Source organism: Coleofasciculus sp. B1-GNL1-01 (assembly GCF_040220235.1).
GTDB lineage: Bacteria > Cyanobacteriota > Cyanobacteriia > Cyanobacteriales > Coleofasciculaceae > Coleofasciculus.
Genome location: NZ_JAVJTO010000019.1, coordinates 1 through 57,477, shown reverse-complemented (window position 1 = coordinate 57,477; position 57,477 = coordinate 1). Strand labels below are relative to the sequence as shown.

Here is a 57,477-nt window from a genome sequence, read left to right as displayed (position 1 = left end):
GGGTAGAAGTTCGGTCAGCAAATAAGTCTAATTGCTGTTCTTTAATCCGATTTTCCATTTCTCCTCTCGGACAATATTGTTTAGTATAAAGTTGAGAAGGCGTAATTTGAGAAGGAGGTAAAGATGTGACGACATGACGAAACTCTAACCCTTCACTCCCATAAACCACTTTTGTTACCACTCTTCTTTGACGACTCCATGACTTTTCAGTTTGATAGTAGATAGAGCGAAACCAAGTCACGTTGGGAACTAACTTTCTCACCTCTTCTAAGTCTTCATCCTTAGAGAAAAGACTATCCATCAATTTAGTGACTGGCAATAACTTCTCTTCGTATTCTTTTTTTGCTTTTTCAATAAGATTCGTTGCTCGTAACTTCAATTGGCTATTTGTTGCCATTGCTATCACATAATTTACCCCTTCTTTCTCTTCACAAAAATTCATAAGCTCTTCACGAGCATAAGCACTATCGCCTCGCACTATTATCTGCGTATTATGCCATTTTTCTCGAATTAAGCCAATGATTCTCTGCAATTCTTCTAATGCTCCTTCGGCTGGGTCTACATTAGAAGGACGTAATCTTGCCACTAATAAATGATGTCCACAGAAGATATATAAAGGTGCATAGCAAACTCCTTTATAATAAGTATTAAAAAATGCGCCTTCTTGATGTCCATGCACTTGGTCATCGGTGACATCCATGTCTAAAATGATTTGTTGAGGAGGGGTTTGATAAGACTCCAAAAAGATGTCTACGAAGGCTTTTTTAATCTCTTCCGGGTTAGCTTCAATACGATGATAGCGGGATTCTTGTTGCTGAAGGATTGTATCGGGGCAATATTCCAGCCGATTTAAGGTGCTTTTTCCGGCTAAAATTGCTGATAATGAGTCATCAAAATTGAGCTTTTCTAAGGCGATTGCTAAAGCAGGATCATAGCGTAGTTGGTCATGATCATTGACATCTTCGTATCCTAAAGCAATTCCATAAACTCTTTGAGCGAGTAATTGATGAACTGAATAATTTAGATAAGATAAATGCCGATGGTCTTGAAAGCATTCGGCAAATCTTGCTGTAATCCTTAATTTTTTATCTAACTCTGCTAACCAAACGATTACTGCATCTGAGGTGATTTGACCTCCGTTAAAGTTAGCAAGAAGTTCTTTCCCTTTCTTTTTCCCAAAGTTGAGTGAATGGTCATTCCTTTGAGATAAGTTAGCAATCATAAAGCAAAATATTTGACCTTTTCTATAACTAAATTATATCAGGTTTTATGGATTTTATTCTCAATTTAATTGTCAAAATTCTATTTGAGTCTATCAAGAAAAGTTAATTAGCTTAAACTTTACGCCAATTCAACTAAAACGGATTTAAATTGTGTATTCTCTGTTGCCTGTTTCCTGTTGCCTTTCAAGGTTTTAGGTGTCCCAATTTAAATGCCGAACAGCTTAATTCTTTTTACTAAAGCTATATTCCAAAAATATGAGCATCAATTTACTTTTTTTATTAGGTTGAGGAGCATGATTATTCAGAGGCTTGAAGGTGCAACACACTGTTGTGTGCGGTTGGGGGGAATAAATGGGCTTAAATCCTTGTCTGGCAAGGTTTTTGTAATTTGCGCTCGCGCTTCTTGTGAGAAATGCGGGGCTAGGACTAGCTACAATTGGTGTTTATTTACTCGGCATAATTTTCATTGTTTTATTTTTCTTGATCAAGCAGCACTGGATAGTAATTTATACTAAAAGTGTTAATTTAGTCTTGTTTTATAAGAAGCCGGAAAATGTTGAGCCGTTTAGAACTACAGTTTTGGCTGAACTCCGTTAAGTTGTGTTGTCAAGTAGGCATCGCCTATTCAAATGTATGTAAGTCAAATCACCCAAATCTTAAATCGGTAATGCCCACTAAAGCTGTTTAGTGGTGTTTTGCCGTAGATATCACTGATAATATAATTAATTCAGTTGGCTAACACAGCGATGGACACTCTAACCCTGAACGTACCCCCCACCGTCGGTTTAACCGACGAGCAATTTTATCAACTTTGTGTGGCAAATGAACAATGGCGCTTAGAACTTACCGCTAATGGAGAATTAATAATTATGCCCCCAATAGGTGGAGAAAGTGGCATTAGTAATGCAGGTTTGACGGCTAAAGTTTACAATTGGAACGAGCAAACCCGACTGGGAAAAGTGTTTGACTCTTCCACTGAGTTTCGATTACCCAATAATGCTAAACGTTGTCCCGATGTATCCTGGGTAATCCTGGAACGATGGGAAGCCTTATCACCTGAACAACGGCGACGTTTTCCGCCTTTATGTCCAGACTTTGTGATTGAACTTCGTTCTGAAAGCGATTCGCTCCAAGGTTTACGTGCCAAAATGTTAGAGTACCGGGAGAATGGTGCCCGCTTAGGTTGGCTGATTGATCCGCAAACGCCCCTAGTGGAAATTTATCGACCAGGCGTTGATGTCGAACAGATCAATTTTTCTGTTGATGCACCACCCCCACTTTCAGGGGAAGACGTGTTACCGGGATTTGTTCTCGATTTAACGGTTATACTGAATCCTTAAATTTCTGATTCAATCCACTTTATAGTGTTTATCGTTGTGTGAGCGCAAGCCTTGCGCCCCTACATCACTCTTTGTATGGGTTAACCCTACGCCTTTAGGAACCGTTATAGAAATCGACTTAAATCAAAATCGTCGTCAGGAACCACTTGTTTAAACCGTTGTGCATTCAAAACTAACAATAATCGCTCCGAATAATCCACCGCCCCCCGCAACTCGTCTCGTAATATCTGTAAGCCGCCATTAGCATACTCTTCAAAAATATGAATCCTTTCCTCCTCTGCTTTGGCATCAAAAGAGGAGAGAATTTTGGCATCTTTGGTTTCGACAAGCGCCAAAAGTTTAATTAGCGCATCATATCCCCGCGACACAAATATCTCTAACCCAATCGGTGCAGGTTCTTTCTTGGCAATTGTTCCCAGAGGCGATCGCTTCCTGCGCTTGACACCCAACGCCGCTGCAAATGCGATAACGTCAGCATACGTTTGAAAGGGTCCGGTTGTCTCGGCTGATGCGGTTAACGCTTTGACTAAATCGGCTTGATCCTTGGCAATTCGGATGCGATTGACGCCCATTCCCCTGATATCCTCCTATTTTCGTCATTCGTCATTCGTCATTCGTCATTTGTCATTTGTCATTCGTCATTTGTCATTTGTCATTTGTCATTTAGTCGGGGCGGGTTTTGCAGCCAAGCTAGGGATAACAATCAATATTAGTCCCTAAACCCGCCCCTACACACAGACGCTCCATGGCTCGTCTGGAACATGGCTCCCCCAGCTTCCCCAGCTTCCCCAGCTTCCCCAGCTCCCCCAGCTTCCCCACCCGACATCCTACCGAGTTTGCTGAATGTAGAGTAAAATACCCCGTGCGATCGCTTGGGCAATAAGGCTGCGAAATTCAGGTGTGGCAAGTCTTGGCGCATCTTCAGCCCCGGTGACAAACCCCACTTCCACTAACGCAGAAGGCATAGAGGTGCGTCGGATGACATAAAATCTACCTCGCTTCACGCCGCGATTCCGCATTCCGGTACTCTGTAAGAGACTGTTTTGAATCGCTTCAGCTAGCCCTCGCCCATTGGCATAGTAATAGGTTTCCACCCCATTCACATCGGGACGACTCAGGCTAATCGCATTGGCGTGGATACTGACAAATAGGTCAACATTAGTTTGTTCGGCGAGTTGAACTCGTCCTCTCAGGCTAATAAATCGATCATCCGATCGCGTCAATATCGTTTGTACACCCTGTTGTTCTAAAAGTTGTGCAACTTGGAGAGAAATGGGTAAAATTACGTTCTTCTCCTGCAAGCCACCAATCCCCACAGCGCCGGGATCTCTGCCCCCATGTCCCGGATCAAGCATCACCACAACGCGAGTATTGCGTACTCCAGGAAATACAGTCGGGGGTGGTGAACTCTCTGGCGGTAATCGTTCCGGTGGCGGTACGGGAAGCGTACCCGTTGGTGGTGAAACGACTCTCCTCTGTCGCAGGGATAGGGCTAACAATTGTTCGCTGGGTTGATTGAGTTCGCCAATCTGGGTATTTCGATCCGGTTGAACCACAATCACCACAGTACGCGAATCAGGCTGGCGTAGTCTCACCTGGGATAATGGACTATTGACGCCTAGCTGAGGTCCTTGGATTCGGTCAGCCAGTTGAGCATCTGGGATGGTAATTTGGAACTGGTTGGCGCTGGGATTCCAATTCCCACTCGCCCGAATCCGTTGATCTGCCCGAATTAATAATTGAGTACCATTTTGGGCAATTTGCACTGATTCAATCGTGGCGAGATTCGTAGCCGCCGTGGGTTCCCGATCGACTCGTCGCGGCGATAAGTCCTGAAGCTGCGACGCCGAAACTCCTCTGGGTAATAATACCAAACCGCCAACAGCACTATAATTCATCTGCCAGTCGGGACTCTCGCGATTCACGTTTAAGGTGATGCGAGTTGGGGATGAACCCGACTGTTGGGATAATTGAATTTGGCTAACCCCATAGCGATTCACTGATACTGTTTGATTTCGTAACGCTGGGGGTAGGGTAATCCCTTCTACATCAAACTCAATGGTTTCGCGATCGCGACTCCGTTCCACCTGAATCTCTTTAACTTCCCCCTCATTGGTGCGAATGAAAAACCCATCCCGCGTCACCTGAATCGGATCAAGTTGCACACTTGACTCGGTTCTGTCGGGAGAGGGTTCCGGTGGTGTGGGACGAGGTGTGGGTTGGGGGGGAGGAGTTGTCGGCGGTAGGGGACGAGGTGCGGGTGTGGTTATCCGCTGCGGTTCAGGAAGTTGTACAAACCACTGTCTCGGTGACGCCCCCCGAAACTGAATCTGTTGGGGATCTATGGTATAACCTGGTGCAATTTCTACCACAATCCGCGTCGTCTGGCGGTCAAACTGTCCCACCCGAATTTCCCGAATCCCTCCCCCTACAGGCTGGCTGACGCTGGGGCGTCCCAATGTCGTACCGGGTAAATCGATAACCAGGCGCAGGGGATTGGGAATCAGTTGGGCTGTGGGTTGAACGCTACCATCTGTGGTAAATTCCAGTTGATTTTGACTCGCATCAAATCGCCACAGCAAAAGCCTAGCCGCTTCTGCGGGTAATGAAACCAGAAACGTACTCCAGAAGCTAATAAGTAGCAGTAGCCACTGAATTTTCCTCATTCCCTTACCCTCACGATTAATCGTCTAACTGCCAATTGCTTGCTCAATGTCAGCCTGGTCTAGTTTACGTCCAATTAGCACTAACCGAGTTTGGCGAGATTCGCCGTTGTGCCACAGTCGATCATAGAATGAATCGAAGCGATTGCCGACTCCCTGTAAAACTAGACGCATGGGTTTATTGGGTACAGACACAAACCCTTTGATCCGGTAAATCTCCTGCTGTTGCACGAGTTGTTGCAGTTTGGCGATTAGGGTTTTGGGTTCAAAGGCTTGGTCAGAAATAAATTGGACGGAATTAATCTCGTCGTCATGGTCGTGGTCGTCCTCGGTATCATGATGACTGGGACGATTGTCTAAGTTATCCTCGACGGCGGCGTTGAACCCGAGTAAGAGTTCCGGCTGAATCTGTCCCTGATCACAAGGAATAACTTTAACTCCCGTGGGTAATTGATGCTGTAACCAGTCTTTGATCCTCCTCAGCGTCGCCTCATCGACTAAATCTACCTTGGTGAGTAAGACTAAATCCGCACAAGCCAATTGATCTTCAAAGAGTTCCTCAATTGGGGTTTCATGGTCTAAATTGGGGTCAGCTTGGCGTTGGGTTTCTAAGGCATTAATGTCACCGACTAAGGTTCCGGCGGCTAATGCTTGACAATCGACCACCGTGATTACTCCATCCACGGTAGCACCGTTGCGAATGGGAGTCCAACGGAAGGCTTGAACTAAGGGTTTGGGTAACGCTAATCCAGAGGTTTCAATTAGCATACAATCGATGCGATCGCGTCGTTGTAAGAGTTGCTGCATTGTCGGGTAGAATTCTTCCTGAACGGTGCAGCAAAGACAGCCATTGGTCAGTTCGACAATATTATCGTTAGGATTATCTTCCTCATCACAAATTTGGCAGGAACGCAATAACTCGCCATCAATACCCACTTCCCCAAACTCATTCACCAGAACGGCTATTTTACGTCCTTGGTTGTTTTGTAGTAAATGGCGCATTAATGTGGTTTTGCCAGAACCGAGAAAGCCGGTAATTACAGTTACGGGAATTTTATGCATGATTATTTGACCTCAGGATAAGGGTGGAATTCGTGCTAAGATGCCTTTTTTTAGGGGTTCAGGTCGTTTTGCCCAAGGCAATAAACCATCAGGTTGGCTATGGTACAAACTGGCACAGTCTAAGATAGCCGCTGCTGTTTTGGGTAATGTTTCTACATCTACGGGTAAATCCCCAAATAGATACGTGTGTTTACCCAAGGCGGCTAAGGAAACCGCACAAGGGCGACTACAAGCACTCATACATTCAATCGGTTGAAGTTTAAATTCATCCCGGAGTGACCAGTTTTGGTGGAGTTCCTGCAAGGGTTCTAGAAGTTTTTCTCCACCACTTTGACCAATGCGCTTGCCATCTTTCCAGGTACTGGCGCAGGTTGTACAAACAAATAAAGTGTGTTGATTCATTTTGATTCAGTCATATAGCGTTTTCATTTGGATCGTCAACATAGCAATGCTGTAAAAAGGCAATAGGCAATAGGCAATAGGGTAAAGAGTTTGTTTTAACAAAAAAAGGACATTTAGACAAACATGGCATTAGAGGTTGTCGTTAGGGTTGAGAGGGTTTATTCCAATCGCTTAACTGGTCTTCCAGTTGACGAATTGTTTTCGGAAACGGCATCGTCTTGGGTAAAGATAAACGTGACACTAATACCTGCCAAACCTCCCATAAAATGGGGACATCCAGGTGGAATTCGGCTAACCTATTGCTTTGGCTAAAAATATCTTGCGTTTCTCCTGACATAATCAGTTGTCCTTCATGTAAAATACACATCCAATCTGCCCATTGATAGGCAAAGTTTAGATCATGAGTAGCAATCACTAGAGTCGTTCCAGCGGCGTGAATCCGTTCTAACTCCTCCAGGAGATTGCCCGTTTGCACGCTATCTAAATAAGCTGTTGGCTCATCTAATAATAATAGTTCAGGATGCCGTGCCATTACCCCGGCTAGCGCAACTCGTCGTTTTTGTCCTAAACTGAGGTGATGTAAGGGGTTGTTGGCTAAGTCTTGTAAGCCAAATTCGGCTAAGGTTTGTTCAAGCCGCTGCTTGATTTCTGCCTGAGACAATTTTAGAGTATACAACCCATAAGCAATATCCTCAGCTACCGTTCCGGCGACTAATTGTTGTTCTGGGTCTTGAAACGCGAGTCCGATTTTTTGACGCCACTGATTCAGGGAATGGCGGTCATAGTTTAATCGTTTACCTGCCCAGTGGATTTGTCCCTGCTGGGGTTGAAAAAGTCCATCGGCTAAGAATAATAGAGTTGATTTACCCGACCCATTTTGACCCAGTAATGCGATTTTTTTAGTGACTGGAATGGATAAATTTAGTCCATTCAGCGCTGGTTTCTGTCCACCCGGATAGGTATAATAAACATCTTCAAATTCCAGTAACTTTTTGCTCATACATTTATCTTACATGATTTTAAAATGACCTATTCAGCCTTTAATCAGTAATGTCAACAATGGCGAAATCCTTGTCGTAGTGTGAGCATCTTGCTCACTATTAATACCCAATTGAAATGCATGACAGCTTATACAGGTGAATCAAGGGAATAGAGAACATGGAATAAACAACGAATGACAAATGACATAAGACATAAGACAAATGACAACTAACCAACTCAACTCCTAACAATCCCCCACAACCCAAAACGGCTTCCACTGCATAGCGTTTGGAGTAGCGATAGTGATGGAGTAAGCCAACCGGAAATTCCCCGGTAAAGCCTCGTGCTGCCAATCCCAAGGAAAATTGATGATAACGTTGTAATGTCCGCAAAAATAATTGTCCCACCAAGAGTCCTAAACTATGCATAGTTAAACGCCAATTGCGATAGCCATTTCGCGCCTGTTGTGCCAATTTTAACTCCTTTGCTGTTTTCAGCAAGATAAACACAAAGCGATACATTAATAGCAGAATATCTGTGAGGATAACTGGCACATTCAGCCGTCGCATCGTCTGTACAATTTCGATAAAAGGGACAGTACAAAGAATAAAAAACAGACAAGACACACAAGCCAGCGATCGCATGAACACAACGCCAGCTTGTTGACTACCGCTGCGACTGATATAGACATACCAGGAACCCAGATTCATCCCACCCCATTGATCGGTTTGGGCAACCTCGATTTGAGTCATGGGGGCGATATTCACGATTAAAGCGGGTAAACCCAAGAGTAAGAATAGAGATGCTAGGGCGATTAATCGCAAGTAAACTCGCCAGCGAATTCCGGCATAACCGACTGTCCATATTCCCATCCACAATATAATCAGAAATTGAGTCGGTGCATGGCTAAAAAGACTAATAAACAACACCACCAACGCGAAGCCCAATTTCTGGGCGGGGGGAAGATAACGCAGACGATTCCGGTACGCGATCGCATCAATTTCCAGAGTCATATTTATTTATTTACTCAGACTGTTAATCCCGTTCTGATCGCCCTTTGTATCGTCCAATAACAAAGCCGATAATTCCCGCACCAATTGCCCCCTGGGAAACAAATAACAGAGATTCCGTTTCACCACCCGGCGGTTCGATTAAGGGTTCAAACCAAGGTTCATAGTCAGGATTAACCTCGCCAATTACAGCTTCGGCTTCACCATCAGCACCGCCGAATTCTGAGTCCCGAACGATTAACAATGGCACAATGGCGAGAACGACAACTCCTAATACCAATACCCAATTATTCCACCCTGTTGTTTCCATTTTCACCGTTTAAGACCCTCCTTTAACTAAATTCAATACGGCTAATTCCTCGCGACTGTAGGACATTAGCCAGTTCCACACCAAAACGGTTAACAATCCTTCACTAATTGCCAAGGGAATTTGAGTCACCGCAAAAATCCCAGCAAACTTGAGAAATGAAGCCATAATTCCCCCAGTTGCAGCAGGAAAGGCTAGTGCTAACTGAACAGATGTAACCACATACGTCATCAAATTTGCCAAAGCAGCAGCGATAAAAATAGCGACTTTCTGCGCCCCACTGACTTGCATAATTAAACGATACGTGCTGTATGCGATAAATGGTCCGACAACTGCCATAGAAAACGCATTTGCCCCCAAGGTTGTTAAACCGCCATGTGCCAACAACAGGGCTTGAAACAGGAGAACTAAACTCCCCAATACACTCATCGTTAATGGACCAAACAATACTGAACCCAATCCCGTTCCTGTGGGATGGGAAGAACTTCCGGTTACCGACGGTATTTTTAAGGCGGATAAGACAAAAGCAAAGGCACCGGATAGCGCCAGCAGCACTTTCAATTCCGGGTTTTGCTGGGAGATTTGTGTAATTGAACGTAGTCCGAGAATAAAAAAGGGCAGAAAAACAACCCACCAAAAAATTGCCCAACCTGCGGGTAAGAAACCTTCCATGATATGCATGGCGAAGGCGGGTTGCGGGGCAAATACGATTAAGCCCCAACTTAACCCAGCGATTAAGACTAGATTGATTATCCGTTTTTTTCGCTTCATTGACAAAATTACCTCTATTCGTAGGGTGTGTTAGCGTAGCGTAACGCACCTCGGTATTTTTCGGAGAATTTGATTGCATTCCAGGTGAGAACACTGTGTATCAAACTGAGGGCAATTCCCCAAACAGCATTCTTGACAAAAATCCGCCCAAGTATACTGGCAGTTAAACCGTGTCCTCCCATTAATTGCGCTGTGAGTAAAATCGTTCCTTCAAACAGAACATATCCGGCGATTACCGCTGCACCAAACCAAAGCAAATGACCTGTAAAATTACGCTGGCTGAACTTGGGTTTAATGGTGGCGAGTAGGGTCACCACAAGAGTTCCTAAACCCATAACCAAACCCCAAGTAAAAGCTTCTAAAGTACGGGGATATTGGCGGATAGTAAAGCCATACAATTGATTAGCAAACCAGATAGTCATAGCAGCCATAACCGCCTGTTTGCGGTGCAGAGTTGTTCCCGTCACAGCAGCAAAACCAACCAAGGGAGAGTGAGGGTAAACCAGACTGCTAGCGCTAGCGATCGCGATGAGGGAAAATAGCCACAGGCGACTGTGGGCAATTGCTTGCCAAGCCTTTGACCACAGGTTTGATGGTGCTGGCGGTGCAGGTTTTGTCACGATTGGACTGTTATTCATAGTCCTGAGTAAATCAGTAGTTTGATTGCGTTGTCGTGGTTATCAATGATTAGGAATTCGTAACAAACAGCTAGAGGCTTGCCATGGGACGAACCTCTTACTTGACTCTTGTACTCACCTATGCATAGGTAAGGACAAGAGACTTTTGGTTAACGAATCATGCCGTTTTCGTTTAAACAAATTGAGGCATACCCATTAACCCGACTCTTGATCAGGCATCAGGGCGTTCTGTCGCGATCGCCTCACAGGTTTAAATTGTGACAATTTTGGACTATGCACCATCCGTACCTCGCAGATGAATGTTAACGTTTCTTCCACGTCGGCGGGCATTCTGACTCAGAAACCTGGGTAGGTTTCGTCACAGTTGCGGGACAGCGCCGGATTTACACCGAACTTTCCCCGTTACCTCTAATGGCTGCTCCCCATTAGAACCGACTAAGATTAATACTCTACCATGTTGGTTCGGCAAGGACTACCCTTTTTCGCTTTTCGCTCAGTGGCGTGATTTCCTCCTGACCACAAAACCTGTACCAAAAGGATAAGCTGGTTTTATAGGGATGATTCGCTCAATCTATAAAACTGGGGATGATCACCCGATGTCGTGGGATTTTCACAGGGGAGAACATGATTAAATCCTGGATGGTAATTGGGACTGTAACCTTACTAGTGGCGTTGGCTGGTAACTGGTTAACCTCCGATGATGTCCGATGGTTCAACCGCCTGCGCCGTCCCCGATGGTTGACATTTGAGGCGGCGATTCCTTTCATCTGGACAGTTATTTTTATTTGTGGAGGATGGTCAGCTTATGTGGTATGGGAAAGTAATCCTGGGAGTCCTCAAACCTGGCTGGTTTTGGGATTATATTTGCTGTTAGAAATAGTAACAATTGCCTATACGCCAGTCATGTGCCGATTTCGCAGTCTCAAGGTGGGTACGATGATTGGGGGGGCAGGGGCTATATTGAGTATTATTTTGGCACTTTTAGTTTATCCTATCTCAGTTTGGGCATTGGTTTTGCTATTACCTTATATTATTTGGAGTCCGATTGGAACCTACACGACTTGGGCGATGATTCGACTAAATCCGGAAGCAGAATAGGTATGGATTAAAGCAGGCGATTGCTCCCCAATTTGAGTGCCTTAGCCTAACCGATAACACATCAAAGCCGTTCACTAACATCCCGTGTAAACTGCTCATCAGCATACAAACGTGCCATTACAACTTTGTCAGCAGGAGATAGGTGAAGAAGCTGATGTTCCAGTTCCTGACGAGTCATTAGCGATCGCGCTATGGGGCATCGCGTCTGCACGGCTAGCCGTCTTGAGATTTTTTGCCTTGCTGATTGGAGTATCTTTATCAATTTAATTTACCCAAACTCATAGCCTTGATTCACCCAGTAATGCCAATCTGCGATCGCCTGTTGGGTTTCTGCATCTGCCTCTGGAGCCTCTAGCTGAATCAATGGCACTGCCAGCGTATCATCATCCCAGGCAATCTCCACAAACATTTCCTGTTCGCACTCCTCCTCTGGTGCCATCCCCACCACTTCTACGGTTGCCTTTTCTTTCACCGGGGAAATGCGTCGCTTACTGATGCAGACGGCTGTGAAGGGAAACTGCATTGTGTCCTGTAAATAGTAGTACCAGCCCATTGCCTGCTCTTCTGGTCCGTAAGCATCCACCACAATGTCCATCGTGATCCGCTCTTCTCGCTCTGCGTCCCGTTTCATTTTCGCCATCGCCTAACTTTCTTCGTTGCTGTATGGTACACCCAGATTAAAGGTTAACGCCCCTCTGTCAGGTCAGCATAAATAAACATCTCGACTCCCAACAGGATTAAAAGTAGAAGTTCTACCCAGGACAAAATTGTCACACCTAAAGGAGGTTTGGCAACCAGAAACCAGAATGCGCTGAGAGCAATTATGCCGGAAAAGACAAACGTAATCTCATCTACAATTAATTGCTGAATCTTGCGGCGTTTGCGGTGCTTATCACTACGGTGGGCAATCTCCCAACCAAAGAGGAATACCTAAAACCTAACATCTATCCCCACCACAGGACTTATGAATAAAGGGCGACCCGACCTAATTGAGTGGATTAGTGTTATTAATTAAATGAAGCGGGTCGCCCCTACAGAGTGCGATCGCGTGCCGTGGCAAAGTCTGCTAACGTCTGAACAATAGGGGTCACTCGTCGGTACTCAGGCTGAGATAATTGAACCGTCATGGTTGCTATTCCTAGAATGGTCAAAGACTAGCACGGGGAAATTTTGGACGAGGGAATTTTGGACGAGGGAATTCTGATGACGATTCGCGAAACCACTATAATGACGAAATCATTGTAGTGCGTTTAGCGAAGCCATGCCGCAGGCTTTGCATCTTGCTCGCTACTAATACCCAATTTAAATGCATGACAGCTTACCCTCTCACCTCCCTATCCCAACCTCTAAAAAAAATCCGTGAAATCAGTGTTTTGACAAATGAAATAAAACCAACCTTTCAGTGAAATCCGTGTCACTACCCTCTCACCTCCCACCCCAATCTCTAAAAAAAATCCGTGAAATCAGTGTTTTGACAAATGACAAATGACAAACTCAGTATTAGTGCGATCGCGATTCGCCGCCATATCGGTACCCTAGTCTTAACCCTAGCCGTTATTGTGCTGGGGATATTCTTTATTCTCCAGATTCAGGTCGATTTATTACCCTCGATTACTTATCCCCGGATTGGCTTACGTTTGGGAGCGCCCGGTATCTCCCCAGAGGTGGCGGTTGAGGAAATTACTAAACCCCTAGAACAAGGATTAAGTGCGACGGAGGGCGTTGTCCAAGTCTTCTCCCAAACTCGCGAGGGACGAATTAGTTTAGACTTGTTTTTTCGACCAGGGGGTGATATTGACCAGGCGCTGAATGATGCAACGGCGGCGTATAACCGCGCTCAATCCAATTTACCCGAAATTATTGAAGAACCGCGTTTATTTAAGTTTGATCCGTCTCAATTACCCGTTTATGAATTAGCCCTAAAATCTTCATCCCTAAACGATGTAGATTTACGAGTCTTTGCTGATGAAGAACTCAGCCGGGAACTGAGTGTGGTTCCTGGCGTCGCCTCAGTGGATGTGTCTGGCGGGGTAACGGAAGAAGTACGAGTGTTGATTGATCCGACTCGTTTACAGCGATTAGGATTAGGATTAACGGATGTCTTAGATGCCTTAGATGAACGGAATCAAGATGTGGCGGGGGGACGACTACGCGGAGAAGAATCAGAACCCTTAACCCGAACCATGGGACGGTTTCAGGATGCGGCAGAACTGCGGAATTTGTCCTTTGAAATAGACGACACCGACGCCACAAATCTGTCTCGTCGGGTCTATCTGCGGGATTTTGCAGAGGTAATTGATGGGACGGAAGATAGACGGGTATTTGTCTTTCTGAATGGAGAACCAGCGGTTAAAGTTAGTGTACAAAAGCAACCGGATGCGAATACGATTGAAGTGGTCAATGGTGTAAAAAAACGCATTGAACAGTTGCGACAATCCGGTTTGATTACCGACGATATTGAATTAGTCGCTACATTAGATGAATCCATTTTTATCCAGAATTCGATTGCCAATGTAACCAGTGCGGGGTTAGTAGGCGCAACATTAGCCGCGTTTGCAGTTTTGTTGTTCTTAGGTTCATTGCGGCAAACTTTAATTATTGTCATCGCCATTCCTCTCGCCACCCTAGCCGCTATAATTTTAATGAAATTATTTGGCTTATCCCTAAATGTGTTTAGTTTAGGGGGATTGGCGTTAGGTGTAGGGATTGTCGTGGATAATGCGATTGTGATGCTAGAAACGATCGCGGCGGGTGTGTCTGATCATCCAGGTGTAGGGACAGATTTAACCGATAAAAATGGGGGGAAAACTGATAACTTAACTCAACCCGCCCCGCCTCAATCGATTATTTCCCAAGCCGAACAGTGTTCCCAAGAGGTAGAATCAGCGCTGATAGCGTCTACCAGTACAAATTTAGTCGCTGTCCTGCCTTTTTTACTCATTGGTGGCTTTTTCTCTCTTCTGTTTAGTGAATTAATTTTAACGATTAGTTTTGCTGTCGCCGCTTCCTTGGTTGTGGCGCTAACTGTGGTGCCAATGCTGTCTTCTCGCCTATTAGCCATTCCTCAATCCAGTGGTTTAAATCGATTTTGGCTATTACAAGCTTTTAATCGTCGCTTTGAAGCCGCCACTCGGAGTTATCAAGGGTTCTTGGCGCGGGTGCTACGGTATCGTATTTTAGTGATCGCCCTGGCTGTGTTAATTCTGGGCGGCGGAAGTTTAGCCTTAGCTAGTCAAATACCCCAAGAAATTCTACCCCGAATTGATACCGGACAAGCGCGAATGTTTGCCCAATTTCCGCCAGGAACCACGCTTGATCAGAATCGCCAAGTAATGATGGCGGTAGATGATATTCTCTTGGCGCAGCCAGAAACAGAATATGCGTTTACCACATCCGGCGGGTTTTTATTTGGGGGAAATACTTCAGAAAACCTGTTACGAGGAACCAGTACAATTGCGCTGAAATCGGATAGTAATGTCGAGACATTTATTGAGACAGTCAATCAGGAATTGCAGACGTTAAATTTAGTCCAAACTCGTCTGCGCCTCAGCCCCGGTGAAGTGCGGGGGATTATTTTAAGTAATTCACCCGTTCGTGGGGCGGATTTAGATATTGGCTTACAAGGAACCAATACGCAGCAATTAGAAGCCGCAGGGCGTCAAGTGTTAAAAGCGTTAGATGAACGCGCAACCTTAGCCCGATTTCGCCCGGATGCGGATGATCGTCAACCCGAAATACAGATTCGTCCCGACTGGGAACGAGTCGCCCAATTGGGGTTAACCGCCCAGGAAATTGGCGATACCATTCAAACCGCGATCGCAGGTTCGGTATCGACACAGTTACAACGGGGCGATCGCTTGGTGGATGTGCGGGTACAGCTTGATCGGGCGGCGATTCAGCGTGTGTCTCAGATTAAAGAGTTACCCCTATTTACGACTAATAATCGCCAAATTTATTTGGGTGATGTGGCGGCGATTGATCAAGGACAAGCGCCGGGTGAAATTCAGCGGATTAATCAGCGCCAGGTGTTCTTAATTGCAGGGACACTAAATGAGGGTGCAACGCTGAGTGAGGCGTTAGCGGAAACCAATGCGGTATTAGCTGAATTAGACTTACCAGAGGGGGTTTCTATCTTACCTAGTTCCGCCAGTGAAACCAATCAGCAACTCCAAAATTCTCTGAAGATCCTGGGAGGATTAGCGGCGTTTATGGTGTTTGTGGTGATGGCGGTACAGTATAATTCCCTAATTGACCCCTTAGTGATTATGCTCACCGTACCCTTGGCGTTAGCCGGGGGAATTTTGGGACTCTATGTCACCCAAACCGCCATGGGTGCAACGGTTCTAGTGGGGGCGGTACTGCTGGTAGGGATTGTGGTGAATAACGCGATCGTGATGGTGGAGTTTGCCAATCAAATTTATTACCGGGAAAAGGTTGACCGCAAAACAGCAATTTTGCAAGCCGCACCGCAACGGTTACGACCAATTTTGATGACTACGATTACTACAGTTTTAGGCTTATTTCCTTTAGCCTTGGGGATTGGCAAAGGGTCAGAGTTTTTACAACCGTTAGGTGTGGTGGTGTTTTCGGGATTGTCCCTAGCAACGGGATTAACGCTATTTATTATTCCCTGTTTCTATACATTGCTTCATGATAGTTTTGGGGATAAGAATCGGAAAAAAGGACTCAGAGGAAGAACAAAGAAAAAGAACCAGGGAACAGAAAACCGGGATAAGACTAGAGCATCAGTGTAGTAATAGCCGTTAGCCGTAGAGACGTTCCGCTGGAACGTCTCCAATTGCCAGAAGTCGATTCTTAAAGCTAAAGGAAAATATGAGTACAATTAAGAATATTGTATTGGTTCACGGTTTTTGGGCAGATGGGTCGAGTTATCGTAATATAATTTCGACGTTGTTGGCAGAAGGCTATAACGTTATTGCGGTTCAAAACCCCCTCACTTCCCTGGCTGATGATGTTGCTGCAACCAAGCGTGCTTTAGCTCGTATCAAAGGTCAATGCATTCTGGTTGGTCATTCCTGGGGCGGTATGGTTATTACCGAAGTTGGCAATGATGAACGAGTGTCTGGCTTAGTCTATATTGCCGCCCTTGCCCCTGATGCTGGCGAATCAATGATAGATTTGATGAGTCAATATGGATCTCCGTCACCACATTTTCAAGAGCAAAAGGGCTATATTTGGATTTCCCAAGAAGGCGTACAAACGATTCTTGCGGGTGACCTTTCGGCAGAACAAACATCATTAATCTCTGCGACTCAAACGGCTCCATCTGCATCGCTACCAGAAGAAAAGGCAGATGTACCAGCATGGAAAACTAAACCAAGCTGGTATATTATTGCGAACAATGATCAGGCTGTTCCACCTGATTTGCAGCGTGATTTGTCTAAACGAATGCAGGCAAAAACAGTTACTTTAGAATCAAGCCATTTTGCCATCATTTCTCACGCAAAAGAAGTTTTGGAGGTGATTAGAGAAGCCGCAGCAAATAGCTAAGTAGGTTGGGGGAAATAAACTCAACCTTATGAAGTTATATTAACAAGCATCAAACCCTTACAAAGGACGAATGACGAATGACGAATGACGATCCCCAGACAGGACGGAATCTCGTGTCCAACGTCGAGTTAAAATCTTTTTTCCGATCACGCGATCGCAAGATCCCACCAACGTCAAATCCGTTTGGCGAACCTCATCTAGTCAAGGAGTTGCCCAATTTGCGATCGCCCAACTTCTCGCATAGGCGCTGCTATCGCCTGCATTTGGCTCGTTCACTCGCATCATAGACGAAAGAAGAGGTATTATGCTCAAGCTTTATCACAATCCAATGACCCGCTCTCTGAGAGTTCTTTGGTTACTTGAAGAACTCGGTTTGGACTATAGTTTGGAATCAGTCGAATTTGTCCCCCCTGTTGAGGGGAAACTATTCGCGCAAAAAACGCCAACGGGAAGGTTCCCGACGCTTGAAGATGGCGAGATAACGATTGGCGAATCGGGCGCAATTATAGAGTATTTAATCGAACGCTATGGTGAAGGTCGTCTGGCGCCACCAATCGGTTCCCCCTCGCGTGCCAAATACTTGCAATGGATGCATTTTCCGGAGGGAACCATCAACCCCTATGTCAATGCTATACGACGGTTTGCTCCCGTCACACCTGCGATAGTTGCTGCCATGCGGGAGGAACTTGACATCGCGATCGCGTTCGTTGACGATGAGTTAACCTATAATACTTACATTGTCGGAGACGATTTCACGGGTGCAGATATTATGCTGGCTGTCAGCTTGTTGTCAGTCAATAGTCTGGGATTATTGGTTGAGAACTATACCAACATCGCCGCGTATTTTTCTCGGCTTCAATCTCGACCAGCACTGGTTAAAGCGATGCAGAGTTAAGCATCAATGACTGTTGTCATTTCTTTTAATAACTTCACGCTATGGCAAAGGCGCGGTCGCCTTGTTATCGTAAAAAAAATGAGTGCTATTCCGATCAGGAGGTAATCTTATGGAATCAAAACCACGCACCTTTAAAGAAACAACTCTACTGTTTGTAGGGGGCGCTGGTGCTGGACTAATTATTTTTGCTCTATTCGGCGGTGTATGGCAAGTCACTCACTTTTGGTGGGTGATGACAGCCACTACACTATTCTGTGGTTTATTAGCCGTAGTGTTCCGTCAAAACTTCCAGAAAATTTTAAATGCTTTGATGGATAATGCTCCTTGGATTTAGGAACAGAAGCTTCACTATTTCCTGACTCAAAACTCCTGTCAGGAGAATCGCGATCGCGGCATTTTTCTCGTTCGTTCTCCATGTTGGAATTCAAGCCGGAGTAGGTCGGTTTCTCACTGGCAAGAGCAATATCCTATCTCAAATTTAGGTACAACAATCTGCCTATGGCTTAGACATTATAGCCTTACTCAGGCAGGTTAAGACATTACCTTTTTAATAGGAGTTTTATATTTGGTAACGGCAACGACGTTACGGAACCAAAAGAGCTGATACACCTGTTTTTGAAGTATACAAGTCATCCAACCCCATGATTTTTGAAAAATACCGCTATTTTTTGATAAAAATTTTGGGAGATAGTAGAAAATTATAGTTGTTATAACCCGCGAAAGCGAGTTTTGTCTGTGTAGCTGCGGTTTAAACCGCCCAGCTTGATGAATGGAGACTACCTGATTTGGCTAGACCAATATTCCATTGTAAGGGCGACCCGCACAAATTAACAACTGTGTCCACTCATCTGGATCGGGTCGCCCTTTACCGGGTTAAACTGATACCTGAGAGTTTAGGGGTTAAAGTGAGGAAAGCTGTTCCCTGTTAAACGGGTAAATTTATTCTCATCAGAATCCCCGTAAGGGACTCACTTCCAGCACACCATTCGGCTTAAACACTACCTGAAACTGAGCTAAGGGTTGGTCGGGAACAAATCCAGTTTCCCCACTGCCAATACCAGCCGCTTCTGGGTCAGCTAAATCTGCCAACGGTGTTTCCGCTACATAATCCCAAGCGGGTTGATTGGTTGGTTCGTAGTCTGCGATCGTGCCATCTTCCGTGACAGCCACTCGGTAATTTAATGGCTTTCGTGATAACGGTGTTCCTTCCCACCGTTCGTCTAACGTGTTGTAGAGTTGATTATTTAACCCTCTCAGTAACCTGCGATCCGTGATTTCTGGTCCTAAACCAGGTTCTTCCTGATAGCCTTGCCAAGGACTAATTTGCAACACACCGCCTGGGGTAAAAACCACCCGAAACAGAGCAAAAGTTTCTCTAGTTGCTGTACCGCCGTCTGTCGGAATATAGCTCAACTCTGATAAGGGAGTATTTGCCGCACTATCAATAGGCGTATCCTCAATCGGCTTATAACCCAAAATATCTCCGTCTCCGCCAACCGTAACCTGATACTCTAAATTCTGACTTAACCCTTCCCGGTTATCCCATTCTTGATCAAGTTCTCTGTGCAGATAACGCTTCAAATAACTCAACTCCGTTGGATTTGTAATCTCTCGGCTGGAGGTTAATTCATTTTCCAGTTCAGCCGCTGACGGGGGATTTGAAGTGGGGGTTGGGGTGACTTGACCTGGGCTATCCGGGGTTGGGGAAATTGTTTCCGTAACCTCAGACTCAGAGGCTGGCTTGGGCGGACGCACTTCTGGGACAGGTACCAAGAACAACGCCAGCGCTGCGACAGCTAAACTCGTCACCCCGATCGCAGCAGGTGCGCTTCTTTGGGCGACGGATTTGTCAGCTTGGCGATACCGTCGGGAAATCGCTTGTAAGGGTACAGTTAGATCAGGCAACGTGCGCTGATCCGCTTGGAACTGATCGATCGCCTCAACTAAATCAAAGAGCTGTACTGTTGTTAAATCAAGCTGTACAGGGTTTTTACCATCTATCCCTCCCGCAGAAGTCCCGGATGCGCTATGGGAATCAGCGGGAACACCCGAAAGAGCCTCGGCGGTTTGCCCCACCTTTAAACGGTGCAAGTTTTTATCCGGAAGTGATTGTAACTGTACTAAAGGCGGTTTAGCGCCATCAAGTTGGGGGTGAGGGACATGACTCAAAAATTCTTGAGCATACCGACTGACCGACTGAACTAGGTTCTCAAAAAAATCTCGTCCGCCGCTAATGGGTTGCGGCTGACCCATAAAACGGCATTCTGCATTAACCAGAATCGTCATCAGTGGGCGAGCATCAAGCTGATCTGCCCCCCCTGCGGTTGTATCACTTAATCCCTCTAGGATCAGCGTACAGTTGGGTAAACTGTACTGGCGTCGAATTGTCATCGTTTTTCCCCTATGGAACCCACCATTATAGCTACGGACACTCTCAACTCTGGTTCGGATCGTTCATCCAACTTCCCCATCAAACAAACTGATCCAAAATCGCTGCATACCAGAGGTTCCTGTACAAAACAGCAGCTGCGCTAACAGCGACAAGGCTAGCTCATTTAACTTTTCATCAGTATTGTAGACAGAAACCTTTGCCCGTCGTGGGTTCATTCGGCTGCGGAAATGCGCCCGGAACCGCTCTAGATAGGAAGATAAGCGAAAATGTTGTTCGATGGGAACCTGCTTTTGACTCAGTTGTTCATAAGCCAGGAGCAGTTGTCGGATCACAACCGTCATCCGGCGAGCCAGATAACTGGCTATAATCACTAAGGCTTTGGCTTCCTCTAGGTTCAGCGGGCGGCGCGTGTGAGAGCGTCGTAAGGGATTGGTGCAGCGTAGCCGCCAAAGAACCACACGATTGTTGATAATGTCCTGAAGTTCTAGCTGTTTGGCTACCAGCAGCATTGCTTCAGAACCGCCCAGTTCCAGCGCTTCAATGGCAAGTAAAATCAGGTCAATCTGCTGCCGACTTCGCGACGGACATCCCCGATCTGAGATACCTGGATCGGGTAAATTATCTAAAATGACGGGATGGGATGGGGCATCAGGACTGTTTGTCGGCATTACGCTTACAGAAAGAATCATTGAATCTAAGTAGCGATTGTAGGTGAACTCGTCTTCTATACAGAAAGAATTTCCAATTAAATTAGAGATTTGTAGGATAACTGACTTTTCTATCTCCGCTTATGTGCCATTTACCAAAACTTTGAGCTATTGTCATCCTCAATTGCGGCTGGATAGGATCGCCGCCACGAAAATACGGTCATTAGCTAGGCACTTACAGAAATAGCCCGTCTCATCTGTTAAACCCTCTAGATTTCTAGTGTACGATTTTGCTGGTAGCCAATGGCAACTCATTGACCCACCCTTTCCGATGCGATCATGGCACAATAACTCACAATCAGTCTGCTTCCTTGATTAAATTGTTAAACCCTTTGCTCAAGAACCTTATCTACCTATGGATTTAAAGTCGCTGATTCGGGATATCCCTGATTTTCCCAAACCTGGAATCGTATTTCGGGATATCACACCCCTGCTGCGCCACCCAGAGGGACTACGCTACACTGTTGACCTCCTGGCTCAAACCTGTAAACAGGCGGGACTCACGCCAGATTATGTTGTCGGTATCGAATCCCGTGGCTTTATTTTTGGTCCTCCCCTCGCCTATCAACTCGGCGCTGGGTTTATCCCTGTGCGTAAACCGGGTAAACTCCCATCTGCTGTGCATACCATTGAGTATGAACTCGAATATGGTATGGATTGCTTAGAGGTTCATCAAGATGCCTTTGATTCCGGTTGTCGTATTCTGATTGCCGATGATTTAATCGCCACCGGAGGCACCGCCGCCGCTACTGCCAAGCTGGTGCAAAAAATTGGCTGTGAACTGGTGGGCTTTAGTTTTATCATCGAACTAAGGGATTTGCAGGGGCGTCAGAAGCTGCCTGATGCGCCGATTGTTACCTTGGTTGAGTATTAGGCATTTTCTTCAGTAAAGACAAAGGACGAATGACTTCTTCAACACCGGATTCTTCAACTCGTCAGGGCTTAGATGAGGCGTGGACGGGGTTTCTACGGATTGTCACCAGTGAGACGTTTCTCTACATCGTCAAACGTCTCCTGCAAGCCTTATTAACCTTATTTCTAGCATCTGCCCTCAGTTTTGCCATCATTCAATTGTCACCAGGCAATTACTTGGATACCCTGCGGCAAAATCCCAAGATTTCCCCAGAACGGATTGAGGAACTCCGACAGCAATTTGGCTTGGATCAACCTGCCTACAAGCAATATTGGCGCTGGCTGGTGCGAGTGGTGACTCAAGGAGATTTTGGTGAGAGTTTTGTTTATTTTCGTTCCGTATCGTCTCTACTCTGGGAACGTATCCCCGCCACCTTACTGCTTGCCATTTCCTCGATTATCGTCACTTGGGCGATCGCGATTCCGCTAGGAATTATTGCCGCTGTCAAGCAAAGCCGCTTTACCGATCGCGCTTTACAGGTGATTAGCTATACCGGTCAAGGCTTTCCTAGCTTTATTACTGCCCTGTTGCTGCTGATTATCGCTCAATACACTTCACCGCTTTTTCCGGTGGGGGGTATGACCAGTATTAATCATGCCGATTTGTCTCCCATTGGTAAAGTCCTAGATATTGGATGGCACATGATTTTACCAACCCTTGCCCTCTCGATCACCAGTTTTGCTGGACTTCAACGGATTACACGCGGGGCAATGTTGGATGTTTTGCGGCAAGATTATATCCAAACCGCCCGTGCCAAGGGACTTCCAGAAAATCGAGTCATCTATGTCCATGCTTTACGGAATGCCATTAATCCCCTAATCACCATCCTAGGTTTTGAATTTGCTAGTTTGTTAAGTGGTGCGTTTATTGCTGAATTTTTCTTTAATTGGCCCGGTTTAGGGCGATTGACATTACAAGCGGTCACCGCTAAAGATACCTATCTGGTGATGGCAGCCTTAATGATGGCGGCGGTGATGCTGATTGTCGGTAACTTACTTGCTGATTTGCTGCTCAAATTCGTTGACCCACGCATTCGCCTAGAAAATCTCAAATAATTCATTTAGGGGTAGGTTTAGGGGCGGGTTTAGCCCCATCTGGGTAGAGAAAAACAGGATAGTCGTGAAACCCGCCCCTACAGAAGAAATGACGAATGACAAATGACCAATGACAAATGACGAATGACCAATGACAAATCAAAATGTTTAGCCAAATCTATTACTTAATTCTTTCCAGAGTTGATGGTCGCTATCTCGCTGCCCAGCCTAATGCTAGGGATAGTGAGATGGGGGCAGGTTACTTATTGATGTTTCGCGAACGGTTTGAAGCCCTCAGCTATCTAAATACCCACGCCGCCGATCTGAGCGATCGCTTTGCCGTTGAGTCGGTTTCCGGAACCCAGTTAAAAGGACTACTCCAACGCTGGGGATTTCATGGGGTAGGGATTGTACAAGACCCTTTGATTCCCAAAATAGAGTTTCTATCTTATGGGGGGTGACATCAATTTCTTACGTCTAAGGATAAGTATTCTTCCCAGAGTCTAAAAATAAATTAAGTCAAGATTACGCCAAATTCTATCTTTAGATGAACTAGAAGACTGATGCTATTCGTTCACAATGAATAAAGATATGATTGCTCAACTCGTACCCTGTATGCATTTCTTTGCGGTAGCAATAACCATGTCAGGGAAACTTATATAGACGGTGTTGGGTCGCTGTAATGGGAACTCTAGATCTTTTTTCATACACCCCAGTCAAATCAGTGCATTATGACGTTTCAAGTGAATCGGTTTGATCGCAAGGACTCTCGGCACCCTCAATCTAGACAAGGAGTGAAGTCCAGAGGGCTAATCCAAAAACTTAAACAACACATTTTTTTATTCGGCGTAGCCATTTCTTGGGGAATTGCCACTCCGCTGAATGCGGCGGAACGAGTCACCCTAAAATTAGGACCATTTCAGCAATCGGTGGAAATCGCGGATCTAGAAGAATGGGCGCAGACAGGTGAGTTACCACCGACTCTCAAACCTTACCGTTCCTTACTCACTCCCCAAGTCCAGCAGGTACTCAACAGACGCTTGCAACTCGACCCGAATCTGGCGGAGAAATTTATCAATGATTTGCTGCTGTCCACCGATGGCGCACGCTTACTGGATCAAATTGGTAAGGTACTGCCCGATAGCAGTCTGGATCAGTTAAAAGCGGCTCTATTTTTAGCGGCACGCCAAGCCAATGGATTGTCGGTACTCAGTTTTTTAAGAGCTTACCCAGAAGAGACTGTCACGATCAATGCCTCATCCGCGATCGCGATCGTGCTGCAAATGAATACACCTTACTTACAATCTCAAGTGGTTAATCCGATCCTGGAACAGGAACTCACGGTTGCGGATACGCCAACGTTTGCGGCTGACTTTGACCCAACGGTAACGGGTTATCAATATGTCCGGGAACGTACTCTGAGGTTACGGGATTATGATCGCGATCGGGCTATTCCCGTGGATGTTTACTGGGTAGGCAATACTGCAGGACCTTTGGTCGTTCTCTCCCACGGCTTTGGATCTGACCGCAAATTTTTAACCTACCTAGCACGTCATCTCGCGTCGAATGGTTTAACTGTTGTGGCAATAGAACATCCCGGCAGTAATTTTAGTTGGCTTAGTGGGGTTTCTCTCAGGAGTAGCATTGGAGAGATGTTACCCGCATCGGAGTTTATCGACCGTCCTCAGGATGTTAGCTTTGTCTTGGATCGGCTGGCGAAAATTAATCGAGGCTATGGATCATTACGGGGCAAATTGAATACGGAACAAGTTACCGTTATCGGTCATTCCCTAGGCGGCTACACAGCTTTAGCCTTAGCCGGAGGAAAACTTGACCTAGAGGAATTACGAGAGTTTTGTCAAAAGCGTAGTCCTCTAGAACGCTCACCCGCTGACTGGTTTCAATGTTCCGCTACAGACTTACAGGAAGACAATGTACAGTTACGCGATCAGCGGGTGGTTCAGGTAATGGCTCTCAACGCCGTTACTGGACATTTATTTGGCAGTTCGGGTCTAGCGGAGGTAAAAATTCCCACCTTGCTGTTAACGGGAACCAATGACGCGATTACCCCCTCTCTGGAACACCAACTTCGCGCCTTTGATCAGTTAAGTGGACTCAAGTATCTAGTAGTGGCGCTGGGGGGGACTCATTTAAGCGTCACCGATCGCGCGACTCTCAATGAAGCTGTAACCAGCAGTACCTTGGTGCCGGAACTAACGGATAAAGATGCAGAACCACTGCGTCGGCTGTTTCGAGGCGTGAGTTTAGCCTTCATTAAACAGCTAACGCCTGAAGCCCAACGTTATCAACCCTTTTTGACACCAGCTTACGCCCAATCGCTTTCCACTCCCAGCTTATCCTTACGCCTGAGTACTCAACTCCCCCCTAGCTTAACTACTTGGTTCCAAGTGTTAAGTGTAAGTAACCAGAAGATTGCCATCCGTTTCCCTACCCTCAATCAAGATGCGATCGGGAAGATTTTTTCACCCTTTGCCAACCCTCCCAAGGTTCTGACCCAGACAGATTGCTGCACAGGGCAACTTAATCAGATTTTTACGAATTTTATGAATACCTATAATCGGCGTTTAACCGGAATCAGTTAGCCGCTTTTATCGCTTGACGCTTAAACTACACCGTGTTAATGAGTGCTGTACCTGGACTGGCGCTCTAGGAGATTTCAGACATGGGTAAATCGAGTTGCTTAATGTAAGCTATTGGTATATAGTTAAGGTTTGGCAAATATTAAACGACCCAACAAGAGGTAGACTAAATCACATTTATTCGTGATCAGACTTGCCAAAATCTTGTTAAGTTTGCTACCTTAGTTAAGCGCAAGGGATAACAAGCCGGGATAGCTCAGTCGGTAGAGCAGGGGACTGAAAATCCCCGTGTCGGCGGTTCAAGTCCGCCTCCTGGCATTCCTAATAGCTGACTCTATTACTATATAGATTTGGGTAGAGCGTGAAACGGTTAATAGCCTAGAGTTAATCGATTTTGCATCTGTTTGATATTGAGCCGATCCGTTCCTTCCCCAATCCAAAAACATGGTAACTGTTGTTGTCATCTTCAATCTGCTGATATCGCTGTTAGGTTTTTATATAGCGTGGCGGATTTGGAGACTACGACGGGTGCTAGGGGCAGCAGCTGACATTGTAGCCAGGGCTGAAAAAAGTACATATAGGGTCTTACATGGCGCTCCCCAAGCTATCTCTAGAGGGCAGATCGGTGTCCACGGCTTAAAAAAACGCTATCAGCAGTTAGAGTTTCAGCTACAACGAGTGCAACGGGTCTTGATGGTATTGGGGTTCATCCAAAAAACCTATCGCTCTAGGCGACGCCGTCGGGGAAAGCGATCGCCTGGTAAAATTTCCAAACTCTGAACCTTACGTCAATTGTCCCCCTTTATGTTAAAAGGGAGCTATCAAGAACACAGATAAGCTGCCATCTGTCTTCTTGAGCAGAGTCTTCAGGGATTTCTCATCAAATTCCCCGAGCAAATCTGCCTAAAATTGGTGTAAGGATAGAGACCAAACGATGTCAAAAAAGAGTGCTGGAGTATTTATTGGGGGTTTAGTTGTGGGAAGTGTGATTGGCACCCTCACCGGATTGCTGATTGCCCCGCGTTCAGGGCGGGATACGCGACGGTTGTTGAAAAAATCTACAGATGCCTTACCGGATTTAGCCGAAGATCTATCAACAACTGTACAACTACAAGCCGATCGCCTTTCCGAATCAGCCCTACGCAACTGGGATGGAACCTTGACCCGACTGCGAGACGCGATCGCAGCGGGACAAGAGGCTTCCGCCAGGACACGAGACGAACTAAACTCGACTCAATCGGACGTGGCGAGTGAATCACCCGCGTCCGTTTCTGATCATCAAGTGTAGGCAACCGGTCGGTGATTGATCCTCTATTTTGGCTCGGACTCTCTATTTTATTAGTCGCGGTTAGCTTGACGGCTGTTTTAGTGGCAGCATTACCCGCGCTGCAAGAATTAGCACGGGCAGCCCGTAGTGTGGAAAAATTAGCAGATACGCTGCGGCGAGAATTACCGCCTACTTTAGAGTCGATTCGTCTGACGGGTTTAGAAATTAGTGACTTGAGCAACGATATGAATGAAGGCGTTAAAAGCGCGGGTCAAGTCGTGCAACAAGTTGATCAAAGTATTAAAGGTGCGAAAAATCAGGCGAAACAAGCCCAAGTCAGCAGTCGTAGCGTTGTTGCGGGTGTGAAAGCGGCTTGGAAAACCTGGAAAAACCCTGGGGCTAGTCGTCGTTCCCTTGATCGTTTACCCCCCTCTGAGCGCAAAGCTCTTGATTTGCAACAACAGGATACAGATCCGGATACGGTTGAACAAGAGTATGAGCGATATGAGGAAATTCAGGATAATGCTCCTGTTTCTCGGCAAGGGGACGATGGGTGAGATAGGGAAGTTGGGGAAGCAATGTAGAGACGTGCCATGGCACGTCTGGGAGCAGAGGGAGCTGGGGGAGCAGAGGGAGCAGAGGGAGCGGGGGCAGTTGGGGAAGTTAGGGAAGCTGAGACATTCCGATGAAACATCTTTATGTAGGGGCGGGTTTTACCACTAACATTTCGTTTTCACCCTGATATAACTAAACCCGCCCTGACCTAACCGTTCAATTATCACAAATGACGTAGCTTGCTTCTCGCTTCGCGAGTATGACAAATGACGAATGACGAATGACGAATGACAAATGACAAATGACAAATCCCAAATATTAGAGTAAAGTAAACAAGTGTAAAGAAACTTGTACCTTAACCTAACCTTATCTCCCGTTTAAGATATTTCCCCCCTGTCCATTGTTCTGTGTATCGCAATGCTGGATCTTGTAAAACGATTTTTGGTAATCTTGGTGGCGTTTTGTCTGGCTGGCTCTGTTTGGGCGATCGCACCATCTGCCCAGGCTTATAACAACCCCGATCTACTCCCGGAAACCCAGACGCCCATTATTGACTTGGCGAATCTGCTGCCCCAGCTTCAAGAGGAAGCCTTAATTCAAGACATAGAAACCTTTGAGGCACAAACAGGCTGGAAGCTGCGGGTATTAACCCAATATGACCGTACACCCGGTTTAGCCGTTCGCGATTACTGGGGACTCAATGATAAAAGCGTTTTACTGATTGCTGACCCACGCGGCGGTAATCTGTTGGGCTTTAATGTGGGCGATGATTTATATCAATTTCTACCCCGTACCTTTTGGGTCGAGTTACAGACACGCTTTGGTAATCTCTACTTTGTGCGCGAGAATGGGGAAAACCAAGCAATTGTCAAGTCATTAGACACGGTTAAAACCTGCCTAAATAAGGGTGGATGTCGAGTTGTTCCTGGCTTGCCTCAAGAACAGTGGATTCTCACCCTGATTACCTCTTTGGTGGGTGGTGTCGTTTTGGGATTTGCGGCGATTCCTCGCAAAGATGGACAACTTGTGGCTTGGCAATGGGCATTAATCTTTTCTCCTTTGTGGGGTATTCTCTTCATTGCTTTCGGAATCGGTCCAGTTGTCACTCGGACGGCTGAATGGTTGCCTTTATTCCGGAATGTATTGGCGTTTGCGCTAGGGGCGTTAGTGGCTTACCTGTCACCGTTCATTGGTCAAACGACAGCGTCGGAAACTTGATAATCCCACGGCGGCTTGAGCTGACGTTCAAGTCGTGGGGTTCTCCCGTTTAGCTCAGTCAGCATTAACCATTTGTCCGACGACTGATAGTAAAGGAAGCCTTCTCGAAAAGTAACCCAACCTACTTGCTTGAGATTTATGTGCTTTCAAGCAAAATATCTTAGGTTCATCGTCTTTCCTGTAGTCAGTTGAGGGCTTTGAGTGACTTGTAACGGGAAGTGCGATCGCTAAGCCCTTGACAATTCGCACTAAATTATTGCGTTGCCAAATGAATTAAAGTCTAATCAGTACGTTAAGTATCAGACAGGGTTTGCTTTTGAGAGAAAGTATTACCTCAACTGCTGGGAGGTGGGAGGACTCAGAATCATTAGCTGATTGCCATCTCCACTCTCGTACATCATCACAACAGGTGGACTAAAGGTGTGATCGCGCTTTTCGGGTAAGGCGGGAAAGATATAAAAATAACCGTTGCGGTCAATGAGTAAGCGCCAAACGATTGGCTTTTCTGAATTGCTGGTATCGGTGAGTTCTTGACCGAGAAGTTGTTCGTATAAATCTCGGTCGCCAATAATCCGGAAGCCGGAAGGATTGACCAGGGGATTGTTCAGTTGGCGTCCGAGGGGAGTAATGTCTTTTGGGGCAACAAAGGTGATGATAGGGAGGGTGGAGGTTTCGTTAACCGCATCTAGCCAAGCATCCCTATCAGCTTGCCATTGTGCTAGCCAAAATAGAGCGGTTAATCCCCACAACACAATGATAATTTCGATGGCAACAGAGGCGAGAAATTGCAGCGAATGAAACTGAGTTGAACTAAAGTTAACCAAGGATTGTAGTGCTTTGGCTAGCCACGCATTGGGATGTCGTCTGGTGTAATCGAGGAGACGCGATCGCATTCTCTTGGTCAGGGTAGTGAGCGTCATCGTCACCTGGTTTTGTATCAGCCAGAGGGTGAGGTGAATGGCAATGGCAGTGAGGATAAGCGCGATCGCAGTTCTTAAAATCGCCAAGGGAGAGCCAAAAAGGGCGTGGAAGGCGGCGATATAGAAGGATTCGATGGGTAAGTTGAGGGTGGAAACGTCAATGTGAAAAAAATGGAAATATGCCCAACGGTATGTCCAACCCGTGAAGTACAACCCCGCACCGAGTAAGACCACGAAACTGGTGAGATTGGCAAATAGATTGGGTTCGTTAGGATCGGGGGGAGTGGAAACCACAGACTTTCTCCCAGCAGCATTCAATTCAATCATATTACCGGGCTGATGAGTACCATCAAAGCGATGAAAACGGCACTGAAAATTATTCCCCTGACCCTACTGGTTTCAGGTCTTGGACAAATCGGGTATGCTCAAACCACGATGAGCATACCCAGTGAAATTGCTCAAACAGCCAGCACACAAGCCCAATCGTTGCCAGTAGCGCTACCCAACTCTGCCTTGGTGTGGTCAAACCAGGGGGGTTCGATGAGTGGTCAATTGACGGCGCTGAGTGAGCAGGGGCTGACAATTTCTCTGGATAATGTCTCAGAAACTTTACCCCTGCGCCAAGTGAATCGGGTCGAGTTTCAGGGGGATGTGTGGATTCGCAATCGAGAGGGGCAAAGGGTGAGAAAGTTCCGAGGACTCAATCCCTCTACCCGGGGACAGCAAGTTTGGCGAGGAGTGCCGATTGCAGCGTTTCAAGTACAAAATCAGCAAACGGCGAGTCTGAGATTAGGAACTGTCTTAAGAGGTGAAGATTTACAAGATATTCTCTCGATTTCCAGAGATAGTGTCTATGTTGTGGATGCGATTGAATTTGACTCGTCGGGACAAACGATGACAATTAAAGCAACACCGATTGACCGTTAGTTGTAGAGGATGGGGTGCTATGCGACAAGTTCTATCAAGTTTTTTAGCCGTCAGTATTGGCTTAGTTCCTGTAACTGTGCCGTTGATGGTTCAACGCAGTGGGGCGCAAACACAGGATTTACAGGCAGATTTGGAAGCGCTTGTAGACCAAGCTTTACAGCAGATGGGGCAAGAACAACCCCAACAAGCCATAGAGACACTTCAGCAGGCTTTAGCCTTGGCGCGACAACTTCAAGTCAGAGAAATCGAAGCGGCTGTATTGCTGGGACTGGGGTTGAATTACGATAACATTGGTCAGCCTCAGCAAGCCTTAGACTACTACAACCAAGCCTTGTCCATTCACCGGGAAGTCGGCGATCACCCACAAGAAGCCACCACTCTCAACAATATCGGCTTGGTCTACAATCACATCGGGCAACCGCAAAAGGCATTAGACTACTTTAACCAAGCCTTGCCCATTAGTCGGGAAGTCAGTGATCGCTCCGGGGAAGCGGTCACACTCAATAATATCGGCTTGGTCTACGATGACATCGGACAACCACAAAAGGCATTAGACTACTACAACCAAGCCTTACCCATTAGCCAGGAAGCGGGCGATCGCCCACAAGAAGCCACCACACTCAATAATATCGGTGGTGTCTACGATGTTATCGGACAACCGCAAAAGGCATTAAACTACTACAACCAAGCCTTGTCCATTCACCGGAAAGTCGGTGATCACTTACGAGAAGCCACCACTCTCAATAATATCGGTACAGTCTACCGTGACATTGGGCAACCGCAAAAGGCATTAGACTACTTCAACCAAGCCTTGTCCATTAGCCGGGAAGTGGGCGACCGCTCCGGGGAAGCCAGCATTCTCAATAATATCGGTACAGTCTACCATGACATTGGGCAACCGCAAAAGGCATTAGACTACTTCAACCAAGCTTTGCTCATTAGCTGGGAGGTGGACGACCGTTTCCGGGAAGCGGTCACACTTAATAATATCGGCTTGGTCTACGATGCCATCGGGCAACCGCAAAAGGCATTAGAACACTTTAACCAAGCCTTGCCCATTCGCCAGGAGGTAGGCGATCATTCCGGGGAAGCGGTCACATTCAATAATATCGGTGCGGTCTACAATGACATCGGGCAACCACAAAAGGCATTAGAATACTACAACCAAGCTTTGCCGATTAGCCGGGAAGTGAGTGACCGCCCACAAGAAGCCACCACTCTCAATAATATCGGTGCGGTCTACCGTGGCATCGGGCAACCACAAAAGGCATTGGAATACTACAACCAAGCCTTGCCGATTAGCCAGGAAGTGGGCTTGCGCTCCCAACAAGCCACCACTCTCCATAATATTGGTGGGGTCTACGAGGACATCGGAAAACCGCAAAAGGCACTAGAATACTACAACCAAGCCTTGCCGATTAGCAGAGAAGTGGGCTTGCGCTCCCAACAAGCTACCACACTCAATAATATCGGTGGGGTCTATGATGACATTGGACAACCGCAAAAAGCATTAGAATACTACAACCAAGCCTTGTCCATTCGCCGGGAAGTGGACGACCGCTCCGGGGAAGCAGTCACACTTAATAATATCGGTGCGGTCTACGATGACATCGGACAACCACAAAAGGCATTGGAATACTACAACCAAGCCTTGCCGATTAGCCAGGAAGTGGACTTCCGCTCCGGTGAAGCCACCATTTTCTATAATATCGGTGAGATCTACAATATCATCGGACAACCGCAGCAGGCGATAAAAAACCTCAAGCAATCTGTCACTATTACCTTAGAAATGCGTCGGGGTTTGCGGCGAGAAAATCGACAGTCATTTTTACAAAATAACCGAGAACGTGCCACGGCTCTAACTAACCTTTTGATTGACCAAAATAAACCCGAACAAGCCTTTAAATGGATTAACCTTTACAGCACCGCCCAACTCGCTGACTACACCCGCCTGATTGATGCCCAAGTTAGTAATAGCCAAACCCAACAAGCCCTTGACCAGTGGAATCAAAAAAAGCAGCGATTAGAATTCCTACGCCAGCAATTACAAGAAAAATTTTCTGAGGAACGCTCTCGCCAATTTCGGGAATTAGAGGCACAGGTAAACCAAGAAGCTGAAGAAATCTCTCGCCAGTATCCCGAAGTTGCCGAACTCCTAGAAACGACTCCCGATGATATTGACAAACTCCAAGCCAGGATTCCTGATGGTACAGTGGTCATTCAGCCAGTGCTATTGTCTAATAGCATCGCTGTCTTTATCTTCACCAAAAACCAACCCATCGCCGTTAAAAAAGTCCCTGTAGAACCTGATAAATTAGATACCCTAATCACTGACTACCGAGAGATATTACAAGACCGCAAAAAACCGGGCTACCGCCGTATCGGGGGTGAACTCTATGAATTGTTAATTGACCCCATTGAAGACCAAATCCAGGCATTCTCTCCTAGCCAACTCGCCATCATCGCCACAAACAAACTGCGCTACATTCCCTTTGAAACCCTCTACGACCGAGACACAGGCAAATTCTTAATTGAAAACTATCCCATCAACTACTTTACTCGCTTAAGTGTTAATTCCCTGCAACTGGCAGACACCAGAAATTCTCTACAGGGTAGGGCGTTAGGATTAGGTAATCCCCGCCCAGAAGCCCCCTATCATTTACCCGGTGCGGAAGCGGAAATCAAAAACCTGCCCAACCTCCTACCTGGAAGTGAAATCTACCTCGGTAACGAAGCTACTTTGGAAACCTTCAAACTCCAAGCCCCCCGTTTCCAAGTTCTCCACCTCGCCACTCACGGCTGTTTTGAAACGGAAGGTTGCTGTCTGGGGGAAGAGGAAGACTGTAGTGATGTGCGCCGCATCGATATGGAACCCAATACTCTCCTGTTTGCCAATGAATCCTTCAACATTGCCAATGCAGCGCGATTGGGAATGCAAAATACCGAACTTCTTGTCCTCAGCGCTTGTCAAACGGCTCTGCGAGAAGAGTCAGACGGGCGGGAAATTGCAGGTATCGCTTACTTATTTGAACGGGCAGGTGCCAAGGCAGTGATGGCAAGTCTGTGGAATGCAGAGGATGAGACAACATCGGAAATTATGAGTCAGTTTTATCGAAATATCAATCAGGGTATGAGCAAAGGAGAAGCCCTGCGTCAAGCCAAACTCCAGCAGGTTGAGCGCCATCCCTTCTATTGGTCACCCTTTATCTTAATCGGTAATGCCCAATAAAATACCAAATAGCCCCTTTTGTGACAAAGGGCGGGTTTTGTTGAGAGGTGATATCAAGTCCGCCTTTGTAACCCCTTTTATACCTTGGGTACTTTTACTGTTGCCAGATGAACTGTTGCCTGTTGCCTTATCTCGACCATAATGGAGATGGTTAACCCGGATTTAGTATAGCCTGTTGGGTTTCGCTGTCGCTCTACCCAACCTACAGGAACTCAAAGACCGCAAGTATGACAAATGACAAATGACAAATGACAAATGACGATTCCCACCGTTCACATTAATTATCCCCACCTACTTACTGACAATTCCTGACCACTGCACATTTTTTTGTTGAGTACGACGATAGGAGAAAAAATACTCCGGTTGCTGATAGGTACAGTGAGGCGCGATCGCGACTTGTTCATCCTGGAAGCCGAGTTGTTCGAGTTGTATAGCGTTTACCCGCCGTACATCTAACCGGACTCGTCCTGGATGGGGGTCATCGAAAATGGGGGAGTCGGACAGTTGCTGTAATTGCGGCAAAATTGATTCAGTATTTGTTTGATCCGTCAGGATAATACTAGAACCGACTTCTATGGCGACGGTTTCCGAAACTTGATACACTTCTGGCGCGATCGCAGGTCCCATGGCAACCCTCAGATTGTCTAGGCGGCTACCAGTTTCGAGGAATCGTGCGATCGTATTTGGCACAATTCGAGCCGCTGTTCCTCGCCATCCCGCATGAATAGCTGCGACTTGTCCCGTTTGTTCATCCCCAATCAATACAGGTGTACAATCAGCCGTACAAACCCATACCGCTTGCTGGGATTTTTCTGTGAGGATACCATCAGCCTTTGGCTTTTCAGGTGTCTGAGTCTCTTGTTGACTGGCTGAACTGACAATTTCCGAGGGGGTCAAGACAGTATTGCCATGGACTTGACGTACCCGATAAACATCCGCTTCAGGCTGCAAGACTTCAACGATTTGGTCAGGGGGACGGGGTGAAAACGCCGAGGTGAAAAAGCCGTGATGCCAAGGTTTGAGAAGGCTACAGGTTAGATAGGGTAAGTTATCCCACGTTTGCCAGTGCCACGTATGCATTGATTTTTCTTCATGATTCATGGTTTATCATCTGCTGTGTCAAAAAGAGCGAAGCACAGGAGTACAATAAACTAGCTTACTCACCTTTACGCTGTAGTGGTACTTGATCAACACGCTCTGGAAATAGCCCTGCAAACCGTCACACCACAGCTATCCCACGCCGGACTCCCCGGACTTCAAGACATCAGGGATTGTCCCATCTATTTATTTGACAGCCTATCCTCTACTAATCAAACCCTCTGGGAATTGCTGGATAGAGGCACAACATTACCTACCGTTGTTATCGCGGCTCAACAAACCGCCGGACGAGGACAGTGGGGACGGCAATGGCAATCGGAGCAGGGTGGGCTATACTTATCGTTGGCTTTAACCACGAATGTGGAAGCATCCAATAGCGCCCAGCTAACGATGTGCAGCGCTTGGGGCATTGCTACAGCGTTGAGATGCTATGGTATTCCTGTCCTGATTAAGTGGCACAATGACCTGCTGTTGTTGGGCTATAAGTTGGGGGGGATTCTCACCGAAACTCGACTGTCTCAGGGGCAGATTACTAAAGCGGTGATTGGTGTAGGCATTAACTGGAGCAATCCTGTGCCAGAAACAGGGATTAATTTACAATCCTTTTTTGCGACTCAATCCATGAGTCCATCCGTAATCTCCCTGGAAATGTTAGCCGCAATCGTGATCCAGGGATTGCGATCGGGATACCACTACGGGTTAGAATCAGGCATTGATAATTTACGGTTGTCCTATCAAAGGTTACTGTTTCATCAGGGAGTCTCGATTCAGGTCAACGGACATCGTGGCATCGTTAAAGGCGTCACGTCAACGGGTGATCTAAGAGTTAGCGTAAACTCAGCACAGGCAATGGATACAAATGCTGATACCACCATCAGTCCCGAAATTCACCTCAAGCCCGGTACAATTAGTCTGGGCTATTCTCAAGATGTGCCTTGAATAAAGGGTAGGATGTTCACGAGAAGGTATCCGTAAAAATCCTTTTGTCTTCTGCCTTCTGCTATAAATTTCCTTAAATTGACTGAAAATTTTTACTCGATATTAGATTGAGAGTGAGCCATGAGGAGTGAGTCCCAAATGAATAAAGAAACCGTCGCCAATTCCACCCCAACGGGCGTATTTTATCGGTATCCCTGGCTGAAGCAGGGCATCAGTGTGATGGGAGGACTTGGTGTTCTCAGTAGTGGTTTAGTTGTTGCTCAAACCGATGCACCAATTGACACAGGCGCAGCCCCAGCCGCACCGCCTGCTCCTCCAGCGATTAAATTTACCCCGCCGCCCCCAGCACCTCCCGCCCAGCCTAAACCTGCGGCACCACAAGCTATTGTTGCACCACCAGCGCCAGCGCCAGCGCCTAAACCTGCCTACCGTCCCCCTGCTCCCCCAGCGCCTAAACCTGCGGCTCCTGCACCGGTTACGGTTAGTAAGCCTCCAGCCCCGGCTCCGGCTGCACCCACACCCAGAGTGGCAACACCTCCAGCGGCAAAACCGAGACTAAATGCGCCGAATTTATCCATTCCGGCTCCCGCTACCTTAGCCAAACCCCCAAAAGTTATTGTTAATCCTTCCCCGGCTCAGACAGCAACTCAAACCCCAGCCGCGCCGAATAATAGCTATATTGATTCGACGAACTACAGTCTGGGGGCAACACAGGGAACAGAAAAACCCACTGTGGTTGTGACTGAGCGGTCAACAGGGTGTCAAACCGTGTCGCGCAATGGACGACTGACAAGTGGAAGTTGTGGGGGTCAAGCGACGCCAACACGCCGAACGGCTAACGCCGGACAGGTTCAACCGCAACCACCTCAACCCCAAAGCGCAACAGCAGCGGGAACTCGACTCCCAACACCTCCAGTTGCGGTCAATGCCAGTGTGAGACGCCCAGTCCGGTCAGTTCAACGGGTTGCCACATCTCCTAATCCTGGGGGCAGGCAGTATACGCGCCGTCCTCCTGTCTCCTCTCTATCCCCAACGGCATCATCCAAAACCACGCCCACGGGTCTGACTTACTATAATTTCTCCAACCGACCCCAGGGACGTACTATCGTCGGTAATGCCAGCTTTATTTTCCCCTTAACCATTCCATCGGCAATTAGCTCAGCATTCGGGTGGCGCACCCATCCCATTACCGGGACATCTCGTTTCCATGCGGGTACAGATATTGCTGCCCCGACGGGGACACCCGTTTTGGCGGTGGCTCCGGGTGAGGTGGCTACGGCTGATTACTTAGGTGGCTACGGACTCACGGTAATTTTGCGCCATGAGGAAGGGACTCAAGAAAGCCGTTATGCTCACCTGTCAGAAATTTTTGTGCAACCGGGTGAATCGGTGGATCAGGGTAATGTGATTGGGCTGGTTGGTAGCACCGGATTTTCCACGGGTCCCCATCTCCACTTTGAATGGCGTCATCAAACCACCGATGGTTGGGTGGCGGTTGATGCTGGCGCTCATTTAGAATATGCTATGGCTCAACTGATTGAAGCGTTGCAGGTGGCACAGGCGATCGAGCAACCGGATTCTTAGAGATGGGGGAGAATTTCTCCTGTCACTAATCACCAATTCCCTTTTTTTCAATTGCCAATCTCCTGTTGGGGAAAGGGCGGGTTTTGAACAAAGGTTATCATTAATTCGGACAACGTAATCCCTAAACCCGCCCCTACAGATGAATAAAAGGGGGTTTATGCTTTCTCACCTCTCCAAGGGTGTCAATAACTGAGTGGGGGTTCGGGTTTTCAGTTAGACTTTGGCTTCTAGGGACTTGAGATATTCGGTATTGACACCGGATTCGCGGATTAGGGCAATTTTCCCTGTCCGGGCGACTTCTCGCAGTCCGAACTTGCTTAAAATCTGGACGATCGCGACCATTTTTCCAGGGTCTCCCACAACTTCAATGGTTAGGGAATCTTCGGCAATATCGACCACCCGCGCCCGGAATACTTGGGCAAGTTCAATAATCTCCGATCGCGTGGAACTGGTGCCGTTGACTTTGATCAACATTAATTCCCGTTCCACACAAGGAGTCGTGGTAATCTCTTGAACCTTGATCACATTGATCAACTTGTAGAGTTGCTTGGTGAGTTGCTCAATTGATCGCTCATCCCCAGGCACTACCATCGTAATTCGGGAAATCCCAACTTTTTCTGCCGGACCAACGGCGAGACTTTCAATATTGAAGCCGCGACGGGCAAATAAACCAGCGATGCGAGTTAAGACGCCAGCTTCATCTTCAACTAAAACTGAAAGGGTGTGTTTCATCAGCTAACACCAAAGTGGCACAAAGGCAATTGCCTCTTGCTTATGTATAATCGGGTCTTGGCTTGAGGCTTTTATATCTTACCGTGGTCTGAAAAAATAACAAGACTTAATTCATCTATTTTTTGACGTTAACCTCGGTGAACCCCAAACCCCGTCGTCGGGTATGGCAAAATTAAACGTAAAACCCAAGATTTCCATGACAGCAACCACTCCCTCCCTACCCACTCAATATGATCCCACCACGACCGAAGCCAAATGGCAGCAGTTTTGGGAAGAACAAGGTGTTTTTCAAGCTAACCCCGAACAAGATGGCGAACCCTATTCCATGGTGATTCCACCGCCCAATGTCACAGGTAGCCTGCACATGGGTCACGCCTTGGGACAAACCATTATGGATATCCTAGTTCGCTATAACCGAATGAAGGGGTTTAATACGCTGTGGGTTCCGGGAACTGACCATGCCAGTATTGCGGTGTCCACAATCTTAGATCGGCAACTCAAGGCTGAAGGCAAAACTCGTCAAGAGGTAGGACGGGAAACCTATCTAAATCGCGCTTGGCAATGGAAAGAAGAATCAGGGGGGTGGATTGTTAACCAATTGCGTCGCTTAGGCGTGTCGGTGGATTGGTCGCGGGAACGGTTCACCATGGACGAAGGCTTGTCTAATGCGGTGCTGGAAGCCTTTGTCCAACTCTATGACGCCGGACTGATTTACCGGGGTGAATATATGGTGAATTGGTGTCCCCAATCCCAGTCGGCGGTTTCGGATTTGGAGGTGGAAAATAAGGAGGTTAATGGTCATCTGTGGCATTTTCGTTATCCCCTGACTGAGGGAAATGGGTCAGTGGAAGTGGCGACAACTCGCCCGGAAACGATGCTGGGGGATACAGCAGTGGCGGTTAATCCCAAGGATGAACGCTATCAGCATTTAATTGGCAAAACCTTGACCTTGCCGATTATGGGGCGAGAGATTCCGGTGATTGGGGATGAGTTGGTTGACCCTAGTTTCGGGACAGGCTGTGTCAAAGTTACACCTGCCCATGATCCTAATGACTTTGAGATGGGTAAACGCCATGACCTGCCCTTCATTACTATTCTGAATAAAGATGGCACGCTGAATGAAAATGCGGGCGAGTTTCAAGGACAAGACCGATTTGTCGCCCGGAAAAATGTGGTGCAGCGCCTCGAGGCGGATGGATGTCTGGTGAAAGTTGAAGACTATCATCATACCGTTCCCTATAGCGATCGCGGCAAAGTCCCCGTTGAACCCCTATTATCCACCCAATGGTTCGTTAAGATTCGTCCCCTGGCGGATAAAGCCCTGGAATCGCTGGATCAGCATCACTCCCCCAATTTTGTCCCCGATCGCTGGACAAAAGTTTACCGAGACTGGTTAGTTAAGTTAGAAGACTGGTGTATTTCGCGCCAACTCTGGTGGGGACATCAAATTCCCGCTTGGTATGCGGTTAGTGAAACCGGAGGCGAAATTACCGATAATACTCCCTTTATCGTGGCTCACAGTGAAGCCGAAGCCTTAGAAAAAGCAAAATCACAATTTGGTGAATCTGTCAAGCTCATTCAAGACCCCGATGTTCTCGACACTTGGTTTTCCTCCGGCTTGTGGCCCTTCTCCACCATGGGCTGGCCCCAACAGACAAAGGATTTAGAGACGTACTATCCTACTACTGTATTGGTTACAGGCTTTGATATCATCTTTTTCTGGGTTGCCCGGATGACGATGATGGGTGGGTATTTTACTGATCAAATGCCATTCCAAACCGTTTACATCCACGGCTTAGTCCGGGATGAAAATAACAAAAAGATGTCCAAGTCAGCCAATAATGGCATTGATCCGCTGCTTTTGATCGAGAAATATGGAACCGATGCGCTACGCTATACCTTAATCCGGGAAGTCGCAGGTGCGGGTCAAGATATTCGTTTAGAGTATAATCGCCAAACCGATGAATCGGCATCCGTAGAAGCCTCGCGCAACTTTGCCAATAAACTCTGGAATGCGGCGCGGTTTGTGATGATGAATCTGGATGGGAAATCGCCCCAAGTCTTGGGTTCGCCATTGGCACAGGAACGGGATACATTAGAATTAAGCGATCGCTGGATTCTCTCCCGCTTTTATCAAGTTGTTACTCAAACCCGTCAGGATATCGATCATTACGGTTTAGGAGAAGCCGCCAAGGGACTCTATGACTTTATCTGGGGTGACTTTTGTGACTGGTATATTGAACTGGTCAAACAACGGTTACGCCAGCAGGGAACCCAATCGCGGCAAATCGCCCAGCAAACCCTGGCATACATCCTCGATGGTATCCTGAAACTGTTGCATCCGTTTATGCCGCACATTACCGAAGAAATCTGGCATACTTTGACGCAAAAGACAGACGAGTGTTTAGCGTTACAACCCTATCCCGCGCTACCCGACTCGGAAACCGAACCGGGTGTATTTCCTATCAATCAAGATCTAGAAAAGCAGTTCGAGTTACTCATTGGTGCAATCCGCACCATCCGCAACCTGCGTGCAGAAGCGGGTGTGAAACCGAAGACAAAAGCCCCCGTGATTTTGCAAAGTGAAAATCCGGATGAACGAGAGATTTTACAGAAGGGTGAATCTTATCTACAAGACTTAGGCAAAGTTGATACCTTGACGATTGTGCCAGCCTTAACCGAAGAATTGAAAAACACGATGGCAGGTGTAACGGGTACGGTTCAAGTGATTATTCCTCTAGCGGGTTTAGTTGATGTTGAAACACTTCGCGCTAAGTTAGAAAAAGATCTCAGTAAAATCGATGCTGAAGTCAAATCTCTGTCGAGTCGTTTGGCGAATCCAAACTTTGTCAATAAAGCCCCCGCCCCTATTGTCCAGGGTGCTAAGGATGCATTGAGTGAGTCTATGCATCAAGCCGAAATTTTGCGCGATCGCCTCAAGCGACTTTGAAAAAGATGATACATTATTCCTTCGTGAAAATCAATTCCTTGCTCATTAACGACCAACAACTAACAGGCTATGCTACATCTGGGTGAAGTGCAAAAAAATGACAAAGACGGCAGCATTGAACTCGAATTGCTAGCTCGTCAAGAATCGGATGATTGCTGGGCAGTCATTAATCCACCAGAAAGCATTTCGCTGGATGGTGCGAACGCCTTTCATCAAGGATCGTTAGTGTTGGTAGATATTTCTGACAATCAAGAGGTTCTGGATATTCAATCTGCCAAGGAGTGGGTATTAAACTTCGTCCACCGATATCTAACTATCGGAATTACGCCCATGTTCTTACAGGAAGAAGTGACCCGCACCGAACAATGGCGACAAGATTTGACGTTACAAAGTCAAGATTTAACTCGTCAGCGTGCTGAAATGGAAGCCCGTCGCGAAAATATTCAAGCCTTGGAAATTGAGTTAAAACTCCAACAGCAACAAATGGAGGAACGGGAAGCCAAGTTACAGGATCAATTAGAAAAGTATAATATTACTCTTCCGGATGAAGAAGATGAGGGAGATAAGGGAGATAAGGGAGATGAGGGAGATGAGGGAGATGAGGGAGATGGGTGAAGCAGGGACGTTCCGATGAAACATCTTTTGTAGGGGCGGGTTTTAATACTAACGTTTGAAATGGTGCGTTACGCTTCGCTAACGCACCCTACACCCGCCCCAACCTAACCGTTCAATTATGCATAAAGACGAATGACAAATGACCAATGACTAATGACTAATGACTAATGACTAATGACTAATGACTAATGACGACAAATTACCAATCCCCGAACTCAGGATTATTTGGATTATCAGGATTCTGATCTGACATAAACCCTGAACGATGACGATTTGCCGCTACAGTAAAGTCATCCTCAATATAAAATGTCACCTGCACCGGACCATATTCTTCCTCAATCATGCCCTTAATTCGTTCCACCAGTAAAGAAGTGACGCCAGCAAATTCAGGATGGATGATCAGGTGCATTTGAATATACACATAACGCCCGACAACGCCTCGTGATTGAATATGATAACAGTGAGTAATTCCGCCAACTTGATGAGCAATTTGCGCTAGAATTTCGGGAGCGATCGCGGTTTGCTCAACCAGTAGGGGAAATTGCCAGTTGATCACTTGCCAGCAATTCCTCACCGCCACGGGAACCAGGACAATGGCTAGCACTACATCCAGCCAAACCCAACCCGCCTCGACGCCCAAAAGTCCTAGGAGTACAACCAGAGTCAGGCAAACATCTAACAACAGTTGTCGAGCATTAAACCCTAAGGCAGCGCTTCTCAGTTGTTTCCCTTGATACCGTCCAACTAATGCCAATCCTAAACTGGTAATGATCACAACGGCGAGTAATTGAATCAGGGGTAAACTTACTCGCACCGGAAACGTCAACCACTCATCTGAGGGTTGGTTCAATAATTGTTGCGCTGACATTCCCCAGACATTTAATCCGGTAAACCCCAGAAAGCCAATCAGTAAGAATAGGATCAGGGTTTCCCACTTACCATGACCATACACCGATCGCCGGATGGGATGCTCATGGGCGATTAGCTTATATAAACTCAGCAGGGTACTGAAGCTAACCAATAACGTCTGCATCGATTCTGCCATAAGACTTAGCGATCGCGTCGCCCAAGCCGCAGAAACTTTAACCGATAATATAAATAAGGTTAGCCAAAGCGTTGTAAATAATATCAGACGACTCGTCTGAATACGATGTGATCCTTCAGTCATGTGTCAGAAGGTAGTGAACCCAACAGGGGCAACTACCCAATAGTAAGCCCAATCTGTGCCTTCTTTCGCCAAGATTGCCAGAGATGGGGAAGCAGGGGAAGCAGGGGGAGCAGGGGGAGCAGGGGGAGCAGGGGGAGCGCTATAGAACGTCTATTGTATTCAGCAAGCCCTATGTAGGGGCGGGTTTTACCACTAACATTTTGATTTCACCCGGATATAACTAAACCCGCCCCGACCTAACCATTCAATTATCACAAATGACAAATGACAAATGACAAATGACAAATGACAAATGACAAATGACAAATGACAAATGACAAATGACAAATGACAAATGACAAATGACAAATGACAAATGACAAAGTATGCTACATCCTAGTCAATCCCTAAAATCATTCCTAGCTAATGTTGCCGGAAACCTGCCTCTGAGAACCGTTATTATTGTTCAGTTTGTCCTGCAAATTGTCGGAACGGTGGGATCAGTCGGATATCTTTCCTATCGTAATAATCAAAAGACAGTTGACAACTTAGCCTATCAGTTAATCGATGAGGTGGACGAGCGTGTTGAGCAAAATGTGTCTGATTATCTGGAAAATCCTCACCAGGTAACTCAAAATCTTGCTGCTGCTATTCGGACTGGGGTTATAGACTGGAAAAATTTTCCGGGTTTAGAACGCTACTTCGCCCAACAACTGCAAATTTATGACACGGTTAGTAGTGTGGCAATTGCTACTGAAGAACGAGAATTTTTGGCTGTGGCAAAATCATTGGCGAGTGATTCTTTAATAATTCGTGTTCTTGATAAATCGACCAACTATGCTTTTCACAAGTATACTGCCAATCTTCAGGGAACGCGACTAAAACGAATCAAGGGTATGACTGACTATGATCCTCACAATGATCCAGCGGAGGGTGAGGCTTGGTATCCAGCGACAAAGCAAGCAGGTAAAGGAATTTGGCGTCCGGTTGTTAGTCTATCCCAGGGCGTTAATCAACCTCTATTAATGATGGTTAACTTTTTACCGTTTAATGACTCAGAGGGAGATTTTCAAGGGGTTGTGGCAGCTACCCTTTTTGTGCCTGAGTTGGCTGAGTTTCTAGAGAGTGTGGAGGTGGGACAAACGGGTCAAGTTTTCATTGTCAATCAAAAAGGAGAAATTGTTGCTAGTTCGACTGGCGAAATCCCGTTTAAGCCAGATTTAGAGTCAGATTATCTCAAAAACTTAAATATTCAAGACTGGCGGCTACCTGCTAAAAATAGTAGGAATCCCCTGACTAAAGCCTCCGTCAATGTTCTCTTGAATCAGGTGAATCACTGGTCTGAAATTAAGCAGGATCAAACGTTTAAGTTTACATTTAAGGACAATCGCTATTTCCTACATATTAACCCAATTCAGGAGCAATCGGGGTTGAACTGGTTCATTGTCACTGTTGTTCCTGAATCGGACTTTATGGCAGAGATTTATGCCAATACGCGCACCACGATCGGATTGTGTATTGCGGCATTAATCCTGTCTATTGTGCTGGGAATTATTACCGCTCGCTGGGTGACAAAACCGATTCTGAAGTTAAATAGAGCCGCTGACGCGATCGCGCGGGGAGAATGGCAGCAATCCTTACCAATTAACCGGGGGGATGAAGTTGGTCAACTGGCAAATTCTTTTAACATAATGGCGGCGCAATTACACCAGTATTTTACAGAACTGCAAACCTCCAATCAAGCCTTAAGCCAAAGTGAACATAACCTAACTCAAATTCTAGAAGCCATACCCGTCGGCATATCAGTTCATGATGTAACTGGACAATTGACCTATGCCAATCAAAAATCAAAAGAGTTACTAGAAATCGAGACATTACCCGACGCCAAAATCGAGGACTTAGCTATAACCTATCAGATTTATCAGAGCGACACCCAGCAGTTGTATCCGGTGGAAAATCTGCCTGTGGTTCGCGCTCTTAATCGGGAACAAACGATAGTGGATGATCTGGAAATTCATCAACGGAATCAGATTATTCCCGTGGAAGCTTATGCGACGCCCTTATTCGATGAAATGGGGACACTTATTGGCGCAATTGTCGCCTTTTTTGATATCACCGAACGCAAACGAGCCGAGGCACTCCAACAGAATTACCATCGGACTCTAGAAGCCAACGTCGCTCAACGAACGGCTGAATTAAGGGACGCGAACGAACGATTAAAGCGAGAAATTGCTGGACGTCAGTTACTCAAAGGTAAGCTTTCTAGTTCTGAGCAGCAAATTCGGACGATTTTTGAAGCGATTAACGATATTGTTCTGATGATTGATGCTCAAAAAAATATCAACGTTGCACCGACAAAGCGAACCTACTTGTCCCCGGAAGACATTAACTTACTGAATGTCATTGTCGAGCAATTTTTTCAAGACCCAGAGGAACTTTGGTTCGCGCAAGTGGAACAGGTACTGAACACCCAGCAAACCCTTTATTTTGACTATCATTTAACCCTGGATAACCACGAGATGTGGTTTACTATCTCCATTGCGCCTTTGTCCGATCAGGCGGTAATTTGGGTAGCACGGGATATTAGCGATCGCAAACAGGTTGAAGACGCTCTTCGCACCAGTGAATACCTGTATCGCGCTATGGCTAGGAACTTCCCCAATGGAGCCATGTTCCTGTTTGACGATAACCTACGCTATCTGGTGGCGGATGGTCAGGCGTTGGCTCAAGCCGGACATCGTGGGGAAGCCTTGCATGGGAAAACCCTCTGGGAGGTTTTACCGCCAGACACTTGTGCCATAGTTGAGCCACTCTATCATGCCGCCTTAGCCGGAATTGAGCAGACTCAAGAAATTAGCCTCGGAGAATTCACCTATTTGTGTCAGAGTACGGCGGTGAGAAATGATGCAGGAACCATCATCGCCGGGATGGTTGTCACCCAGGATATCACCGATCGCAAGCAATTTGAACAAGCCTTAATCAGGAGCGAGAACCGCTTCCAAGAAATTGCCAGAACTGTGAGTCAATTCTTCTTTGTCCGCTCCGCCAGTTCCGGTCAGTTTCTCTACGTCAGTCCCGCCTACGAAACGATATGGGGACGTTCTTGTGAAAGTCTATATCAACACCCAGAATCCTGGATAGAGGCGGTACATCCAGAGGATCGTCCGTTGGTTCTCGATTCCCTTAGCCAACAGTTTCAAGGACATTCGGTAAAGCGGGAGTATCGGATTATTCGACCTGATGGTGAACAACGCTGGATTACTGCTGATATTTCGGTGGTGCGAGATGAAACGGGAGAACTGTTGCGGTTTGTTGGCTTGGTTGAAGATATTACCGAACGCAAACAAGCCGAGTTAGAACTCCAATCGACTAAAGAACGCCTGCAATATCTGCTCACGGCGAGTCCTGCGGTTATTTTTAGTTCTCAAATCGAAGGCGATTACTCCGCCACGTTTATGAGTGAAAATGCCAGTACAATTCTTGGCTATGATGCTGAGAACTTTATCGACAATGCTCCGTTTTGGTGGGAGCGAGTTCACCCAGAGGATAGGACGGTGATAAACGAGGTAATACCACAACTATTTGCTCAGGGATATTGTACCTACGAATACCGCTTTCACCATGGGGATGGCACGTATCACTGGCTCACCACTCAACTGCGTTTGATTCGGGATGAAATGGGGACACCCCTGGAATGTGTGGGGTATTTAATTGATATCACTGAACGCAAACGAGCTGAGGAAGCTTTACGAGAGCGGGAGGAAGAGTATCGTCGCATTGTCGAAACCGCTGATGAGGGAATTTGGAGTATCGACATGGACGGAAATACGATATTTGTTAATCCGAAAATGGCGCAAATGTTGGGGTATTCAGTGGAGCAGATGCTGGAACAACCTATGTTTGCTTTTATGGATGAAGCGGGGAAAGCTATGGCTACCCGAAATTTAGAGCGTCGCCGTCAGGGAATTCATGAAAAGCATGAATTTAAGTTTCGCCGCCGTGATGGTTCGGAGTTGTGGACGTTAATCGCCTCAACTCCGATTTGTGATGCATCGGGACAAGCGACAGGAGTCTTGGGGATGATTACTGATATTACTGAACGCAAACAAGCTGAAGACGCCCTACGCTATAGTGAACAACTCTACCGTACTATGGCAAAACATTTCCCCAATGGGGCAATTTTCTTGTTTGATCAGGAGCTGCGGTATTTAGTGGCAGATGGTCAAGGATTAGGTCGCTCAGGCTCAGGATATAGTCGGGATGTCTTAGAAGGAAAAACGATTTGGGAAGCGTTATCTGAGCAAGAATGTGCGGTAGTTGAACCCCTGTATCGTGACGCTTTAGCCGGGATAGAAAAAACCCTGGAAATACCCTATCGAAATCGGACTCAACTGCTGCAAATTCGGGCGGTGCGAGATGAGGCGGGAGAGATTATTGCTGGGATGGTTGTCGCCCAGGATATCACGGAACGGAAGCAAACGGAGGAAGCCTTACGAGAAAGCGAAGCGTTTTTACGCAGTATTTACGAAGGCATTGAAGCGGCTGTCTTTATCGTTGACGTTCTGGAAAACGGTGAGTTTCGCTATGTTAGCATTAATCCCACCCATGAACGGATGTCTGGTCTTCGCAACTCAGAAATAAAAGGGAAAACGCCACATGAGGTATTAACACCAGACATTGCCGAGGCGGTGTGCCAACGGTATCGTCGCTGTCTGGCGGCGGGAGAGAAAATTACCTATGAACATTCGCTACAGATTAACGGAAAAGACTCTTGGTGGATTAGTAGTTTAACCCCCCTAAAAGATAGAAAATCCCGCATTTATCGATTAATTGGCACAAGCTTTAATATTAGCGATCGCAAACAGATTGAACTCCAACTCAAGGAAAATCAACGGTTTATCGAAAAAATCATTAATGCTTCGCCGCAACTGCTTTACTTATTTGACCCAACAGCAGGAACCGATCTCTATATTAATCGACAATCTCTGGATATATTGGGTTACACTCCCGAGGAAATTATACGGCGGGGAATGGAATTTTTCCTAAATGTCCTCCATCCCGATGATTTGCCGTTAATTGAGCGGAATATAAACTTTTGGCAAACGGCATCAGATAGCGATGTTTTAACCACTGAGAGTCGATTTCGTCACAACGATGGATCATGGCGCTGGTTATTGTCAAAGGAAGTTGTATTTGAACGGGATGAAAATAACCGGGTGATTAGGATTTTGGGAACATCTCAGGATATCACCGAACTCAAAGAAGCCGAAGATGCCTTGCGACGGTATGAACGGATTGTGTCATCAACAACCGATGCCATTTCCTTGGTGGATAGCAATTACACCTATAAAATTGTCAATCAAGCCTATCTGGATTGGAATCAAAAACAATATAACGAAATTGTTGGTCATTCGGTGAGTGACTTGCTGGGAGAGGACGTGTTTGTACAGGTAATTAAACCCAATTTAGATCGCTGTCTGGCGGGGGAAACCATAAACTATCAAGAGTGGTTTGATTATCCGGGGGGAAAACACGAATTTATCAGCGTCACCTATATCCCTTATCTGGATGCTAATCAGCGAATTTCCGGCGTTGTCGTCAATTGTCGGAATCTCACGGAATTGAAACAGGTGGAAACTCAATTGCGGCAAACCAACCAGGAAATGCAAGCCATTTTTGATGCGTTTCCTGATATCCTGTTTCGGCTGGCGGCGGATGGCACGATTCTGGATTTTCGCACCAAAAACTATCAGGAGTTATATACCTCACCGGACTCATTTCTGCACCATAAAATTCAAGAGGTATTACCGACTGATGTAGGAGAAAAATTATATGCCGCGATTCAGCAGGTTTTAGCCACTGAATCCCTGGTGAGTATCGAGTATTCTTTACCCCTATCTAATGGGGAACAATACTTCGAGGCGCGAATGGTTCCCCTGAATCAAACTGAAGTGATTGCCCTCACCCGGAATATTAGCGATCGCAAACAGGCTGAACTGGCTCTAGCCGCCTCTCAAGCGCGATTTGCCGGGATTCTAGAAATTGCCAAAGATGGGATTATTTCCGTCGATAGTGAACAACGGATTATCCTATTCAATCAGGGTGCCGAACAAATGTTTGGCTACAAGGCAGATCAAGTATTAGGTCAACCTCTGGATTTACTATTACCCCCTCGCGCCGCTACAATTCACCGCCAACATGTTACTAATTTTGCCGAATCTGCGGGTAAAGCCCGACAAATGGGAGAACGGAATGAACTGTTTGGTCGCCGCCAGGATGGGACAGAGTTTCCTATGGAAGCCTCAATTTCTAAACTGGACATCAATGGCGAAATTATCTGTACCGCCATTCTCCGAGACATTAGCGATCGCAAACAAGCTGAACTGGCGTTGAGTCAGCAAAAAGAAATTCTCCAGGCAATTTTTGATGCGCTTCCGGTTATGTTGTGTTTCGTAAATGACCGGAGTAAGGTGCAATTAATCAACCCGGCATTTGAGCAAACATTGGGGTGGTCACTGGCAGAAATTCAAAACATTGATAATATTATAGCCGAGCTTTATCCTAATCCAGAGTATTGCGCCTCCGTGTTAGAATTTGTCTTAAAAGCAGATGGAACGTGGCGAGACTTTCAGACTCGAATCCGCACGGGCGAAATAATAGACACCACTTGGGCAAATATTCGCCTACCCGATGGGTCTATTTTGGGAATTGGTAAAGATATTACCGATCGCAAAAAAGCAGAATTAGCGCTACAAGAACGAGAATACCGATTGCGTACTCTAGCCGATAATCTGCCCAATGGTTTAATTTATCAACTCGTTAGAGAACCTAATGGCACGTTTCACTTCTCCTACATCACCGCCGGGATTGAACGATTAGTCGGCATTAAACCAGAGGTAATTATCCAGGATGCTAGTGTTTTGTTTAACCTAATTGTTGACGAAGATCGTCAGCTAAATTACCAACGTAATGAAGAATCCTGGCGTAATCTTTCGATTTATGAGATGCAGATGCGGAAGCGAACACCTAGCGGTGATATTCAATGGTCTTATGTACGTTCTGCCCCCCGTCGTTTAGCCGATGGACGAACGATTTGGGATGGGATTGAAATTGATATAACTGAACTCAAGAAAACCGAGATCGAACTAGCCAAAGCCAAAGATGCCGCCGAAGCCGCCAATCGTGCCAAAAGTGCGTTCTTAGCCTCAATGAGTCATGAACTTCGCACGCCTCTAAATGGCATTTTAGGCTATGCTCAAATTCTTAAACCCAATCCTAACTTAACCCAAAAACAAAAGGACGGAATTGAAATCATCCACCAGTGCGGCAAACATCTGCTCACCCTAATTAACGATATTTTAGACCTGTCGAAAGTGGAAGCCGGAAAACTAGAACTCTATCCCGAAGACTTTTATTTTCCCTCATTTATCGTCGGACTCTGTGAAATATTTCGCCTAAAAACCATTCAAAAAGACATTAGTTTTATCTACAATCCTCCCACACCCGTGCCACAAATAGTTCATGCAGATGAAAAGCGTCTCCGTCAAGTCTTAATGAACCTGCTTTCCAATGCCGTTAAATTTACGGATACAGGGAATGTCACGTTTACAGTCAGTATAATTAACCAAGAACAAAAGACAAATGACCAAAGACGAATGGCAAATAACCACATCCGCTTCCAGGTTGAAGATACCGGAATTGGCATGAATTCTGAAGACTTAGAGACAATTTTCTTACCCTTCGAGCAAGTGAGGGATAGTTCTCGTCACCATGAAGGAACCGGGTTAGGATTAGCAATTACTCAGAAACTCATCGCCTTGATGGGGAGTCAAATTCGGGTTGAAAGTCATCCTGGTGTAGGCAGTAAATTCTGGTTTGAGGTAGATTTACCGGAAGTCTCTTCTTCAGCCCAGTTTATTCCGGCAAAACCCCTGGATACAATTGTGGGGTATGCTGGTGCTAAATGTAAAATATTGATTGTAGATGATCGCTGGGAAAATTGTGCGGTTCTCCGGAGTGTTTTAGAACCCATTGGCTTTGAAATCCAAGAAGCCGCGAATGGACAAGAGGGAGTAGAAAAAGCTGCGGAATGGCAACCGGATTTGATTCTGGTTGATATTGTTATGCCTGTGATGAATGGACACCAAATGACGCAACACCTACGGCAATTGCCTGAGTTTAAAACGATGCCGATTATTGCCATTTCTGCTAATGCCTTTGCTAATAACCGCGTGGAGAGTTTAGAGGCTGGCTGTACAGATTTTCTCACCAAGCCAATTGCCACCGAAGAGTTGTTACAGAAAATTCAGGTGTATTTAGATATGTCATGGATTTATCAGGATAAAGCTGAACCCTCTAACTCGTATTTGGAATCAGGCGATCGCGTAATTCCGACGCAGGAGGAGTTAAGGGTTCTCTATGAAGCGGCGAGTATGGGGGATGTCGCTGGGGTTGAGGAGGAAACCATGCGACTGCAAGATATTAATCCAGATTATATTCCCTTTGCTCTTGAAGTGTTGGGAATGGCGGCTCAGTTTGACTATGAAAAAATTGTTAATTTATTGGAGAATTATTTTGGTGATTGGTGATTGGGATTTTGTCATTTATCATTCTCTAAGCAAGATCCCCGACTTCTGCAAGAATTCGGGGATCTGTCTGTGTACATCACTTACTTGAAAAGCGCTGTAAAATAGTACGTTATATCCTAGATAATTTTTCCCATGCAAGTTACCTTTGACCTTCCTGACGATGTAGCACAACGAGTTAACGCTCTGGAGAATTGCTTACCTCAAATTCTGGAACTGGGTTTACGAGAATTTGAGGCACACACTCATGTTGGTTTTTCGGGGATGGCTGAAGTCTTGGAATTCTTCGCAACTCTACCAACACCCGAAGAAATTATTGCCCTGCGCCCCTCTCCAGCTTTGCAAACTCAAATTCAAACCTTGTTGGAGAAAAATCGCACTGTCGGGTTAACACCTGATGAAGAAAAAATTTGGCAAAGTTATGAATATTTAGAACATTTGGTGCGAATGGCTAAGGCTAAAGCATTGCTGAGGTAGAGTGACAATTCGACTACTACGATTAAATCTTCGCGATCGCCTGCTTGAACGTCAACTGTTATGGCAAACTGGCAGGTTAAATTTACCGAATCGTTAAATGTAGGGGCGGGTTTAGGGATCAATGTTGATCGTCTGAGATAATTGAACAGACAAAACCCGCCCTCTTTACCTGATCGGCTTTTTGATAGATTTGGTATAGCGTTGAGCTAGATAAAAACGGCGACAGAGTAATCGGGAAACTGAAGATCGTCTCGTCGATGCTAGCCAAGTTAAATTTTGAGTGAAACTAGACTCCTTATCTACCCCATCCCGTGCCAAGCGAATAGAATGGCATTACCGGGCAAGGGAAACTAAGCTAAAATGTCACTCTATCCAAACTCTCAGTTACATCCAGATTCCCCAAACGAGTTGACGAACGTCTGGGGAGAGATTCAGAATTCTCAAGGATATGCACAAATTCTAGTTATTGATGATACGCCAGAGAATCTGAAACTGGTTTCGGATTTCTTGAGAGACGCAGGGTTTGAGGTGCGGATTGCTAAAAGTGGTGAGCAAGGGCTGAAACTCTTAGAGAAACTGAATCCCGATCTGATATTACTGGATGTGATGATGCCAGAAATGGATGGCTTTGAAACCTGTCGTCATCTGAAAGCCTGGGAGAAAACTAAACATATCCCTGTCATTTTTATGACAGCGGCGGTGGATACGTCGAATTGTGAGGCAAAAGTCAAAGGATTATCCTTAGGGGCGGTTGACTATATTAGTAAGCCGATTCAACTGGATGAGGTGTTAGCCCGGGTTAAAATTCACCTACATCTGAAATTGTTAACCCAGCAACTCCAGAACCAAAACACCCAGTTGCACCAAGAAATTCGCGATCGCAAACAAGCCGAAGCCGAGTTAGCCGAACATACGCAGCGCTTAGCCTTGCGTTCAGATATCGGATTTGCCTTGAGTCAGGAAAGTGAGTTATCTCCGATGCTGTGTCGCTGTACTCAAGCTTTTGTCCAACACCTTGATATCGCCTTTGCCCGAATTTGGACGCTGAATTCCCAAGACAATATCTTAGAGTTACAAGCCTCGGCGGGATTGTACACCCATATTAATGGCGCTCATGCTAGAGTCCCCGTGGGTGATTTAAAAATTGGTCGCATCGCTAGCCAACGCCAACCCCATCTCACCAATGATATCCTCAATGATTCGGAAATCAGTGATCCAGACTGGGCGCGACGGGAAGGAATGGTATCCTTTGCTGGTTATCCCCTGATCGTAAACAATGAACTGGTGGGGGTTATGGCAATGTTCGCCCGTCATCCCTTATCCCTATCGACTCTGCATACCCTCGCTTCCGTTGCAAATGAAATCGCGGTGGGAATTGAACGCCAGCAACTCGATCAAGCCCTGCAAGAGTCTCAGCGCTGGTTACAGGCAATTAATGATGCGAATCCCAATATTATCTACATTCATGACTGGGTAGAACAACGTAATATCTACGCGAACCGGGAAATCCATGAAATTTTAGGTTACACCCCCGCAGAAATCCAACAGATGGGGAATCAGGTTCTCTCTAGGCTGATGCACCCGGATGATTTTGCCATCCTCTCGGATCATGCACAACGCATCAAACACGCCAAAGTGGGAGAAGTCTTTGAGTTAGAGTACCGGATGCGCCACAAAAACGGGGAATGGCGTTGGTTATTTTGCAGAGAAACCGTGTTTAAACAGGATGCAGACGGGACAACCCGACAAACCCTGGGGACTGCGATTGATATGAGCGATCGCAAAACCGCAGCAGAAAACCTGCGCCTGTCTGAAGCCAGACTCACCGAAGCCCAGAAAATTGCATCTGTTGGTAGTTGGGAGTCTAATCGGCTGACGGGGGAGATTAGTTGGTCAACGGAACTGTTTCGGATTTATGGGCTTGAACCCAACCCAAACCCCCTCACGTATAAGCAACATCTGACTTGGATTCATCCCGATGATCGTCCTTTATTTATCCAACAGGTAAAAAACGCGATCAAGACTCCTCAATCCTATACCATTGAATATCGAATTATTCGTCCCGATGGTGAAATTCGCTATCTGGAAGGTCGAAGTAAACCTGTCCTGAATGCCCAAAATCAGGTGATTAAACTAATGGGAACCGTTCTGGATATAACAGAACGCAAGCAAGCCCAGATACTGCTGGAGGAACAAAATAATGTCTTGGAACGAATTGCTTCCGATGCGCCACTCCCGGATATTTTAGAAGCATTAGCCCGGTTCCTTGAGGAACAGTCTGGAAAACTGCGATCATCCTTTCTCTTATTAGATGAACAGGGGAAACTGCGCTTAGGTGCAGCACCGAGTTTACCGGATGCGTATAATCAAGCGGTCGATGGTGTGGAAATTGGTGATGGTGTGGGTTCCTGTGGTACAGCAGCGTATCGCAAAGAAACGGTTATTGTCACCGATATTGCGACTGATCCCTTATGGGCAGATTATAAAGACTTAGCCTTAGCCCATGGGTTGCGAGCCTGTTGGTCTGTCCCCATTTTATCCAGTAATGGCAGTATCTTAGGCACATTTGCCGGGTATTATCACCAACCGCAAACCGCCACAACTCTGGATCAAGACTTAATTGACCAAATTCTCTACCTTGCCAAAATTGCCATCGAACGGACGCGATCGCAAGCCGCCTTACGCCAAAGTGAAGAACGCTTACAACTGGCGTTAGATGCATCAGGAGATGGGTTATGGGATTGGAACATCAATACTGGAGAGGTTTATTTATCCCGTCACTGGTTCGATATGCTGGGCTATGAGTGTGATGAACTACCCGGACATGTCAGCACTTGGGAAAACCTGATCCATCCCGATGATAAACCGGGGGTGATGGAACTGTTGCAGGCGCATTTACGCGATCCCTCCATTCCCTACAAATTAGACTATCGACTGCTGACGAAATCTGGGGACTATAAATGGATTTCCAATTATGGGAAAGTCGTTGCTGATGATGAAAACGGTTTACCTGTGCGGATGACTGGAACTCACCGGGATATTAGCGATCGCAAACAAATCGAACTAGCATTGCAGGAATCAGAAACCCGGGAACGGGAAAAAGCCAAAGCGCTACAACAAACCCTGGCTGAATTAAAACGCACCCAAGCCCAACTGATCCAAACCGAAAAAATGTCCAGTTTAGGGCGCATGGTTGGGGGAGTCGCACATGAACTCAACAACCCCGCCAATTTTATCTATGGCAATATTACTTATGCTCGTGACTATTTCCAAGACCTATTAAAACTCGTACACCTGTATCAGCAAACCTATCCTCAACCCACCGCCGCAATTAAACAATTGAGTCAGGACATCGATTTAGAGTTTCTGGTCGAGGATTGGTCTAAGCTGATTAACTCTATGGAAATAGGGGTTCAACGCATCGAGCAAATTGTGCGATCGCTCAAAAGCTTTTCCAAATTAGATGAAGCTCAGTTAAAACAGGTTGATATTCATGAAGGCATTGAGAACACCCTGTTCATGTTACAGCATCGACTCCGGGCAGAAGGCAATCGCCCAGAAATTCAAGTGATTAAACACTATAGCCAACTTCCCAAAATTACCTGTTATGCCAGTCAGTTAAATCAAGTCTTTATCAATATCTTTGATAATGCGATTGAAGCCTTAAACTGTCAAGCCGAACCTCGATTGATTACCATCACCACTGAAGTCTCTAATAATAGAGAATCTGGAGGTACACAGAAGCGTGTAGAGACGTGCCATGGCGCGTCTAAAATTAGGGGAGATGAGGCGGTTAACTCAACAGTGAGTCAGGGCATGTTTCGCACAAATGTTATCATCAATAGCGAAACGAAAAATCCTAAACCCGTCCCGACAAACCAGGTTCCAGATCAGCCTAGCCTTGGGTCAAGACTCAACACTCAAAACTTCTCCCAATCCATTATTATTCGGATTCGCGATAACGGAATCGGCATGAGTAAAAATGTGCGTCAGCATATCTTTGACCCGTTTTTCACCACCAAACCAGTGGGAAGTGGCACAGGGTTAGGGTTAGCCATAAGTCACCAGATTATTGTCGAAAAACACCAAGGTAAAATTAGCTGTGTTTCTGATTTAGGCAAAGGCACAGAATTTATTATCGAAATTCCCGTTAATTTAAGTGAATCCAGGACATAATATCAAGCGCGATCGCCTCCCCAACCTCCCCTTTACATATAACAAACAAAATGTCAACCCTCCACGCGATCAAAACTCGGTCAGGGCGGGTTTGAAGTTGTAGGTTGGGTTGAGGAACGAAACCCAACTCATATCATATCCGGTTGAACATTCTGACTGTTCACGGGAAGTCTCGAAACCATGCCCGACAATCATTGCCAAGGGTCAAAACTCTCGCACTTGATCGGGGCGGGTTTAGTCACATCTAGGTGAGGAACGAAAGGGTAGTAGTGAAACCCGCCCCTACACGGTCTCTCACTCAAAACTATTGATACCATAAAGTAACAGATTTGAAATCATGGGAAAACTATCAAGAGTTCCCACCTACCTTCTGCCACCTGCCTCCCATGCCCAAATGGTTTAACATAGCCGGTCCGTGCAAAGCCGACATCCACTACATGATCTCGCCCCTAGCGCGACTCCCTAACCTAGACCGACTGATTGAGCAGCAGGGCTACTTTGTCATCCATGCGCCCCGGCAAACGGGCAAAACCACCGCGATGCTAGCCCTCGCCCAACAGTTAACCGCCAGCGAACAATACACCGCCGTCATGGTATCGGCAGAAGTTGGCGCCGCCTTTCCCCATGATCCAGGTGCCGCAGAAAACGCCATGCTGGGCAGTTGGCGCGAGAATGCTGAAGACTATTTACCCTGGGAACTCCATCCACCGGAATGGTTCCCCGCTGAAGCCGGACAGCGTATCCAAGCGGCATTAAGGTTTTGGGCAAAAGTCTCCCCCCGTCCCCTTGTCCTGTTCATTGATGAAATTGATGCGTTGCAGGATGAAACCCTAATTTCAGTACTGCGTCAATTGGGTTCTGGGTATCCCAAGCGTCCCCAACGATTTCCTCACTCTCTAGCACTGATTGGGGTGCGGGATGTACGGGATTATAAAATCGCGTCTGGGGGGAGTAATCGCTTGAACACCTCAAGTCCCTTCAATATCAAGATTAAATCCTTAACCCTAAGCAACTTTACGGCAAAAGAAGTCGCCCAATTGTACGAGCAGCATACCAACGAAACCGGGCAGGTTTTTGAGCGTGAGGCAGTACAGCGAGCATTTGAATTAACTCAGGGTCAACCCTGGTTAGTCAATGCCTTAGCTAAAGAAATTGTGGAAGTCATTTTGCCTGATCCGCAACAGGTGATTACGGTGGATCATATCGAGCAAGCCAAGGAAATATTGATTCAACGGCAAGATACTCACCTGGATAGTTTAGCTAGTCTATTGCAAGAAGACCGGGTACGGGCGATTATTGAACCCATGCTCGTCGGTCGGGAGTTGGGGGATATTCCCAATGATGATGTACAATTCCTGATTGATTTGGGCTTTTGACATTCTGCGCTCTGAAGAGACGCAGATTCTCGCATCAGATTCGGCAGAGAAACCTTTGTCCGAATTCCGAATGGGCATTATCAAGATGCCTCTACTTGCTCAAACCTGCTATTTTTCAATACAGGCATTGCAGCT

The 57,477-nt window shown here is 46.4% G+C and carries 43 protein-coding genes, 1 tRNA gene, 1 pseudogene and 1 riboswitch; of the genes and pseudogenes, 27 read left to right on the top strand and 18 right to left on the bottom strand.

What is annotated here, in order from left to right; genetic code table 11:
• Positions 1 to 1,222: IS1380 family transposase (locus tag RID53_RS04535; protein ID WP_446386983.1), on the bottom strand; the 1,222-nt coding region annotated here is incomplete at its 3' end.
• Between the two features lie 747 nt (positions 1,223 to 1,969).
• On the opposite strand from RID53_RS04535, the gene RID53_RS04530 reads away from it, so the two are divergent.
• Positions 1,970 to 2,563 (top strand): Uma2 family endonuclease, encoded by a 594-nt coding sequence (locus tag RID53_RS04530; protein ID WP_446386982.1) that lies wholly within the window; start codon positions 1,970 to 1,972, stop codon positions 2,561 to 2,563.
• A gap of 104 nt (positions 2,564 to 2,667) precedes the next feature.
• Here RID53_RS04530 and RID53_RS04525 read toward each other — a convergent pair whose 3' ends face one another.
• The 10 genes from RID53_RS04525 to RID53_RS04480 all read right to left on the bottom strand — a co-directional run bounded on the left by RID53_RS04525 (position 2,668) and on the right by RID53_RS04480 (position 10,727).
• The gene (locus tag RID53_RS04525) at positions 2,668 to 3,135 is read right to left on the bottom strand and encodes a DNA phosphorothioation-associated protein 4 (RefSeq protein ID WP_446386981.1); all 468 of its coding nucleotides are present in this window, start codon (positions 3,133 to 3,135) and stop codon (positions 2,668 to 2,670) included.
• Positions 3,136 to 3,390: 255 nt separating this feature from the next.
• Entirely contained in the window at positions 3,391 to 5,229 is a 1,839-nt protein-coding gene (locus tag RID53_RS04520; RefSeq protein WP_446386980.1) for an N-acetylmuramoyl-L-alanine amidase, read from the bottom strand.
• 24 nt (positions 5,230 to 5,253) lie between these two features.
• A complete protein-coding gene (gene cobW / locus RID53_RS04515) occupies positions 5,254 to 6,288 on the bottom strand; it encodes a cobalamin biosynthesis protein CobW (protein WP_446386979.1) in 1,035 nt (344 codons plus the stop codon).
• Positions 6,289 to 6,300: 12 nt separating this feature from the next.
• A complete protein-coding gene (locus RID53_RS04510) occupies positions 6,301 to 6,690 on the bottom strand; it encodes a DUF1636 family protein (protein ID WP_446386978.1) in 390 nt (129 codons plus the stop codon).
• Positions 6,691 to 6,832: 142 nt separating this feature from the next.
• Positions 6,833 to 7,690, bottom strand: coding sequence for an energy-coupling factor ABC transporter ATP-binding protein (locus tag RID53_RS04505; RefSeq protein ID WP_446386977.1), 858 nt, complete (start codon positions 7,688 to 7,690; stop codon positions 6,833 to 6,835).
• 100 nt (positions 7,691 to 7,790) lie between these two features.
• Complete coding sequence (cbiQ, locus tag RID53_RS04500; RefSeq protein WP_446386976.1) at positions 7,791 to 8,684, bottom strand: cobalt ECF transporter T component CbiQ; 894 nt, start codon at positions 8,682 to 8,684, stop codon at positions 7,791 to 7,793.
• Between the two features lie 22 nt (positions 8,685 to 8,706).
• Positions 8,707 to 8,991, bottom strand: a complete 285-nt coding sequence (locus RID53_RS04495) for an energy-coupling factor ABC transporter substrate-binding protein (protein WP_446386984.1) — start codon at positions 8,989 to 8,991, stop codon at positions 8,707 to 8,709.
• Positions 8,992 to 9,000: 9 nt separating this feature from the next.
• Positions 9,001 to 9,759 carry an energy-coupling factor ABC transporter permease gene (locus RID53_RS04490; RefSeq protein WP_446386975.1) on the bottom strand — a complete coding sequence of 253 codons (759 nt, stop codon included), beginning with the start codon at positions 9,757 to 9,759 and terminating at the stop codon, positions 9,001 to 9,003.
• Between the two features lie 14 nt (positions 9,760 to 9,773).
• On the bottom strand, positions 9,774 to 10,397 hold the full coding sequence (locus tag RID53_RS04485) for a hypothetical protein (RefSeq protein WP_446386974.1): 624 nt from the start codon (positions 10,395 to 10,397) through the stop codon (positions 9,774 to 9,776).
• Between the two features lie 195 nt (positions 10,398 to 10,592).
• Positions 10,593 to 10,727 carry a hypothetical protein gene (locus RID53_RS04480; protein ID WP_446386973.1) on the bottom strand — a complete coding sequence of 45 codons (135 nt, stop codon included), beginning with the start codon at positions 10,725 to 10,727 and terminating at the stop codon, positions 10,593 to 10,595.
• Positions 10,702 to 10,848, bottom strand: a riboswitch (cobalamin riboswitch). It overlaps the preceding gene by 26 nt.
• Before the next feature lie 173 nt (positions 10,849 to 11,021).
• Between RID53_RS04480 and RID53_RS04475 the strand changes: the two genes are divergently transcribed.
• Together RID53_RS04475 and RID53_RS04470 are read left to right on the top strand one after the other, a co-directional pair.
• Positions 11,022 to 11,495 carry a TspO/MBR family protein gene (locus RID53_RS04475; RefSeq protein ID WP_446386972.1) on the top strand — a complete coding sequence of 158 codons (474 nt, stop codon included), beginning with the start codon at positions 11,022 to 11,024 and terminating at the stop codon, positions 11,493 to 11,495.
• Between the two features lie 111 nt (positions 11,496 to 11,606).
• A complete protein-coding gene (locus RID53_RS04470) occupies positions 11,607 to 11,762 on the top strand; it encodes a hypothetical protein (protein ID WP_446386971.1) in 156 nt (51 codons plus the stop codon).
• A gap of 1 nt (position 11,763) precedes the next feature.
• Here RID53_RS04470 and RID53_RS04465 read toward each other — a convergent pair whose 3' ends face one another.
• Positions 11,764 to 12,135, bottom strand: a complete 372-nt coding sequence (locus tag RID53_RS04465) for a calcium-binding protein (protein ID WP_446386970.1) — start codon at positions 12,133 to 12,135, stop codon at positions 11,764 to 11,766.
• Positions 12,136 to 12,973: 838 nt separating this feature from the next.
• Here RID53_RS04465 and RID53_RS04460 point away from each other — a divergent pair.
• The 5 genes from RID53_RS04460 to RID53_RS04440 all read left to right on the top strand — a co-directional run bounded on the left by RID53_RS04460 (position 12,974) and on the right by RID53_RS04440 (position 18,235).
• Positions 12,974 to 16,249, top strand: a complete 3,276-nt coding sequence (locus RID53_RS04460; RefSeq protein ID WP_446386969.1) for an efflux RND transporter permease subunit — start codon at positions 12,974 to 12,976, stop codon at positions 16,247 to 16,249.
• A 79-nt stretch (positions 16,250 to 16,328) separates the two neighbouring features.
• The gene (locus RID53_RS04455; protein WP_446386968.1) at positions 16,329 to 17,006 is read left to right on the top strand and encodes an alpha/beta fold hydrolase; all 678 of its coding nucleotides are present in this window, start codon (positions 16,329 to 16,331) and stop codon (positions 17,004 to 17,006) included.
• Between the two features lie 77 nt (positions 17,007 to 17,083).
• Positions 17,084 to 17,293 carry a hypothetical protein gene (locus tag RID53_RS04450; RefSeq protein WP_446386967.1) on the top strand — a complete coding sequence of 70 codons (210 nt, stop codon included), beginning with the start codon at positions 17,084 to 17,086 and terminating at the stop codon, positions 17,291 to 17,293.
• 17 nt (positions 17,294 to 17,310) lie between these two features.
• Positions 17,311 to 17,901: a glutathione S-transferase family protein gene (locus RID53_RS04445; protein WP_446386966.1), complete on the top strand. Its 591-nt coding sequence runs from the start codon at positions 17,311 to 17,313 to the stop codon at positions 17,899 to 17,901.
• A gap of 109 nt (positions 17,902 to 18,010) precedes the next feature.
• Complete coding sequence (locus RID53_RS04440; protein WP_446386965.1) at positions 18,011 to 18,235, top strand: hypothetical protein; 225 nt, start codon at positions 18,011 to 18,013, stop codon at positions 18,233 to 18,235.
• 614 nt (positions 18,236 to 18,849) lie between these two features.
• Here the strand turns inward: RID53_RS04440 and RID53_RS04435 are convergent.
• Positions 18,850 to 20,292, bottom strand: a complete 1,443-nt coding sequence (locus tag RID53_RS04435; protein WP_446386964.1) for a DUF4335 domain-containing protein — start codon at positions 20,290 to 20,292, stop codon at positions 18,850 to 18,852.
• A gap of 63 nt (positions 20,293 to 20,355) precedes the next feature.
• Positions 20,356 to 20,982: a DUF3038 domain-containing protein gene (locus tag RID53_RS04430; protein ID WP_446372313.1), complete on the bottom strand. Its 627-nt coding sequence runs from the start codon at positions 20,980 to 20,982 to the stop codon at positions 20,356 to 20,358.
• A gap of 373 nt (positions 20,983 to 21,355) precedes the next feature.
• Here RID53_RS04430 and RID53_RS04425 point away from each other — a divergent pair, with 373 nt between their 5' ends.
• From RID53_RS04425 to RID53_RS04385, 9 genes are all read left to right on the top strand, one after another.
• Positions 21,356 to 21,874 (top strand): adenine phosphoribosyltransferase, encoded by a 519-nt coding sequence (locus tag RID53_RS04425; protein WP_044209416.1) that lies wholly within the window; start codon positions 21,356 to 21,358, stop codon positions 21,872 to 21,874.
• Between the two features lie 29 nt (positions 21,875 to 21,903).
• A complete protein-coding gene (locus RID53_RS04420; protein ID WP_446386963.1) occupies positions 21,904 to 22,968 on the top strand; it encodes an ABC transporter permease in 1,065 nt (354 codons plus the stop codon).
• A 143-nt stretch (positions 22,969 to 23,111) separates the two neighbouring features.
• Complete coding sequence (locus RID53_RS04415) at positions 23,112 to 23,408, top strand: hypothetical protein (RefSeq protein ID WP_446386962.1); 297 nt, start codon at positions 23,112 to 23,114, stop codon at positions 23,406 to 23,408.
• A gap of 270 nt (positions 23,409 to 23,678) precedes the next feature.
• Complete coding sequence (locus RID53_RS04410) at positions 23,679 to 25,550, top strand: alpha/beta hydrolase (protein ID WP_446386961.1); 1,872 nt, start codon at positions 23,679 to 23,681, stop codon at positions 25,548 to 25,550.
• A 242-nt stretch (positions 25,551 to 25,792) separates the two neighbouring features.
• Positions 25,793 to 25,865, top strand: a tRNA-Phe gene (locus RID53_RS04405).
• 126 nt (positions 25,866 to 25,991) lie between these two features.
• A complete protein-coding gene (locus RID53_RS04400) occupies positions 25,992 to 26,327 on the top strand; it encodes a hypothetical protein (protein WP_446386960.1) in 336 nt (111 codons plus the stop codon).
• 154 nt (positions 26,328 to 26,481) lie between these two features.
• Positions 26,482 to 26,835 carry a YtxH domain-containing protein gene (locus RID53_RS04395; protein ID WP_446380483.1) on the top strand — a complete coding sequence of 118 codons (354 nt, stop codon included), beginning with the start codon at positions 26,482 to 26,484 and terminating at the stop codon, positions 26,833 to 26,835.
• A gap of 11 nt (positions 26,836 to 26,846) precedes the next feature.
• Positions 26,847 to 27,371 (top strand): DUF948 domain-containing protein, encoded by a 525-nt coding sequence (locus tag RID53_RS04390; RefSeq protein WP_446386959.1) that lies wholly within the window; start codon positions 26,847 to 26,849, stop codon positions 27,369 to 27,371.
• A 415-nt stretch (positions 27,372 to 27,786) separates the two neighbouring features.
• On the top strand, positions 27,787 to 28,587 hold the full coding sequence (locus RID53_RS04385) for a TPM domain-containing protein (RefSeq protein ID WP_446386958.1): 801 nt from the start codon (positions 27,787 to 27,789) through the stop codon (positions 28,585 to 28,587).
• Between the two features lie 329 nt (positions 28,588 to 28,916).
• Here the strand turns inward: RID53_RS04385 and RID53_RS04380 are convergent, their stop codons facing one another.
• Positions 28,917 to 29,801, bottom strand: coding sequence for a hypothetical protein (locus RID53_RS04380; protein ID WP_446386957.1), 885 nt, complete (start codon positions 29,799 to 29,801; stop codon positions 28,917 to 28,919).
• Positions 29,802 to 29,846: 45 nt separating this feature from the next.
• Between RID53_RS04380 and RID53_RS04375 the strand changes: the two genes are divergently transcribed.
• Positions 29,847 to 30,434, top strand: coding sequence for a hypothetical protein (locus RID53_RS04375; RefSeq protein WP_446386956.1), 588 nt, complete (start codon positions 29,847 to 29,849; stop codon positions 30,432 to 30,434).
• A 19-nt stretch (positions 30,435 to 30,453) separates the two neighbouring features.
• Entirely contained in the window at positions 30,454 to 33,663 is a 3,210-nt protein-coding gene (locus RID53_RS04370) for a CHAT domain-containing protein (protein WP_446386955.1), read from the top strand.
• Positions 33,664 to 33,954: 291 nt separating this feature from the next.
• Here the strand turns inward: RID53_RS04370 and pgeF are convergent, their stop codons facing one another.
• A complete protein-coding gene (pgeF, locus tag RID53_RS04365) occupies positions 33,955 to 34,743 on the bottom strand; it encodes a peptidoglycan editing factor PgeF (RefSeq protein ID WP_446386954.1) in 789 nt (262 codons plus the stop codon).
• 96 nt (positions 34,744 to 34,839) lie between these two features.
• Here pgeF and RID53_RS04360 point away from each other — a divergent pair, with 96 nt between their 5' ends.
• Together RID53_RS04360 and RID53_RS04355 are read left to right on the top strand one after the other, a co-directional pair.
• Positions 34,840 to 35,700, top strand: a complete 861-nt coding sequence (locus RID53_RS04360; RefSeq protein ID WP_446386953.1) for a biotin--[acetyl-CoA-carboxylase] ligase — start codon at positions 34,840 to 34,842, stop codon at positions 35,698 to 35,700.
• Between the two features lie 138 nt (positions 35,701 to 35,838).
• Positions 35,839 to 37,284, top strand: a complete 1,446-nt coding sequence (locus tag RID53_RS04355; protein ID WP_446386952.1) for a M23 family metallopeptidase — start codon at positions 35,839 to 35,841, stop codon at positions 37,282 to 37,284.
• 213 nt (positions 37,285 to 37,497) lie between these two features.
• Here RID53_RS04355 and ilvN read toward each other — a convergent pair whose 3' ends face one another.
• On the bottom strand, positions 37,498 to 38,016 hold the full coding sequence (gene ilvN, locus RID53_RS04350; protein WP_006103562.1) for an acetolactate synthase small subunit: 519 nt from the start codon (positions 38,014 to 38,016) through the stop codon (positions 37,498 to 37,500).
• 196 nt (positions 38,017 to 38,212) lie between these two features.
• Between ilvN and RID53_RS04345 the strand changes: the two genes are divergently transcribed.
• Both RID53_RS04345 and RID53_RS04340 read left to right on the top strand, forming a co-directional pair.
• Positions 38,213 to 40,966 carry a valine--tRNA ligase gene (locus RID53_RS04345; protein WP_446386951.1) on the top strand — a complete coding sequence of 918 codons (2,754 nt, stop codon included), beginning with the start codon at positions 38,213 to 38,215 and terminating at the stop codon, positions 40,964 to 40,966.
• A gap of 69 nt (positions 40,967 to 41,035) precedes the next feature.
• On the top strand, positions 41,036 to 41,581 hold the full coding sequence (locus RID53_RS04340) for a hypothetical protein (protein ID WP_446386950.1): 546 nt from the start codon (positions 41,036 to 41,038) through the stop codon (positions 41,579 to 41,581).
• Between the two features lie 199 nt (positions 41,582 to 41,780).
• On the opposite strand, the gene RID53_RS04335 is transcribed toward RID53_RS04340, so the two are convergent.
• Positions 41,781 to 42,749: a cation transporter gene (locus RID53_RS04335; RefSeq protein ID WP_446386949.1), complete on the bottom strand. Its 969-nt coding sequence runs from the start codon at positions 42,747 to 42,749 to the stop codon at positions 41,781 to 41,783.
• 365 nt (positions 42,750 to 43,114) lie between these two features.
• Here RID53_RS04335 and RID53_RS04330 point away from each other — a divergent pair, with 365 nt between their 5' ends.
• The 4 genes and pseudogenes from RID53_RS04330 to RID53_RS04315 all read left to right on the top strand — a co-directional run.
• Positions 43,115 to 51,316 carry a PAS domain S-box protein gene (locus RID53_RS04330; RefSeq protein ID WP_446386948.1) on the top strand — a complete coding sequence of 2,734 codons (8,202 nt, stop codon included), beginning with the start codon at positions 43,115 to 43,117 and terminating at the stop codon, positions 51,314 to 51,316.
• A 132-nt stretch (positions 51,317 to 51,448) separates the two neighbouring features.
• Positions 51,449 to 51,790: a hypothetical protein gene (locus RID53_RS04325; protein WP_446386947.1), complete on the top strand. Its 342-nt coding sequence runs from the start codon at positions 51,449 to 51,451 to the stop codon at positions 51,788 to 51,790.
• Between the two features lie 360 nt (positions 51,791 to 52,150).
• Positions 52,151 to 55,966: a PAS domain-containing protein gene (locus tag RID53_RS04320; RefSeq protein ID WP_446386946.1), complete on the top strand. Its 3,816-nt coding sequence runs from the start codon at positions 52,151 to 52,153 to the stop codon at positions 55,964 to 55,966.
• 386 nt (positions 55,967 to 56,352) lie between these two features.
• Positions 56,353 to 57,336: pseudogene (locus RID53_RS04315) on the top strand (AAA family ATPase); the annotation flags it as partial.
• Positions 57,337 to 57,477 lie beyond the last annotated feature (141 nt).

Coding starts and splice junctions, on each gene's coding strand:
- ilvN (WP_006103562.1), bottom strand. CDS start 38,016: ATGAAACACACCCTTTCAGTTTTAGTTGAAGATGAAGCTGGCGTCTTA.
- RID53_RS04410 (WP_446386961.1), top strand. CDS start 23,679: ATGACGTTTCAAGTGAATCGGTTTGATCGCAAGGACTCTCGGCACCCT.
- cbiQ (WP_446386976.1), bottom strand. CDS start 8,684: ATGACTCTGGAAATTGATGCGATCGCGTACCGGAATCGTCTGCGTTAT.
- RID53_RS04525 (WP_446386981.1), bottom strand. CDS start 3,135: ATGGGCGTCAATCGCATCCGAATTGCCAAGGATCAAGCCGATTTAGTC.
- RID53_RS04355 (WP_446386952.1), top strand. CDS start 35,839: ATGAATAAAGAAACCGTCGCCAATTCCACCCCAACGGGCGTATTTTAT.
- RID53_RS04415 (WP_446386962.1), top strand. CDS start 23,112: ATGTTTAGCCAAATCTATTACTTAATTCTTTCCAGAGTTGATGGTCGC.
- RID53_RS04375 (WP_446386956.1), top strand. CDS start 29,847: ATGAGTACCATCAAAGCGATGAAAACGGCACTGAAAATTATTCCCCTG.
- RID53_RS04455 (WP_446386968.1), top strand. CDS start 16,329: ATGAGTACAATTAAGAATATTGTATTGGTTCACGGTTTTTGGGCAGAT.
- RID53_RS04480 (WP_446386973.1), bottom strand. CDS start 10,727: ATGCCCGCCGACGTGGAAGAAACGTTAACATTCATCTGCGAGGTACGG.
- RID53_RS04450 (WP_446386967.1), top strand. CDS start 17,084: ATGACGAATGACGATCCCCAGACAGGACGGAATCTCGTGTCCAACGTC.
- RID53_RS04445 (WP_446386966.1), top strand. CDS start 17,311: ATGCTCAAGCTTTATCACAATCCAATGACCCGCTCTCTGAGAGTTCTT.
- RID53_RS04370 (WP_446386955.1), top strand. CDS start 30,454: ATGCGACAAGTTCTATCAAGTTTTTTAGCCGTCAGTATTGGCTTAGTT.
- RID53_RS04400 (WP_446386960.1), top strand. CDS start 25,992: ATGGTAACTGTTGTTGTCATCTTCAATCTGCTGATATCGCTGTTAGGT.
- RID53_RS04325 (WP_446386947.1), top strand. CDS start 51,449: ATGCAAGTTACCTTTGACCTTCCTGACGATGTAGCACAACGAGTTAAC.
- RID53_RS04385 (WP_446386958.1), top strand. CDS start 27,787: ATGCTGGATCTTGTAAAACGATTTTTGGTAATCTTGGTGGCGTTTTGT.
- cobW (WP_446386979.1), bottom strand. CDS start 6,288: ATGCATAAAATTCCCGTAACTGTAATTACCGGCTTTCTCGGTTCTGGC.
- RID53_RS04335 (WP_446386949.1), bottom strand. CDS start 42,749: ATGACTGAAGGATCACATCGTATTCAGACGAGTCGTCTGATATTATTT.
- RID53_RS04340 (WP_446386950.1), top strand. CDS start 41,036: ATGCTACATCTGGGTGAAGTGCAAAAAAATGACAAAGACGGCAGCATT.
- RID53_RS04490 (WP_446386975.1), bottom strand. CDS start 9,759: ATGAAGCGAAAAAAACGGATAATCAATCTAGTCTTAATCGCTGGGTTA.
- RID53_RS04345 (WP_446386951.1), top strand. CDS start 38,213: ATGACAGCAACCACTCCCTCCCTACCCACTCAATATGATCCCACCACG.
- RID53_RS04505 (WP_446386977.1), bottom strand. CDS start 7,690: ATGAGCAAAAAGTTACTGGAATTTGAAGATGTTTATTATACCTATCCG.
- RID53_RS04475 (WP_446386972.1), top strand. CDS start 11,022: ATGATTAAATCCTGGATGGTAATTGGGACTGTAACCTTACTAGTGGCG.
- RID53_RS04430 (WP_446372313.1), bottom strand. CDS start 20,982: ATGATTCTTTCTGTAAGCGTAATGCCGACAAACAGTCCTGATGCCCCA.
- RID53_RS04465 (WP_446386970.1), bottom strand. CDS start 12,135: ATGGCGAAAATGAAACGGGACGCAGAGCGAGAAGAGCGGATCACGATG.
- RID53_RS04520 (WP_446386980.1), bottom strand. CDS start 5,229: ATGAGGAAAATTCAGTGGCTACTGCTACTTATTAGCTTCTGGAGTACG.
- RID53_RS04510 (WP_446386978.1), bottom strand. CDS start 6,690: ATGAATCAACACACTTTATTTGTTTGTACAACCTGCGCCAGTACCTGG.
- RID53_RS04425 (WP_044209416.1), top strand. CDS start 21,356: ATGGATTTAAAGTCGCTGATTCGGGATATCCCTGATTTTCCCAAACCT.
- RID53_RS04485 (WP_446386974.1), bottom strand. CDS start 10,397: ATGAATAACAGTCCAATCGTGACAAAACCTGCACCGCCAGCACCATCA.
- RID53_RS04460 (WP_446386969.1), top strand. CDS start 12,974: ATGACAAATGACAAACTCAGTATTAGTGCGATCGCGATTCGCCGCCAT.
- RID53_RS04435 (WP_446386964.1), bottom strand. CDS start 20,292: ATGACAATTCGACGCCAGTACAGTTTACCCAACTGTACGCTGATCCTA.
- RID53_RS04530 (WP_446386982.1), top strand. CDS start 1,970: ATGGACACTCTAACCCTGAACGTACCCCCCACCGTCGGTTTAACCGAC.
- RID53_RS04330 (WP_446386948.1), top strand. CDS start 43,115: ATGCTACATCCTAGTCAATCCCTAAAATCATTCCTAGCTAATGTTGCC.
- RID53_RS04440 (WP_446386965.1), top strand. CDS start 18,011: ATGGAATCAAAACCACGCACCTTTAAAGAAACAACTCTACTGTTTGTA.
- RID53_RS04495 (WP_446386984.1), bottom strand. CDS start 8,991: ATGGAAACAACAGGGTGGAATAATTGGGTATTGGTATTAGGAGTTGTC.
- RID53_RS04395 (WP_446380483.1), top strand. CDS start 26,482: ATGTCAAAAAAGAGTGCTGGAGTATTTATTGGGGGTTTAGTTGTGGGA.
- RID53_RS04320 (WP_446386946.1), top strand. CDS start 52,151: ATGTCACTCTATCCAAACTCTCAGTTACATCCAGATTCCCCAAACGAG.
- RID53_RS04420 (WP_446386963.1), top strand. CDS start 21,904: ATGACTTCTTCAACACCGGATTCTTCAACTCGTCAGGGCTTAGATGAG.
- pgeF (WP_446386954.1), bottom strand. CDS start 34,743: ATGCATACGTGGCACTGGCAAACGTGGGATAACTTACCCTATCTAACC.